This is a genomic window from Lactococcus sp. dk101 (genome assembly GCF_009601055.1).
Taxonomy (GTDB): domain Bacteria; phylum Bacillota; class Bacilli; order Lactobacillales; family Streptococcaceae; genus Lactococcus.
In genome coordinates this window covers 115,344-173,014 of sequence record NZ_WITI01000002.1, presented here as the reverse complement: position 1 = coordinate 173,014, position 57,671 = coordinate 115,344, and the positions used below count along the sequence as shown (strand labels likewise).

The following is a 57,671-nucleotide window of genomic DNA, read 5'->3' as shown; positions in this document are numbered from 1 at the left end:
CCAGGGGATACGATTAATTTTGATAATAATTCTTCAAATCAAATCTACTATAACGCAGTCTGGACACCTGCTGATATTAAGGTTAAATTTAGTACAAACTATGGAGAAAATCCAACCTATCAAGAAATGTCATTTAGTTTTGGAAAAAACATTGATTTAGAAGATATTACTAATCCTGTAAGAGAAGGTTACTCATTTGTAGAGTGGAACTCTAAATCAGATGGCTCAGGAAATACCATTGATAATACGACACAGATTGATTTTGCATCTTCTAAAACTTACTACGCAATTTGGAAAGCAAACAGTTATAACATCAATTTTGATAATAGCGGTGGTAAAGGAACAATGGATCCTATGGCCATGACTTACGATCAATCTAAAGCGTTGACTGCAAACACGATGACCAAAGAGGGGTACACTTTCCAAGGTTGGGCAACATCTGCGACTGGTGCCGTTGTTTACAAAGACAAGGCTGAAGTTACTAACCTAGCCAAGACTGGTGACGTAACACTTTACGCAGTTTGGGCTGCTAACAGTTACAATGTGAAGTTTGATAATAATGGTGGTAAAGGAACAATGGATCCTATGGCCATGACTTACGATCAATCTAAAGCGTTGACTGCCAACACGATGACTAAAGATGGATATACTTTCCAAGGTTGGGCAACATCTGCGACTGGTGCCGTTGTTTACAAAGACAAGGCTGAAGTTACTAACCTAGCCAAGACTGGTGACGTAACACTTTACGCAGTTTGGGCTGCTAATAGTTATGATGTGAAGTTTGATAATAATGGTGGTAAAGGAACAATGGATCCTATGGCCATGACTTACGATCAATCTAAAGCGTTGACTGCCAACACGATGACTAAAGATGGATATACTTTCCAAGGTTGGGCAACATCTGCGACTGGTGCCGTTGTTTACAAAGACAAGGCTGAAGTTACTAACTTAGCCAAGACTGGTGACGTAACACTTTACGCAGTTTGGGCTGCTAATAGTTATGATGTTCAATTTGATGCTAATGGCGGTAAAGGTTCGATGGACAATCTTACCTTGACTTACGATCAAGAAAAAGCATTAACGACTAATAGCTTCACCAAAGATGGTTACACATTCCAAGGTTGGGCAACGTCTGCGAATGGTTCTGTCGTTTACAAAGATAAAGCTGAAGTCAAAAATCTTTCTGCTGGTGAAAACGTCACACTCTATGCAGTTTGGAAAGTAAAAGATACAACAACTGATGATAAAGATAAAGACAACAATTCATCAACAACGAATGGTTCAAACTCTAACCATACGAACAATACTCAAAATGTAAATGTTTCTTCAGATAGCAATCTTCCTTCTACTGGGACGCAAGATTCTACTTCTCCATTCTTAATTGGTTCAGCTTTTGCAGCTTTAGGAGCACTCCTCGTAGCCTTCAAGAAAAAGAAAAAATTGAAGTAACATAAAAAGAAAGAAATCAAATTTGATTTCTTTTTTTTATATCAATAGAAAATACAAAAAAAGCCAAAGTAACTTTGGCTTTTTGTTAATTTGAAATTAGCTTTCTAACTCCATTAATTTTTGATTGTCATTCAATTTTGAAACATTTTCCAAATGTTTTTTCTTAAGAACGTTCATTCCAATCATGAGTAAGAGTTCAAAGAGAACAAATAGGATGAGTAGGATAAGGATACTGTTCTTAACAAGTTGTGGATCGATACCACCTGAAATCGCATTTCTGAATGAATAAACTGAGTAAGACATTGGCAGATATGGGTGAATGTTTTGATAGAAGTTTGCTTGTAATTGTACTGGGAAGGTACCACCGGCACCACCTAATTGAAGGACAAGTAAGATCATCGCAACGAAACGTCCAGGGTTGTCGAATGTCATTGCCAAGAACATGGTTATTCCCATATAACACCAAGCTGTAGCAAGAGCTGTCAACACGAACATAAACATATTATCTACTGGAAGACCGAACATCAACATGAACAAGACTTCAATGATTGCCATTGCAGATGCAACTACAATACCAAGAATGGCTTTAGATGCAAACCAGCTAATGCTAGACTGACCTTCAAGAGAAACTTTACGAATAGGATATACGAAGTTAAACAACATACAACCAACAAAGAGTGCCAATGACATGATATATGGAGCGAGCGCTTCACCATAGTTTGAAACATTACTATAGTTATCTTCAACAAGATTAGTTGGCGCAGAAACTTGATCAACTGTTTTCTTCGTCAAACTGAACATTTTAGTATCAGCTGCACCAGATTCAAGACCTTTAGCAAGTTCTTGAGCGCCATCTTCAAGTGCTTTCACACCTGAATTAAGCTCTGTATTCTTACTTACAAGTTCTTGCATTCCGCTATCAAGTTGTCCAGCACCACTGTTAAGTTGTGTAACACCAGAAGCGAGTGTAGGAATTTGACCTTGTAAACTATCCAGACCGTTTGAAAGTTGAGTGCTTCCTGTCGCCAAAGTATTTACAGAAGTGAAAACGGTTGGGAGTTGAGTGCTAAGTTCTGAAAGTTTTGAACTAACCCCATTCAATTTTTCAACTAATGATTTAGAATTTTGAAGACCTGGAGAATTTTCAATCAAACGTCTGATGTCACTAATTCCCGACTTAGTATCCGCAATAGCTAATTTAACTGAATTAGCAGAAGCTGCCAAACCGTTTGTTGTATCAGCTAGCTCTTTAGCATTTTTAGCAAATTCAGCTGTATTAGTACTTGCAATTTCAATTTTAGATTTAATATCATCTACTTTTGTATTGGACTGACCTTCAACAGATTTAATTTCAGATTTAAGCTCATCCTTAAGCTTCTGTTGCATAGTTTGGTCCGTAACAATTCTTTCAACTACCTCATCAATCTTAGCGTCAATTTGAGTTTGTCTATCTGCCAAATCCGTTTGAAGACCAGTTAGATCTTGACTTATCGTTGTTAAATCATTAGAAATACTGCTAGCATCGTCTGATAGTTTGTTCAACTTACTTGTATTTGTTAAAAGCTTAGTTGCTTCGGTTTCAAGAATTTGAATTTTAGTTTCTAAATCTTTAATCTCGGCAGGCGATAATTTTCCTTCAAATTCTTGAAGAGCAGTTGCAAGTTCACTACTTCCCTTAGAAAGATCTGTAGCGGCTTGTTGAATTTCAGCTGTTTTCCCACTTAAAGGTTGAACTTTACTGTTAACTTCATTAAGCGCTGCACTGATTTGATTTGAACCTTTATCAAGTTGACTAACACCTGATGAAAGCGCTGGAATACTTCCAGATAATGTTCCAAGGCCACTCTTAAGTTGATCTGCACCTGTAGCAGCTGTAGCAACACCTGCTGTATATTGGTTCAAACCACTTCCAAGTGTGAAAGTTCCACTACTTAACTGTGCAGAACCATCAGCCGCTGTAACAATTCCTGCTTCAAGTTGTTTTGCAACTTTACCTACAGCTGTTACATAAGATGCAATGACTTGCTCCCGAATTTGTGAATCAAGTGTTGTGGCACCAACCTTAGAAATTTCTTCAGCAATATAGTTAAGCGAGCCGTTAGTTGTATATGTAATCTTCATCTTTTTAGGATCTTTGTTTACAATACTGGCTGCACTTTCAGAAAAATCTTCAGGAATTGTAATAACCATATAATACTTATTACTTTTCACGCCTTTTGTAGCTTCAGATTCTGAAACAAAGTTCCAGTCTAAGTCATGATTTTTCTTCAGATTATCTACGACATCCGCACCAACACTAACATCTTCTCCCAAAAGTTTGACAGATTTATCTTGATTGACTACCGCAACTGGCAGATCTTTTGCTCGACCGTATGGGTCCCAAACAGATTTATCAAAGATTGTAGAATAAAGTGTTGGAATGAATGTTATCGCAATAACTGAGATAAGCAATATTTTATTTTTGAATAGATTTTTCCATTCTTGTTTCGTCATATTCATCGTTTCATTCCTCTACAATTTTATGCTTTTCTCCATAGAACTTATAAAAAGCAAGTGGGATAATTAATGTCACTATGAAGCTGACAATTAATAACATAATATATGTGTGCCCAGCAGACTTACTCAAGCTATCTGGAATAATAAAGGCTGTTACAATGGCAGCAACTGAGATTAATAAACCACAAGCAGCGACAATTGTTTTTCCTGCTAATCCTCCAGGAACATTGTACGAACGTTTCAATCCTTTCTTACGATAAATAATAACAAAGTAAGAAATAAAGAATAAGACATAAGCACTCAAGTAAATCAAGACTGTTAATGAGATTGCTGTTTCAAATGAAACGTTCCCGCCTGATTTTCTTGAACCAAAAGTCAAGACAGCCGCCCAAAAAGTAACGACAATTCCTTGCAAAATAAGCAAGTTGGTTGGAACACCAAATTTATTCTTTTTTGCGTATTTTTGTGGCAACAAGCCTTTTGTGGCAACATATTGCAAACCTTCAGTTGGGCTGACAATCCATGAAGCAACTTGTGCAATAACACCAAATGAAACCAAGAAACTCAAGAGAATAACAAGGAATGAATTATGTCCAGATGAAATCAAGACGCGTAAGGCATCTACGACACCTGTATCTGAATTGATTTTTCCTTGAAGAACAACTGAAACGATACTTCCACCAATCGTGCTTAAAGCCATTCCGACAACAACAAGCACAAGCATAATCAATGGATAATTCTTCTTCGAATTTTCCAAGTCGTTAATATGTGGAGCTGAGGCTTCAACACCCATATAAGCCAAGACAAATGATGTCAAAGCTGCAAGTGAATTTCCATTAGGAACGAACGATGGTTTTGTGAAGTTGGTTGAAACTGGTTGACCAGAGAGAAGATATTTGATAAAGAAACCAAACATAATCAATACTGGTGCAATAATCCCAAGTGAGAAACCATACTTAGCAAGTTGAGAGGTTAAACCTGTCCCTCTAAATTGGAGCAAGGTAATCACCCAGAAGATGACGACGACACAAGAAAATTTGAGTAGTGCATTATTATTAAGTTCTGGGACATTTAAAACAGTAGAGAGTGTACCAATGATAAAGTAAATCATCGTTACAAAACCAACCGTTACCTGGAACCATTGGAAAAAGATTGCGGTAAAACCGAATTTGTCGCCTAGATTGTCTCCTACCCAGCTGTAGATCCCACCTTTATCATAACCATCTATGGAAGCCATCTCAGCAGAACAGAGAGCTACTGGTAAGAACCATAGTAACCCACAAACAATCAGGAAGAAAATGAGCGATTTTCCCGAATCTGCAAATGTTGGATATTCATAAACAGTAATGAACAGTGAGGCAGTCATGGAGAAGAAACTAAATTTTGATAATTTTTTAGAATCCATAAATTCCTCTTTCATAAATTTATCATAGAAATAGTCACAACGTCTATCACTAACACGTGATATTTGTTGTGACTAGTCCATTTGTTATAGTAATTTTGACTCTTTTAAGAGTTCTTCAATGAATGTCCCTTCAATTTTTTTGAGTTCGTGTTGTGCAATAAATTTCTCTAAAAGCGGTACATGAACTTCTGTAATTTTCTTTTGATCATTCAAATAGTAGGATGCTTTCAACAAAGCTCTGATGTCATAGCTTGACGCGTAAACTTCAGGAACTCCTCTGTCAACGTTGACCAAATCATAGACTGCTTCCATCGCAGTACGGACTGAATATTCTGTCGTAAATACAGTATCTCTTTCCGTTTCTGCAAAATTTCCGATAAAAGCAATGTTGTCATAATTTTTTGGACGAACAAGCGGACGATCTCCTTTAGCACGAGGCATAAAGTAAGAAGTGATGAAAGGCATATAACATGGTACGATATTGCATGATTGTTTAACCAAGCGATCAATATCATTGATTGGAACACCTAAATGGTAGAGCCATTCGGCTGCGATTTCTTGACCAGAACATTCCGTCACGACTTTATTAATGTGATTTCCCTTAGTATCTGATAGTAAGGCATAAAACCAAACTACAAATTGATCTTTCGGTTGATCTTTAAAGTGAGGTTGACGGTTAATTGTATAACTCAACTTCCAATTTGAATCTTCTGCATGAACGATACCACCCGTAACAACTTTTCCTGCATAAGGACTACGTTTACTAATTTTCTCAATGTATTTAGCAATTTCATCATCTAATACAGTAATTGTTGCGGATACATACCAGCTTTCTTTTGGAAGCTCTTTATAAAATTTGCTTGGTTTACCAAATGCAGCATCTTTTTCTGCCAGTGTTTCCCAAAGTTTCCAGCTATTTCCTGGATCTTCGGAAACAGGTGCAGGTGTTTCATTTGTACCATAGGTTGAACTTTCTGTAATCGAGCCATTGGTTACGAAGAGTAAGTCATTTTCACTCAAATCAATCGATTCTTTATTACCATTTACAAGAACTTCTATACTAGAAGCAATTTTCGACCCCATCGTTGCGTTTGTGAATTCGACATCTTTTACAACGGTATCGTATTGGAACTGTACACCGTTATTTTTCAAAAATGTTGTAAGTGGTAAAACTAATGATTCGTATTGATTATATGCGGTAAAACGCAAACTAGAGAAATCAGTCAATGCGGAGATTTGGTGAATGAAACGCATCAGATATCTGCGCATTTCAAGTGCCGAATGCCATTTTTCAAAGGCAAACATGGTGCACCAATAGGTCCAAAAATTTGAAGCAAAGAAGTCATCTGTGAAGACATCTGTGATTTTTTTATCATCTAAATTGTCTTCTGATGTCAAACAAAGGTTTAAAATTTCTTTGACTGAATCTTTTGTAAGGAGGAGCTTTCCATCTGTTTCAGATTGTACTCCGCGGTTATTGATAATTCTGCAATTTGAATAATTGGGATCTTCTTTATTGATCCAATAGAATTCATCAAGGATTGAGGCGTCTTCGATTTCAAGCGATGGGATTGATCTAAATAAATCCCAAAGGCATTCGAAATGTTCTTCCATCTCACGTCCACCACGAATGACATAACCATATTTCTTCTTATAAATACCGTCCAACGATCCCCCCGGAATTGGAAGTTCTTCTAAGATATGGATCTTGTCACCTGAAATTCGGCCATCACGGATTAAAAATGTGGCCGCTGCCAATGAGGCAAGCCCTGAACCAATCAAGTAAGCTCCTGTAATCTCGGTTGATCGATTTGATTTTTTAGGTCTTGCGAATGCTTCATAATTACCATTTGAGTGATACATATATTCCTCCTCGTGTCGTTAGTTAAAATCGGTTAGTGAGTGAAACCTGTTGCATGTGCCTCTTCATCTTTGTGGAAAGTTACATTTGCTTTGTTCAATTCAGCAATTGCTTCTTTGAAGTCTTCAATAAGTGAAACAACCATGTTTTGGCCAAGGTCTGCACGACAAACAAAACGTTGAACGATTGTATCTTCAATGCTTTCAGGCATTGGATACGCTGGAATTTGCCAACCTTTCATTTGAAGGCGGTCAGCCAAGTCGTACAAGTTCCAATTCACGTCTGCATCGTCTTTTAATTTGTAACATACGATTGGAATGTTTTTACCATCGTTGTAAATTTCAAAGAGTCCTTCTTCTTCAACTGCTTTCGCAATTGACATCGCAGCTTTTTGAGTTCTCAAATGAATTTCTTTGTAGCCATCAAATCCGTAACGGTAGAAGTTATAATATTGACCAATGATTTGGCTTGCACTTCTTGAGAAGTTGATAGCCATTGTTGGCATTGAACCTCCAAGGTAGCTTACGTTGAAGACCAATTCTTCTGGGAGATAAGCTTTATCTCTCCAGAGAATCCATCCAACACCTGGATATACAAGACCATATTTGTGTCCTGAAGTGTTGATTGATACAACGTTTTTAAGACGGAAATCCCATTCTAACTCAGGGAATACGAATGGTGCAAACATTGCTCCACTGGCACCGTCAACGTGGATACCCAATTGACGATTGTTTTCCTTGTTGTATTTTTCAACTTTTTTATCCAACGCTTTGATGTCGTCGTATTTACCAGTATATGTGATACCCAAGATACCAACGATACCGATTGTGTAATCATCAACGTAGTCCATAACTGAGTCAATGTTAAGGCTCATATGTTTTTCGTCGATTGGAACAGTTCTCATTTCAACGTCCCAGTAAACACAGAATTTTTCCCAGCAAACTTGGAAACCTGAAGAAATTACCAAGTTAGGACGTTTTGTATAAACATCCAAACCACGTTCTTGTGCTTCTTTGCGCCATTTGAATTTCATTGCCATTCCGCCAAGCATACATGCTTCACTAGAACCAACTGTTGAAGTTCCGATATAATCTTTTCCAGGAGCATTCCACAAGTCTGACAAGATGTTGATACAGCTTGTTTCAATTTTTGCTGTATTTGGATATTCTGATTTGTCAATGGCATTTTTTTCAAATGTTTCTGACATCAATTTAACAGCTTCGTCTTCCATGAATGTTTGACAGAATGTTGCAAGGTTTTGTCTTGCATTTCCTTCATCAATGAATTCATCTTTGATCAATTGATAAGCTGTGTTTGCGCTGATTGGAGCTTTTCTCAATTTTTTGAGTAAGATATCTTCTCCAGCTTCTTTTGTAGCAAAGATTGGTTTTTCAACTTCTGATTTACCAAATCCCAATTTGTCGTTAATCATGTAAACTCCTTTTAGTTCAATTCTGCAAAATCTTCTTCGTGTGAAACGTTGAATGTGATAACTTTATCTGAATTGATCAAGTCATCAGTCAATGTTACTTTAGAAATACGATGATTTTCATAATTTGTGAAGTAATATGAACGAGTCTCGTTACACATTACACCAACGTATTGTGAATAGTCTGAAGTGTTATCATCTTTCAATACAACACCTTTTGGAATACGAACTGAAGATAGGATGTGGAAACATGAGTTAACACCGTCTGTTTCGTCTTTAGCTGGTTCTGAAAATTCTTTCAAGATCGCAGCACGGATGAAACGTTCTGGTGGTGTGTAGCCTCCAGGAAGTCCAAGACTACCTGTTCCTTGTGAGAATGGAGTTGCTTTAAACTCTCCAATTTCCATTGGTGCAAATTGTTTAGGTTGCACGTTAAGGTAATTACGGAGGTTTGTTACATGCCATTCAAGAACTGGTGAATTAGTCATGACATCAACTGGGTTTTCTTTGATAAAGAGCGTATCAGATGTTGGTTCAATAACAACGCTTTCTCCAGTTTCATCAGTGATAATCCAGTGCAATGGTGTCACGAAATTAAGCAATGGTGCTTCTTTTTCAACGATTTCAATATTTGAAACAACAGTTCTAAGTTCAGCAACAGTTGAAATGTTACCAAGTACCCAAATAATAAATTCATGAGGAGCAAATGATGTTTTATCGGCGCTAGCAGATTGTTGATACTTAGCGTCTCCTGGCAAATATAGTTCTGCCATAGACAAACCTTTTTCGTTAACACCATCGGCAACGAAATAGCTTGTTCCGAGCTGACGACCAGCTCCTACAAAACTAAATTTGTTTTCATAGTTCTTGTCAGAAACAGTTTCTGACCAATTATATTTTCTTGGGAAGAATGTTGGATTTGGATCCAGTGGAAATGAGAAATCCATTGTTCTTGACAACAAGTGATGACTATCTAATGTTTTTAAGAAAATACTTGTACACATAATTAAAGCCTCCTATTTTTTATAAGCAACATTTGCAACACATAATTATAGAATATTTAGAACAATTATTTAATTAATCTATTTTTAATACAAAACATGTTTTGAATTAATATACCTAAAATTATGTTTTTATTGTAGCATTAAATTTTTTATTTTGCAATATTTTTTCATGAAAGTGCTTAACAATTTTATTTTTTTAATATTGAAATCTATATATTATATTTCTAAAAATAATTATTATTGTCAATACTTTTTCAAATTTCAAATTAAAAAATCCTTAACAAAAGGCTTTGAGACTTGATTTAACCTATCTAGACCTCTTCCCAATAATCCATTTGTAGAGAAGGATATTGATCTGATTTAACAAGATAGTAATAAAAACGATCAGCAACCAGTAATCTAGGAAAACAAAAAATATATAAGATACTTTGTATAATATTTCACTATGTGACATTTTCTCGACCATTTTTGCAAACGTATCAACAACAATGACCGCTATTAATAATACAAAATCTAAAAAGACGTTAACAGCAGAGATTTCCCATAGATAAGAAAAGCTCTCAAAGGCTTCTTTATGCCTAATCACGCCCATAAATAAGATGATATGAAGCGTAATTGCGATTGGAATGCTTTCGACCCAAATGATAAATTTTGGTGAATAGGCTAAATATCGTATGGTAGCTCCGACTGTGGAAAGAAATAGAAAAACGATACAATTAACGAGAGTAAACCTCCCTTCTTTCGTTGTCATAAGCTGCTGGATGGTTAATTTTGCTAGACGTCCTATTTCTTTGAAGCTCGAAATGATTTTCATAAACTGGGTATTCCTTTCAATACTGTCTGCATCTTGTTTTGTCGATTGACAGATTTAAAAAATAAGAGACCGTCAGGCAGTCCCTTACTTTTACTTTACTTCGCATACCTCTTAATACTCAGCAACTAAGCCGATCAGGAACAAAGAAACGCCTAAAACTACAAACCACGTTTTTACATCACCTTGCTTGAACTTAATTGCAAATGCAATCCCCATTAAGATCAATCCACCGATTAAACACAAAACTTTCCAAAACAATCTCATCGTTATTCTCCTTACTTTTGTAATGCATCAATGATTAAAGACAACCATCTATTTCTTAAGAGTTATATTAAATTATACAAATTTATTTTACACTTTAGATATATTATTGTCAATATAAAAATAAGTTTTAGAAATATAATTGTTATATAAAAAAGCTATTCTTCTACAAGAATAGCTTTTTAGTTATTTCCCAAGTAATTCTTGACTCAAGGCTTTATACTTCGTCATATCGATTGAAAGACCAAGTCCACCATATTTGTCGTAAGCATTGGTCCAATCGTTTAATTCTGGAATTGTTGTCGATTGAAGGCCACCGCTCATGCCAAAGAGAGTTCCTACACCGGTGGTTAAGAAGAATGAATTTGGAATATTGGTCATCGTTACTGCACGCGCAGTTCCTAAGGCACTTGATCCTGTAAATAGTGTCACTGGATTTTTCATCTTGGATAAGACGACACTCATGACTTGTTGTTGACGTTTAACACGCCCAGCATCTCCTTCATCATCATGTCTGAAACGGGCATAATTCAAGAGTGTACGGCCATTCATTTTTTGCTTGCCTTGTTTAATCATCATGAATGTTCCGCCGCCATCCGGATAACCTAAAGCCGCGGCTTCTTGGGCTGTCAATGTCTTATCAGAAGAAAGCATTCCTTCAGTAGCGGCTAAATCATCTGGCACTGGAACTTCTGTCATTTTAGCTCCGTTGATGGTTGAAAATTGTGCATCAATTTCAACACCGTTCGGGAAGAGAGAATCAATAATTGTGGCGAAACTTGAGAAATCAACAACAGCATAATATTTGATATTAACACCGAAGTTCTCTTTTAAAGTTTCACTCAAGAGATTTACCCCTTGTTTACTATACTGCTCACCAATGGTAAAAGCAGCGTTTATCTTGACATTGGGTTTTCCATAATTTGTCACACCTGGAACAGTCACCAGTGTATCACGCATAAAGCTTACCAATCTCACTGTTTTCTTATCTTTGGAAATATGCAACACCATGATTGAATCTGTATGAGCCACGTCTTCGCTTTGACCTGGGCGCTTATCAGCTCCTAAGACTAAAATGTTGGTTGAGCCATCAGAGTTGCTAAGACTGGTAAATTTTTCTGGTGTAATGCTTCCACCTTCGTGAGCCACACCGCGATTATATCCATAAACAAAAAAGCCAACCATCACAAGAATAACGAGCACCAAAATGGAAAGAATCCATCTGAACCAATGTTTCTTTTTCTTGCCTTTTTTATCTTTTTTATTCTTTTTATCTTTTTTATTTTGGTTTTGAGGCATTTCTGCTTGCACATTCGTTGGAGGCATCACAACAGCCGCATTTTTTGGAAGTCGGTTGCCGCGTCTCTTTGAGTGGCTTCTTGTAGAATTGGTTCTTGAATCTTCATGATACGTCTCTTGCTCTGGGTAGGCTTCTGAGTAATCTGATGCCGCTTCTTGATAGGTGTCAGAGATGCCATAAACTGCATTGTATTCATTGAGCAATTCGTAATACTCTTGTCTTTGTCTGATGGTTAAAAAGTCGAGATTATGACTTAAGTACTCCAGACGTTTCAAATTTTTTTCGTTCATTGTATTGTTATTATATCAAATTTTATTTTTTTGTGTTTAATCATTCACAAAAAATCAAAAAAACTTTCTGTCAGAACTGACAAAAGAGCTTTTAAAGCTCTTTTGCTTTCGTTTCAATAAATTGAACCACATCGTTAATTGACATTCCTGTGCTATCTAACAAAATGGCATCTTGCGCTTGTTTGAGTGGCGAAACTTCTCGGGTAGAGTCTTTTCGGTCACGTTCAGCAATTTCAAATTTCAATGTCTCTAAGTCTGTCGGAATTCCTTTGAGTTGGTTTTCTTTAAAACGACGCTCTGCACGTTCGTCAACAGATGCCACCAAGAAGATTTTTAAATCGGCTTCTGGTAGGACGACTGTCCCGATATCGCGCCCATCCATGATAATATTACCTTCTGCGGCAATACGTTGTTGTTCTGCAACTAAAAATTCACGGATTTCAGAAATCGCAGCCACCCAGGAAACATTATTAGTTACTTCGTTTGTACGAATGAGGCTTGTTACATCTTCGTCTCCTAAAAAGACCAGTTGCCCTTTTTTGGTATTTTTAAATGAAATCGGATTGTCAGCAATGACAGAAATAATATCATCGGCAAGGCCTGTTTTATTACGTAAAGCAACAGCCGCTGCAGCACGATACATGGCACCAGTATCTAAGTATATTAGCCCTAAATCTTGAGCAACAATTTTCGCTACTGTAGATTTACCACTTGACGCTGGTCCATCGACCGCAATTTGAATCTTTTTCATTTTGTTTCTAACTCATTTCTAATTCATTATTTAAGTTTGATCACTTGACCGGCATAAATCGCTGATCCGTCTGCATTATAGCCTGAAGCTGTAATGTTGTTGAGACTCGCAATAACAGACCATGAAACGCCCGTTTCAGCTGCAATTTTCGATGGTGTATCACCTGATTTAATTGTATAAGTTGTACCAGCTGCTGCGGAGCTCGAACTTGCCTGCGTCTGACTGCTGCTTGATGCAGAGCTTGCCACGCTAGAGCTACTGCTTGTTGCCGCTGATGAGGAAGCTGCAGTTGATTGCTGTGCTGTTGAACTAGAGCCGTTGTTGAAGGACGAAGTAATGCTTTTCGAGTTTTGTATTGCGCTGTTCCAGAGGACAAAAGCAAGCGCTAAAGTGATCAGAACAAACATGATGACCACTAAAATTGTAAGGAAGACTGTCGAAAAGGGCTTTTTCCCTTCATTTTTTGTTCTTGATTGACGATTGTAATCTTCAGGATCTTCTCTCATCGCTTTATATATTTCATTATTCCAAGGTTCTTTCGTTGCCACGACTTTTTCCTTTCTTTTTTCATCATTTTTTTATATCATTTTCTTATGAAGATAAAAATTGTTCCAGAAAGATGTATTTCGTGTGGCCTTTGCCACATCAAATCACCAAGTACTTTTGATTATCACGATAATGGGATCGTCAAATTTTATACAACCGAAGCACTTGAAGAGGAGTTTCCAGATACAGCTGAAAATTTGCAAGCCGTCAAATCTTGTCCAACCGCTGCCCTTCAACTTGTAAAAGAACAAAGATAATGTTTGAAAAACAGAATCCTTGTTTTTTTTATCTTACGTTCTATTTTACCATAAGTTTTGATTTTATTATAACCTTTGTATTGTCTAGCGCAAAAAAAGGCAATTAGACAATACTTTTTGTAATCTAATCTTTTTTTATCTATTTTTTCAGAAAAATTAAAATAAAAAAGCAATATTATTAAAGCATAATTGTTTACGTTTACAGTTGATTATACAGCTTTTCTGTAGTATAATAAAAAGGTAATGATTTTATTATTATAATCTTATATAGGAGGTTACTCAATTGAGTATCGGAATTGTTATTGCGAGCCACGGCGAATTCGCCCTCGGCATCAAACAATCTGTAACAATGATTTTCGGTGAGCAAGAAAAAGTACAAACAGTTACTTTCATGCCCTCTGAAGGTCCTGCAGATTTACATGCTAAGCTCGAAAATGCTATCGCAACTTTTGATGCCGAAGATGAAGTGCTTATCCTTGCTGACTTATGGAGCGGTTCTCCATTTAATCAGTCAAGTGCGATTCTTGGTGAAAACCCAGACCGCAAAATTGCAATCATCACAGGTCTCAACCTGCCAATGCTGATTCAAGCCTACACAGAACGTATGATGGATGCGTCTGCAGGTGTTGAAAAAGTAGTTGCTAACATCATGAAGGAAGCTAAAGAAGGCATTCGTGTTCTTCCAGAAGCTCTTCAGCCAGAAGAAATTGCCCCTGTTTCTGCAGCACCAGCTGCAAACCAAGGTGCAATTCCAGAAGGAACAGTTATCGGTGACGGTAAGATTAAAATTAATCTTGTCCGCATTGACACTCGTCTTCTTCACGGACAAGTCGCTACGGCTTGGACACCAGATTCAAAAGCAGATCGTATCATCGTTGTTTCTGACAATGTTGCCAAAGACGAAATGCGTAAAACTTTGATCGAACAAGCTGCACCATCAGGTGTTCACGCTAACGTTGTTCCAATCAAGAAAATGATTGAAGTTGCTAAAGATCCACGTTTTGGTGGAACTCATGCCTTCTTGCTCTTTGAAAATCCAGAAGATGCGCTTGCAGTTGTTGAAGCAGTCCCTGGACTTATCCCATCAATCAACGTTGGTTCTATGGCTCACTCAACTGGTAAGACTATGTTGAACAACGTTCTTTCTGTAGATAAGACAGACGTCGCTACTTTTGAAAAATTGCGTGACTTAGGCGTTACATTTGATGTACGTAAAGTCCCAAGTGATTCAAAAGCAGATCTCTTTGCTTTAATTACTAAAGCAAACGTTAAATAATAAAGGAGAAATTTAAAATGAGTGCTATTTCAGTCATTTTCGTTCTTATCTTCGCGTTCCTTGCTGGACTTGAAGGTATCTTGGACCAATGGCAATTCCACCAACCAATTCTTGCTTGTTCATTGATCGGTCTTGCGACTGGTCACTTGTCAGCTGGGATTATCCTCGGTGGTTCATTGCAAATGATCGCCCTTGGTTGGGCAAACGTAGGTGCTGCTGTCGCTCCCGATGCTGCACTTGCATCTGTTGCATCAGCTATCTTGATGGTTCAATCAGGAAACTATAGCTTGTCAAACATCACTGGTGTTATCGTACCTGCTGCTATCTTGCTTGCAACTGCAGGTCTTGTACTTACAACACTTGTTCGTTTCATCAACGTTGGTACAGTTCACTTGGCCGACGCTGCTGCAGAACGCGGTTCATACTCAGGTGTACAAATGTGGCACCTTGTCGCACTCCTTCTTCAAGGTTTGCGTATCGCTATCCCTGCTGGTATCATCTTGGCAGTTCCTGCTAAAACAGTTACAGACGCTTTGAATGCTATCCCAGGATGGGTATCAGGTGGTCTTGCTGTCGGTGGTGGTATGGTCGTTGTCGTAGGTTACGCAATGGTTATCAACATCATGGCAACTGCTGAATTGTGGCCATTCTTCTTCCTTGGTTTCGTTCTTGCTCCCCTTTCAGAAATCACTTTGATTGGTATGGGTGTTATCGGTGTCGTTCTTGCACTTATCTACTTGAACCTTTCAGATAAAAAAGGGTCTGGTGGTGCAGCCGCAGGTTCTGGTGACCCTATCGGCGACATTCTGAACGATTATTAATAGGAAAGGAGAAATAATTAAAATGGAAAATACAACTAAAAAGTTTCACCTTTCTAAGAAAGAACGTTTCTCAGTAATGATACGTTCAATGTTCTTGCAAGGTTCATGGAACTATGAACGTATGCAAAACCTTGGTTTCCTCTTTGCAGTAATTCCTGCATTGAAGAAATTCTATCCTTCTGGTTCAGACGAAGCTAAAGCAGCTTTGAAACGCCACATGGAATTCTTCAACACTCACCCATATGTTGCTGCTCCTATCATCGGTGTAACTCTTGCCCTTGAAGAAGAAAAAGCAAATGGTGTAGAAGTTGATGATGCTGCTATCCAAGGTGTTAAAGTTGGTATGATGGGGCCTTTGGCCGGTGTTGGTGACCCAGTCTTCTGGTTCACAGTTCGTCCAATCGTTGGTGCCGTAGCTGCTTCACTTGCTACAAGCGGTTCAATCGTTGCTCCTTTGTTCTTCTTCTTCGTATGGAATATCATCCGTATCGCTTTCTTGTGGTACACACAAGAATTTGGTTACAAACAAGGTACTGCAATTACATCTGACCTTGGTGGCGGAATGTTGCAAAAATTGACTAAGGGTGCTTCTATCCTTGGTATGTTCATTCTTGGTGCTTTGATCCAACGTTGGGTTAACATCAGCTTCACTGGTGCTAACGCAATGCTTCCTTCAAAACCTTTGCAAGAAGGTGCATACATTGAATTCCCTAAAGGTTCAGTATCTGGAACAGATTTGCAAACAATCCTCGGTCAATATAAATCAGGTCTTGGACTTTCAAGCACAGCTCAACAAAGCTTGCAAGATGTCTTCAACTCATTGATTCCTGGCTTCATTGCTTTGCTTCTTACATTCCTTGTTATCTGGATTCTCCGTAAATGGAAAAATCCAAATGCACCTTTGGTTATTATCATCGGTCTCTTCATCTTGGGTATTCTCTTGCACGTTGCAAAACTTGCTTAATGATGTTAAAGTCGTCCTCGGACGGCTTTTTTATTATCTTCTTTTGCAACTTAAACATTTGTCCATGCTCGCTAAGTTGCTAAAGCAACAAGTCGCAGTGGCACGTTGCAAAACTTGCTTAATGATGTTAAAGTCGTCCTTGGACGGCTTTTTTATTATCTTCTTTTGCAACTTAAAACATTTATCCATGATTGCTACAATATTTTTAGGTCATTGAGCTACAAAAAGTCTTTGGAAAAGCGCTCTTTCTTTTTGTTTTATTATTATAGAAAAATAAAATTATTTTGAGCTTAAATATGCTATAATGATTAAGGATAGATACTGGTTTAATCCAGACAACATCACAATTAATGATTGAATGGAGTATTAATAATTTGGCTCAATCTTTGAATACAAAAGTTGATTTAACAACTGAAGCTGTCTCTTATCTGGGCTTTTCTCAGTATGGTAAAATCATGGTAGGTGACAAGGCAATCGAATTCTTCGATGATCGAAATGTCGATAATAATATGCAATTCCCTTGGAAATCAATTTTGAGAGTTGAAGGCGAAGTGAGTAAATCGTTTGGCGGAAAAATGAAAATTGGACGTCAATTTGCGATTGTCTTACTCAATGGTAAAAAAGTGCGCTTTTCTTCAAAAGATTCGGGGAAAATCCTTAAACTCCTTCGGGAACAGATTGGAAATGACAAGGTGGTTAAAGCCCCTAAATTCTCTGACGCATTCAAAAATTTACTGCATAAATTTAGCAAAAAAAAGAAAGCCTGAGCCTTCTTTTTTATTTATTTTCCGAAGAAATTTAATCTCAACTGCTTCAGAATTCGATTGCGATAGTCGGCTCTTCCGACAAAACGGGTCACTTTACTAAAGATAAGACATGACAAGAGGGTCACTGCAAAGTTTGGTAGGGCAAGGTATGTCACCAATGACAACAACATGACGACTAAATCAATTCCAAACAGAATGCGGTCGATTTTGAAATTCCATTGATCTTCCATCATACGACTGAGTAAAAGTGATCCACCAAATGTTCCTTCTGAGATGACAACTAAGCCCGCACCAATCCCTGACAAAAGACCATCAAAGAGTCCTGCCCAAATCATTTGATTGAAGACAATTCCTTTAATTCCGATACTTTCAAAAATTAACATCCAAATGCTCATGGCGGCGGCTCCTGGAATGCTCAATAAAAGCTCGCGTTTGGTCAGTAATTTCCAACCAAATAAAAAGAGGGGAATATTAACTAAAAAGAAAGTCAAGGCTGGGTTGACATGAAAGACAAAATTGATAAAGACTGAAAAGCCTGCAATTCCGTTACTTGCCAAATAATTTGGAATAACAAAGAGTTGGACGGACAAAATATAGAGTCCAACGCCGAAAATCAAAACGGCAAGGTCGCGCATGAATTTTTTGTCAATTTTTACATCTAGTAGGGTCATTTTTTACTCCTTTAGGGTGAAATCTGGCTACTCTAGTCTTGTCATTTTATGATATAATGAAGTCAATACTGATTCACGGAGGAACATCTTGACTGATTCAATCACAAATACTATCGAGTATGAAACGGCTGCAAGTTTATTTATTGGTGCGCAAATGGAAGGCTTTATTAAAATTGGCAATCTAGGTTTGGAATTTCAATATCGCAACAAACATTTAGGGAAAAATTTATTTTTTGCTTGGAAGGATATTCGAGAGGTTCAAATCAATATCTCTATGCGTGGCAAATTGGGCAAGGAATTTTCTATTGAAACAGGAACTCAAACTGCTGTGCGTTTCTCGTCAAAAGAGACAGGCAAAATTGTTAAATTGATAAGCGCGCACATTGATAAAAAACGAATAGTCAGAGCTCCAAATTTACTGTCTCCTTTCAGTATGAAAAAATGAGTTAATTTTTAAAGAATAATAAATTACTAGCAACTTGCTGTCGATATTCTTTTCGTCCAATCAGGCGGGTAATTTTACTAAAGATAAAACATGATAAGAGCGTCACTGCGAAATTTGGTAGGGCAAGGTATGTCACCAATGACAGCAACATGACCACAATATCAATCACAAACAATGCCTTGTCAATAGGCATTTTTGTATGGCTTTCCATAATGCGACTAAACATAAGAGAACCGCCAATGGTGCCACGCGATAGAACGGCTAAACCGACACCAATTCCAGAAAGAATGCCATCTGAAATACCTGCTAGGATTAAATGATTGTATTGGATACCAGGAATATTGATGGCCTCAAAAATCATTAACCATAGTGTCATCGCTGACGCACCGAAAAGACTGAGCAAAAGTTCTCTTTTTTCAAGAAATTTCCCCCCAAAAATAAACAAAGGTAAATTAATCAGCAATACAGTCAAAAAAGGACTGATGCCAAATACGAAATTCATAAAGACGGATAGACCAGCGATCCCATTGCTTGCAAGTTCATTGGGCATGACAAAGAGTTTGACCGAGAGCGCATATAAACCGACGCCAACCAGTAAAATGGTCAGGTCAATAAAGAAGCGTTTATCGAGTTTAACGGATAAAAGGCTTGATTTTTTTTTAGAATTCGGGGAATGGTTGTGTACTACTTTTTTCAAAACGTGGAAGTCTCCTTAACTATGGGGCTTTATTTCAATTTGAAATATTTTTGTAAAATTTTTGCTATATAATAATCATAACATTTTTTTCTCTAATCTTAAAACGATTTTCCAAATTCTTTAAAAAAATCTTTGACAAGTCCTGATAAAACTGGTAAAATATGCTTGAAGACTAGATTTGTAAAGTATTTCAGAGAGCTTGTGGTCGGTGTGAACAAGTAAAAACTTTTAAACTCTTTCTCCTTCCTTGATTTCTCTTGAAAAAGAGAACGGCCGCTCACGTTACGAGATTCGAGATTTCTGTCACTCTTGCGTCTGACCATTCTTCTGGTCAAACTTTTACGCAGTTTCATCTGCTGATGACAGGAAAATTTAGGTGGAACCGTACTTACTTGTGCCCTAATGCTTCTTTTTAAAGGAGGATTAGGGCATTTTTATTTTATAGAAAGGATTGATTTTCAAAGAAAATCAATGTGAACAAAGATGTTAGACATTAAAAAAATTCGTTCAGAATTCGATACTGTTGCTGAAAAATTGGCAACCCGTGGAGTGGCCAAAGAAAAATTGGAAGCTCTTCATGCTTTCGACCTTAAACGTCGTGAATTGATTGTTAAATCTGAAGAACTCAAAGCACAACGCAATACCGTTTCAGATGAAATTTCACAAATCAAACGTAGCAAAGGTGATGCTTCTGCTCAAATCACTGCCATGCAAAAAGTTTCAGCAGACATTAAAGAAATTGATGCTGAACTCGCTGAAATTGAAGAAAAAGTAACTGAAATCATCGTTATGTTACCAAATATCCCAAATCCATTGGATCCAATCGGCCCTGATGAAGACAGCAACGAAGAACAACGCCGTTGGGGACAAGTGCCTAGCTTTGATTTCGAACCAAAACCACACTGGGACTTAGGTGAAGATTTGGGGATTTTGGACTGGGATCGTGGCGCTAAAGTAACTGGCGCTCGCTTCCTCTTTTACAAGGGTGCTGGTGCCCGTTTGGAACGTGCTGTTTACAACTTCATGCTTGACGAACACGCCAAAGAAGGCTACACAGAAATGGTGACACCTTACATGGTCAATGCTGACTCAATGTTCGGAACTGGTCAATATCCTAAATTCAAAGAAGATACTTATGAAGTAAAAGGCGAAGACTATGTTTTGATCCCAACAGCTGAAGTGCCTTTGACAAACTACTACCGCAACGAAATCTTGGACGGTAAAGACTTGCCAATCAGATTTACTGCTATGTCTCCTGCTTTCCGTTCAGAAGCTGGTTCTGCTGGACGCGACACACGTGGTTTGATCCGTTTGCATCAATTCCACAAAGTTGAAATGGTTAAATTTGCTAAACCTGAACAATCTTACGATGAATTGGAATCAATGACAGCAAATGCTGAAAGCATCTTGCAAAAACTTGGTCTTGCTTATCGTGTCATTCGTCTTTCAACAGGCGACATGGGCTTCTCTGCAGCCATGACTTATGACCTCGAAGTTTGGATTCCTGCTCAAAATACTTACCGTGAAATTTCTTCATGTTCAAACTGTGAAGATTTCCAAGCACGTCGCGCGCAAATCCGTTACCGTGATGAAGACGGCAAGGTTCAACTCTTGCACACATTGAATGGTTCAGGACTTGCAGTTGGACGTACGGTCGCAGCCATTCTTGAAAACTACCAAAATGCTGATGGAACAGTTACAGTCCCTGAAGTACTCCGTCCTTACATGGGTGGCTTGGAAGTTATCGGAAAATAAAATAGAAAAAGCCTTCTGTCATTACTGACAAGAGGCTTTTATTTTATTTTTATCACAATTGACGCAGTATGCTATAATAATAAAAACAATTGGAGGTGCTTATGGAACGTATTTTCCCTGAAAAATTAAAAGCTGGCGATGAAATTCGCGTGATTTCATCAAGTTCTTCTTTATTACGGACAGGAACTTTTCAAGATAAATTGTTAGCCAAGGAGCGTATCGAGGCCTTAGGCTTCAAAGTTAGCTTTTCAGAACACATTTTGGAAAACGACTTGCTAGAATCCTCTTCTATCCAATCTCGTATGGCCGACTTTCACGCCGCTTTTTCTGATAAAAACGTAAAAGCCATTCTCTGTACGATTGGTGGCTTTAATTCGAATGAGCTTTTACCCTTTATTGACTGGAATATTGTCAAGGATAATCCAAAAATTTTCTGTGGTTTCTCTGATATTACTGTCCTTCATCAAGCCATTTTTGCTCACACGGGACTTGTGACTTATTATGGGCCTGGCTATATCGCATTTCTGATGAATGACCTTCAGGAGTTTCAAACGAAGCAATGTCTAAAGGCTGTCAGCGCTGATAATTCATCGTGTCGCCTTAACGAAGTATCGGAAATCGCCAATCAAGGCGAGGACAAAGCTGAGGATCGTTATTTTCTTCAAGCGAGCGACTTCTTTACGAGTGATGAGTGGTATCTTCCCGAAAAGCCGCGTCATTTCTTAAAAAATGAATGGAAAATCTATTCTGCGGGGACTGCCCATGGCATCAGTTTTGGAGGCAATCTGAACACCATGATGTTGGTGACTGGAACAAGTTCTCAGGTTCGACTGAGCAAGCCCGTTGCATTTTTAGAGAATGCTGAGCAAGAAGATTTCTATGACTGGGATCGAGAATTGGCACATTTTCTCCAGCTCTATCCTGATCTTTCTGCACTCGTCATTGGGCGTTTTCCAAAAGAAGCTCAAATGACTGATGAAATTCTTCGTTTTATTCTTGATAAACACCCTGTATTGCAAGACATTCCTGTCATTTATGATGTTGACTTTGGGCATACGCAACCCATTTTCACATTTCCTTTAGGTGCAGATGTTGAAATCTCGACAGCTCCTCTGTCAATCCAAATTTTGAAAGGCTAAAAAAAGCTGTCACTAAGGACAGCTTTTTTCTTATAATTCAACGATAGTTCCTGATTTGAGGTAAACAATCCATTCGCAAAGGTTGATGGCATAGCCAACGATGCGTTCCAAATAAACCAAGGTCAAGAGGTATTCTTTACCTGTTGTAATGGTCTCTGCATTTTCTTTCATGGCCTCGAGAATTTTATTTTCAATCTCATGGTTCATGTCTTTGATCACTGTTTGTTGAGCCGCAATCTCACGCGCACGAACATCATCGCCTTGAATATAAGCATTGAGTGACGCATCAACGATTGATTTTACTTTTTCACCAAGCAGTGAAATATCTTCTTCTGCTTCATGAATACGTTCTTCACCCTTCAAATGAATGGTCGCTTTGGCGATAGAAGCCACGTGGTCACCCATACGTTCAAGGTCAGAACTTGCCTTCAATACGGTAACAATCGTTCTCAAATCTCCTGAAACAGGCTGTTGGAGGGCAATCATTTCGAGTGATTGAACTTCAAGTTGACGTTCTTGTTCATTGATTTCGAAGTCGCTAGCGATGACTTCTTCTGCCAAATCTCTGTCATGACTGACAAAGGCGCGAACCGCTTTGTTAAGTTGGGCAGAAACTTGTGTTCCCATTGAGTAAAATTTGTTATGAAGTTTATTCAAATCGTCTTCAAATTGTGTACGAAGCATATTTTTTATCCTTTTTATTTTCTAATGTAAGTATAACATAATTCTCATGGAAAGGCTGTCAGTACTGACACTCATATCACTGACAAGATTTTCTTACGAAAGCGTACGCCCACATTTTTTGTGAATTAACCAAATCGTCCTGCAATGTAATCTTCTGTTTCTTTCTTTTCAGGATTTAAGAAGATTTTTTTCGTATCATCAATTTCAATCAAATCGCCATTGAGCATGAATGCTGTACGGTCAGAAATACGTGATGCTTGTTGCATACTGTGTGTTACGATAACAATGGTATAATTTTTCTTCAATTCAAGCATGGTTTCTTCAACACGTCCCGCAGAAATTGGGTCAAGTGCTGAAGTTGGTTCGTCCATCAAGATGATGTCTGGATTGACCGCAAGCACACGTGCAATACAAACACGTTGTTGCTGTCCACCTGATAAACCAAGGGCTGAACTGTGCAGAATATCTTTGACTTCATCCCAGATATTTGCTGCTTTAAGTGAATTTTCAACTACTTCATCAAGGATAGCTTTGTCTTTCACACCTTTTAAACGCAAGCCATAAACCACATTTTCATAAATTGAAAATGGAAATGGATTTGGTTGTTGAAAAACCATGCCGATTTCTTTACGAAGGTCAACGGTATCAACTTTAGGGCTGTAAATGTTACGGTCTTTATAGTTAATGCTTCCGGTGATGGTAACGGTTGGAATTAAATCATTCATGCGGTTGATTGAACGCAAGAGGGTTGATTTCCCACACCCTGAAGGGCCAATCAATGCTGTAATTTCATTGGGATAAAATTCCATATTGATATTATTGAGTGCTTTTTTCTTGCTGTAATACAAGCTCAAATCACTTACTTTTAAAATTGCTTCTTTTGTCATATTCTCTCCCAAAACTTGAGGTTATTTTTGCCAATTTGACTTGCTGTCAGTACTGACAACAATTCTTCACTTAAGTATTGCTGGCTTATCCGAAGTGACCTGAAACATAATCTTCAGTCGCTTTCAAATTCGGTTGCGTAAAGATTTTGCTTGTTTCATCGTATTCAATCAAGTCCCCAGAATAATAAAAGGCTGTATAATCACTCGCACGAGAGGCTTGAGCCATATTATGTGTCACGATAATAATGGTATAATCTTTTTTCAAGTCTGACATGGTTTCTTCGATTTGCATGGTTGAAATAGGGTCGAGGGCTGAAGCGGGTTCGTCCATCAAGATGATGTCAGGTTTGACAGACAAGGCACGCGCAATACATAAACGTTGTGCTTGTCCACCAGACATAGCAAGTGCTGACCCGTTCAAATTATCCTTGACTTGGTCCCAAAGGGCTGCTTGTTTCAAGGATGTCTCAACGATTTCGTCCAATTTTTTCTTATCTTTTACCCCTTCACGACGGTGAATAAAGGCAATGTTTTCATAAATTGATTTTGGAAATGGATTTGGACGTTGAAAGACCATTCCGATTTGTTTGCGGACTTCATATACATTAACCTTAGGGTCATTGATATTAACGCCTGCATAATTGATTTCGCCTGTTACTCTGGCACCGTCAATGGTATCGTTCATGCGGTTTAAAGCACGAAGGTAAGTTGATTTACCTGATCCTGAAGGGCCAATCAATGCCGTGATTTTATTTTTGGGAAATTGCATTGAAACACCGTGAATTGCTTCTTTTGTTCCATTATAAAAGACACGCAAATCCTCAGTCGATAAAGCAATATCGTCATCAAACGTCATAATGTGACGTTCGCTCCAATCATAAGTTGTTGCCATAAAATTTTCTTTTCCTTTTTCTGTAGCGAAACACCTAAACCTATTTAGGCTGTTCCTTCTCTAACTGATCAATGACCTGAAGTCAATTTCTTGTGAATTCTATTTCCAATAAAACGAGCGCCCAGATTGAAGAGTAAAACAAAGATAATCAATACTGCTGAGGCACCTGCCGAAATTTGTTGCGCTGTAGCAATGGTTCCTTCAGTATTCAAAGCCCAAATGTGAACTGCAAGTGTTTCAGCAGGACGGAAGAGCGACAATGGAGAAGTTAAACTCATTGGGTTCCAGTTGGCCCAGTCGATAGGAAGGTTGGTTTGACCAGCCGTATAAATCAAAGCGGCCGCTTCACCAAAGACACGTCCTGATGACAAGATAATCCCTGTAATAATTCCAGGAACGGCAGCAGGCAAGATGATTTGTGTTGCTGTTTCCCATTTTGACAAACCAAGAGCCAAACCACCTTCACGTTGCATGGTTGGAATAGCACGCAATGATTCTTCGACATTACGTGTCATCAATGGAAGATTGAAAACCGTAAGTGCTAATGCTCCAGAGAGAACAGAGAAGCCAAGGCCAAATTGTAAAACGAAAATCAACATCCCGAACAAACCAACAACGATTGATGGCAATGAAGAAAGCACTTCGATTGCTGAACGAACCCATGAAGTCAACCAGTGTTTTTGATTGGCATATTCAGAAAGGTAAATCCCAGCACCAAGTGAAAGGGGAACAGAGATAATCAAAGTTACCACTAAAAGATAAACTGAGTTGAAAAGTTGAACCGCAATTCCGCCACCCGTCAATGGGTTAGAGGCTGTGGTCAAAAATTCCCAAGAAACATGTGGCAATCCTTTAACCAAGATATAGATTAAGAGAAATGCGAGAATTGCAACGATAATTGCTGAAAGGACGTAAAGCACACCTGTTGCTATTTTATCCGTACGTTTAGCGTTCATTATTTAAGCTGTCCTTTCTTAGCGATTGCACGCATGGCAAGGTTGAAGATGAGTGACATAATCAAGAGTAAAAGTGCAAGTGACCAAAGGGCATTCGTTTGAATCCCTGGCGTTGCATTTGGAATTCCTGAAGTCAAGATTGAAGTCAATGTTGAGGCAGGTGAAACCAAGTCTTTTGGCATCATTACGGCATTACCTACGACCATTTGAATGGCGAGGGCTTCACCGAAGGCACGCGCCATCCCAAAGATAACGGCAGTTAAAATTCCTGGTGCAGCAGCACGTAAAAGGACGCGCCAAATGGTTTGCCAACGTGTTGCACCAAGACCAAGTGAAGCTTCTTTATAGTGTGCAGGAACAGCTTTAAGTGCGTCAACGGTCATACTTGTTACGGTTGGTAAAATCATAACGAACAAGACAAAAACCCCTGACAAAAGTCCAAGTCCCGTTCCGCCGAAAGCATTACGAATGATTGGCACAACAACTGTCAAACCAATAAACCCGTAAACAACAGAAGGAATGCCGACTAAAAGTTCGATGACCGGTTGCAAAATCTTTTTCCCATATTTAGGTGAGATTTCTGTCATGTAAATACCAGCACCGATTGCAAAAGGTGTCGCTACAAGTGCTGACAGCACTGTTACAATCAATGAACCAGTAAACATTGGAAGTGCACCAACAGCAGGTTTGCCGTCAGGGCCCATGTTACCTGGTGACCAATTGGTTCCAAATAAGAAGTTAAATGGATTGACCTTGTCAACAAAGAAAGTTGACAATCCTTTTTGTGCGACAAAGACAAGAATTGAACCGACAACAAAGACAATCAATGCGATACAAAGGAATGTCAATGTTTTTCCAAATTTTTCAAGTCTTGAATTTTTATTACTCGAAAGTAATTTTTCTTTGATTTTTGCGTTTTCCATAAAGACCTAACTATTTTCTCCAGCTATCAATTTAGCTTTTTAATATTTCCATGCGCATCACGGTCGACTTTCATGTCTGAAACTGAGATATATCCCAATTTTTTCAATGTTTTCGAGTCGTTTGTAACATAGTTGATGAATTTTTCTTCGACCTTATTTTCTTTTGAGTTGTTGGTGTACATGTGCTCATAAGACCAAATTTTCCACTTGTTGATTTTTACGTTGTCGTCATTTGGTGTGACATTATTCACTTTCAATGGTTTAACATTTGGTTTGTTAATATATGAAAATGAAACGTATGAAATGGCACCTGGGGTTTGTCCAACCAATTGAACAACGGAACCAGACGCATCAAGGGTTGGACCATTGATTTCTGTTGCACCATTAAGACCATATTTGTCAAAGTTGACACGTGTTCCAGATCCTGCCGTCCGTCCAATCACTGTGATTTTTTCATCTTGACCGCCAACTTCCTTCCAGTTGGTGATTTTCCCTGTGAAAATATCTGTTAATTGTTGGTCAGTCAAATTTGAAACCTTCAAATTTTCATTGACAATGGGTGCAAATCCGACAACAGCCACTTTATGATCCGTGATTTTTGAGGCATCAATCCCTGTTTTTTCTTCGGCAAAAATATCTGAGCTTCCGATTTGGAAAGAACCTGCGGCAACCTGTGCTAGACCTACACCGGAACCGCCACCTTGAACCATAATAATGTCATCTGGATTTTGCTTCATAAAATCAATAGATGCTTGTTCCACAAGAGGCTGCAATGCTGTCGAACCTCCTGCTGTGACCTGCTTATCTCCTGCCCCACAAGCACTCAAAAGTATGAGTCCTGTCAACGCAGCAAACGTGATTAAAATTTTCTTCTTCATACTGATATTATATCATATTGAGGCAGCTCTAAATGTTAATTGAAAGCGCCCTTATGTAAATATTTTGTAAATGAAAATTACAAACAGCACAGCTTCAAAAGAAACTGTGCCATTCCATGAAAAGAAAATTTTGAAGTTCTAAGCAGGTCTAATGCTTAGGGGATTTAACACCAGTTTTTGATGAATGTCAAATCTGATTTCCACTGAAAGACGATTGTTAAGTTATAGGGAAATGCAATCTTGTGTGTGTGTGTTTAACCTTCAGTAGAAGTCAGATCTGACAGTCATTTTATTTCTGTCAGATGATACTTAATGCGTTTATTTTTTAGTTACTGTGCCTTGTGCGTCACGGTCAACTTTCATATCTGAAACTGAGATATAGCCCAATTTTTTCAAGTCTGCTGTGTCAGAAGTGACATAGCTGATGAATTCTTTTTCAGCAGAAGTTTCTTTCTTCGTGTTTGTGTACATGTGTTCGTAAGACCAAACTTTCCATGCATTTGTTGTTACATTTTCGTCAGTTGGTTTTACACCGTCGATGCTGAGTGCTTTAATATTTGAATTGGTTGTCAAATAAGAGAAGGCAACGTATGAAATGGCACCTGGTGTTTGTGCAACCATTGTTACAACTGAACCTGAAGCATCTTGTGTTGGTCCAGTTACTTCTGTTGCTTTGTCAAGGGCGTATTTGTCAAAGTTAACACGTGTTCCAGAACCTTCTGTACGACCGATAACTGTGATTTTTTCGTTTGATCCGCCAACTTCTTTCCAGTTAGTGATTTTTCCTGTAAAAATATCAATCAACTGTTGTTTTGTCAAATTGTCAACGCTTGTTTTGCTATTGATGATTGGTGCAAAGCCAACTACTGCAACTTTATGGTCTGTCAGTGCTGACGCATCAATTCCTGATTTTTCTTCCGCAAAGATATCTGAATTTCCAACTTGGAATGAACCTTCAGAAGTTTGAGTCAATCCAACACCAGATCCGCCACCTTGAACAGTGATTTGAACGTTTGGATTTTTTGTCATAAATTCTGTCGAAGCTTGTTGTGCCAATGGTTGAAGGGCAGTCGATCCACCAGCAATAATTTTGCCAGAAAGTCCTTAAGTCCCTGTAGATGTTGAAGTGCTTGATGAGCCGCAAGCAGCTAATGTCAACAATGCCGCACCGGCAATAACAGTTGCAAGAATTTGTTTTTTCATAATATCTTTCTCCGATAATTTCTAAGTGATAAGTTTCGCGTAAGCTCTTTTGCTTACAAAATAATTTTACCATTCATTTGACCTGTCAAATGTAAACAGTCAGCAAATAAAGTGTAAATGCTTTGTAAATCTTAATAAAATCAAGTAAAAATCGTTTAAAAAAGGGCCTTTATTGTAAATTTTGAGAAAAATGCATGGTTTGATATGCTTATCTCGTCTGTAAAGTAAAAAAAATGACCCAAAATGGTCATTTTTAATACTGTCAGCACTGACAGGCTTAACGATTGTAAATTTTAAGCTGGCGGGCGATGTCTTTATTTTGTTCTCTGCGCTTAATGGTCTCACGTTTATCGTATTCTTTTTTCCCACGCGCAAGTCCCATCAACACCTTCGCAAAGCCATTTTTCAAATAGACTTTCAAGGGAACAAAGGTAATTCCTGTCCCTGTCAATTCTTTTTCTATTTTGGCAATTTCACTTTTTTTCAACAATAGTTTTCGTGTTCGCGTTTCGTCAACGTTGAACATATTCCCTTGCTCAAAAGGTGCAATATGCACATTTGCCAGCCAGACTTCACCGTCTTTAACACGCGCAAATCCGTCGCGTAACTGTATTTTTGACTGACGAATGGATTTGATTTCCGTTCCTGTCAATACAATTCCAGCTTCAAAGGTCTCGAAAATTTCATAATCATGTCTGGCCTTTTTATTTTGTGCTAAAGGCTTATCTTGTGTATTTTTTACCATTCTTTTTCCTTCTCTGATTACTTTTCAAGCTGTTTTTGCAAATCAATTTATCTTTATTATAGCATAAAACTCCGTCCGACAGACAGAGTTTTAAAGCGTGTTTTAGTCAAGGTTTTCAGCGACATGTTTAAGGAGTTCAGTGATTCCTTCCGCATTTGTTCCGCCAGCCATCGCCATGTCTGGTTTTCCGCCGCCACGTCCATCAATATATGGTGCGAGAGCTTTGACAAGATTTCCTGCTTTGACAGCAGTGTTTTTACTTGCTACAAGCAAGTTTACTTTTTCACCGATTTTGGCAACTAAGACCAATTCGTCAGACAAATCTTTTTGTTTCCAAATATCAGCAAGATTACGGAGGCTATTGACATCAGAAACCTTAACTTCTGTGGCAATATAGCTCAAATCTCCTGCTTTTTGAACGTTTTTAAAGATTTCATCTGATTGTGCGCTGGCAAGTTTTCCAGCCAAGGCATCATTTTCTTTTTGAGCAGCTTTCAATTCGTCTTGAAGTGTTGCTACTTTTGTGACAACTTGTGATGCTTGTGGTGCTTTGACAAGATTTGCCACTTCGTTCAATGTGTTTTCGCTTGTAACAAAGGCTTCATAGGCTTTTTGACCTGTCACGGCTGTGATACGGCGTACACCTGAGCCAATGCCTTCTTCTTTGATAATCTTGAACAAGCCAATTTCACTTGTAGTTTTCGTATGCGTACCACCACAAAGTTCAACTGAGTAATCTCCGATAACAACAGCACGAACGACTTTACCATATTTGTCCCCAAATAAGGCTGCTGCGCCCATTGCTTTTGCTGTTTCTACGTCAGTTTCAATCGTTTTAACCGCAATATTTTGCCAAATAATTTCATTAACTTGGCGTTCAAGGGCTGCTAATTCTTCTTTTGTGACTTGAGCAAAGTGTGTAAAGTCAAAACGCAAGAAATCAACTTCGTTGAGTGAACCTGCTTGTAAAGCGTGTTCTCCAACAATATTATGAAGGGCTGCGTGAAGCAAATGCGTTGCCGTATGATTTTTCACTACGCCTGCTCTTCTGACTTCATCAATTTCAAGACTGTAGGTTTGACCAACTGTCAGCTCTGACAGAACAGTAACCGTATGAAGATTTTGACCGTGTGGTGCGTGTTGAACATCGACTACTTCAGCTACAACATCGCCATCTGCATTTTTGATGACACCATGGTCAGCCACTTGTCCACCCATTTCAGCATAGAATGGTGTTTGTTCAAAGACGAGTTGAGCAGTTCCTGAACCGATGCTTTCAACTTTTTCGTCAGCACTGACAATTACTGAAAGTTTGCTATCAGCTTGATGCGTCTCATATAAAAATTCTGAAGCTTCTTCAATTGAGCTCAATGTTTCATTTTGAGCACCCATTGAACCACCTTTGACAACGGCTGCTCGCGCGCGGTCTTGTTGTTCTTTCATGGCACTGTCAAAGCCTGCGTGGTCAATTTTGAATCCTTCGTCTTCTGCCAATTCTTCGGTCAATTCAACTGGGAAACCGTAAGTATCGTACAAGCGGAAAATATCTTGACCATCAAGTGTATCTTTGCCATCTGCTTTCAGTTGTGCCAACAAATCATCAATCAATTTTTGACCGGCATCAATTGTCCGGTTAAATGTTTCTTCTTCGCGGTCAACAATGCGTTGGATGAATTCTGCTTTTTCAAGCACTTCAGGATAATAGCCTTCCATGACTTGACCAACGATTGGTACCAACCCAGCAAGGAATTTGCCTTGAATGCCCAAACGTTTGCCGTGCATCACGGCACGACGAAGCAAACGACGAAGCACATAGCCACGACCTTCATTACCAGGCAAAGCACCGTCACCAATGGCAAATGACAATGAACGAATATGGTCAGCAATGACCTTGAAGCTCATGTTGTTGCCATCTGGATCATAAGTTTTGCCAGATAATTTTTCAATTTCATGGATAATTGGCAAGAACAAATCAGTATCAAAGTTAGTACGTCCACCTTGAATGATACATGCCATACGTTCAAGTCCCATACCCGTATCAATATTTTTCTGTGGCAATTCTTTATATTCAGAACGTGGAATGCCAGGTTCTGCGTTAAATTGTGACAAAACGACATTGTAAATTTCGATATAACGATCGTTTTCAATGTCTTCTGCTAAGAGGCGCAGACCAATATTTTCTGGGTCATATTTTTCACCACGGTCAAAGAAAATTTCTGTGTCAGGACCTGAAGGGCCAGCACCGATTTCCCAGAAGTTGTCCTCAATCGGAACCAAGTGACTTTCAGGCAAGCCAACTTCAATCCAACGATTGTAAGTATCTTTATCGTCTGGATAATAAGTAACATAAAGTTTTTCAACTGGGAAACCATAGTATTTTTCATCCGTCAACATTTCAAAAGCATAAGCAATCGCTTCTGTTCTGAAATAATCACCGATTGAGAAATTTCCCATCATTTCAAACATGGTATGATGACGTGCTGTTTTACCAACATTTTCAATGTCATTTGTCCGAATTGATTTTTGTGAGCTGGTCATGCGTGGATTTTCAGGCACAACTGACCCATCAAAATATTTTTTCATCGTTGCAACACCTGAGTTGATCCAAAGCAAAGTTGGATCATTTACAGGAACGAGCGATTGTGAAGGCATAATTGTTGATCCTTTTGACTCAAAGAAATTGAGGAAGGTGTCGCGAATTTCGCCAGAAGTCATGTATTTCATTGTTTTCTCCATATTCTGTCAGTAGTGACAGGCTTTTAGTGAATAAATTCACAAATTAAAAATAAAAATCCATCGTAAACAAAGGGGCGAGCTGTCGCGGTACCACCCTTATTCACGATAGATTTGAATATCGTCTCTAGTGTTTGATAGTGCGGTTTTCTCCGCTTATAAGCACATTTAACTTACTCTTTCCCACCACTAAGAGCTCTCTGTAAAGTTAAAATTTTAGTCCTGAATTAGTTAGAACTTGATGATGAAGTTGAAGTGAATTGTGAGAAGATTGAAGAGAATGCTGATTCTTTAACCGTTACATTATTTTTCTTCAAGTAAGCCGCAATTACACTGCTGACATAAGTCGTATCAGCCATTTTTTCAGTTTTGATTACATCTTGGAGTTCAGATTTGTATTTATTCATATCTGTTCCCTTGTCAGATGTTTTAACCATTTTAACAACATAATAGCTAGTTGAACCAGTTGATGTACTTGTTGAAGTAATCACGTCTGAAATTTCACCATTTTTCAATTTGTAGGCAGCTGTTTGAACATCAGTTGGAACAGTTGTGCTTGTTGAATTGAAAGTTGTTTTGCTTGCAGCGTTATCGGTATCAAATTTGGAAGCATCTGATTTGTTTGACGCAATAGCTTTTGTTGCTGCATCTTTCGTTGTTTCTGTCAAAACAATGGCAGTAACGTCTGGATGGTAAGATTCCCAAGCTGTTTTAAGGTTAGCAGTTGTGTATTGCGTTTTAGCAATGTCTTGTTCAATTGCTGCTTGTTCCAAAAGTTGTGTTTTCAGATAAGTCTTAAAGTTGCTTGTTGTGAAGCCTTGTTGTTGCAATGCTGATTCAAATTGAGTACCATATTGGTCTTTATATTTGTTGTATTGTGCATCAACTTTTTTAGACGTCGCTTCTTTGGCAATTGAGCTTTCTTTTTCAAAGATTTTATCAAATGTCAAATTTTGAAGCAATGTGCTAGTAGGCATTGATGGAAATTCTTTGGCAGCGCTATAAAGGTCAGAAACCTGAACAGTATCACCTTTCATTGTAATAATGTCTGCATCCATTGAACTGTTGCTTGAACATCCTGAAAGTGCGAATAAAGCAGCACCAGCAACTACAGTAGAAAGAACTAAACTAAGTTTTTTGACTTTCAAAATTTTCTCCTTAAGATGAGTCAGATTTAGCACCTGACTTGATAGTAACTGCTAGCTATTATAACACAAAAGTTTTAATAAAACTTAAATTATGCAAAGAATCCAATGCTTTTTTTACTTGCTTTCTCGATTTGGCTTAATCATTAATAGACCGTCACCGAGTGGTAAAATACTGGTCAAGTATTTTGGATTGTTCAACACTTCATCAAACAAGCGACGTAAACCACGTTCTAAAGCCCTTTGCGAGCGTTTAATTTCCATGATTGGTGTCAAAATTTCTCCAGCCTGAAAGATATCATCCATCAAAATCACGCCATTTTCTGTCAGCAATGACAAGGCCATTGGAAGAAATTCAACGTATTTTGATTTGGCCGAATCCATGAAAATCAAGTCGAATCGATGACTGTCACCATGATTATCCGCTGCTTGTTGTGCTGTCAGCTCTGACAAAACATCTGCCGCGTCACCTTCCAACAATTGAATTTGTTTCAGGTGGTCATAGGTTGCCAAATTTTCTTTAGCCAAGGCAATCATTTCAGGATTGCGGTCAATGGTAACAATCTCAGCTTCTTTAGCTGCTTGCGCCATCATTAATGCTGAAAAACCAATGGCCGTTCCGATTTCAAGAATGCGCTTGGGTTTCAAAAGTTGGATTAACATTTGAAAATAAACGACCGTTTCATGTGGGATAACAGGAATATTATTTTCTTGGGCTTGTTTTAATACGCTTGCCAAATCGCCTTGAACAGGCGTTTGATTTTGGCGCATCCAGTCAACTAGTTCTGCTTTGACGACCGGACGGTGCATCATTGGGTTACTTGTTCGTTTGTATGTTGTTTGTGTCGTTTCAGTCAATGTGTACTCCCTTAGCAACTAATTCTTCTAAGGCTTTCAATCTTTTTTCAAATAAAGCAAATGCAGCTTCTAAATATTCGCTTGATTCCATATCCACACCAGCTTTTTTGATGACATTGAGTGGATAATCAGACGAACCTGCTTTCAAATAGTTCAAGTAAGCTTCCTTATCTTCGGCGGTTCCATGCACAATTTTTTCAGCTAAGAAACTTGCTGCAGCAAAGCCTGTTGAATATTGGAAGACATAAAAATTATAGTAAAAATGCGGAATTCTCGCCCATTCATATTGAATTTCCGGGTTTTCTTCAGCTTTCAAGCCATAATATTTTTCATTTAATTGGCCAGACAAGCCATTCAAAAAGTCACTCGTCAAAACTTGACCAGCCGCATCAGCTTGGTGGATTTCTTGTTCAAATTCTGCAAATTGGGCTTGACGGAAAACCGTCCCCTTGAAGCCGTCTAACCAATGATTTAAAATGGCAAATTGTTCTTTTTCATCTTTGGCTTCATCAAGCAAACTTTCAGTCAAAATATTTTCATTGGTTGTGGATGCAATTTCAGCAAGAAAAATCGGATAATCCCCATAAACATAAGGTTGACTAGCTCTTGTGAACGCAGAGTGCATGCTGTGTCCCATCTCATGAACCAGCGTAAAGACATCATCAAGTGTTTCTTGCCAATTTAAGAGCATGAAAGCATTAGTGTCGTAAGCACCACCAGAATAAGCCCCCGAACGTTTTCCGACATTTTCTTCAACGTCAATCCATTGCTCATCAAAGGCAGCCTTGACTTTTTTACTATAATCATCACCGAAAACGCCCAAAACATCCTGAGCCTTATCGACAGCTTGAGCATAATTAAACTTGTAATCAAGATTCGATAGTGGACGATACATGTCGTACATTTTCAAATCAGGTAAACCGAGGATTTGTTGGCGCAGTTGGACATAACGATGTAAAAGTGGCAAATATTTGTTGACATTTTCAATCAAAACATCATAAACCTTTTCAGGTACAAAGTTGGCAGATAAAGCTGCTTCACGCGCAGAAGCATAATGATGTACTTCTGCATTCAAATTATGAACTTTAACATTTGTCTGCAAGGTTTTAGCATAAGTATGTTGATACTGGGCATAAATACCGTAAAGTGCTTGATAAGCTTCTTTTCTGACCTCACGGTTCTTACTTTCCATAAAGGAAATGAAATTACCATGCGTCAACTGTACTTTATCTCCATTTTCGTCAGTAATGACAGGAAAATCAATGTCTGCATTGTCCAAAATTTCGAAAATCTCTGCGGCTGATCCCAAAATTTCGCTTGATTTTGCCAATAATTTTTCTTCTTTTTCAGAAAGCACATGTGCTTTTTTAGAAAATAAACGCTCGAAGAAATGGCTGTATTTCAAAAGCTGAGGTTCTTCAGACACAAAAGCTGCATAAGTTTCCGTCGAAATACTCAATAATTCTGGTTCAAAAAATGCGAAGCCTTCTTCAAATTTGGCATACAAGCTGGTTACTTTGGCTTGATATTCTTGATATTGAGTGACCCGCGTATCTTGGTCATTTTTCATGGAAGCATAGACATAAACTTTTTCAATCTGACGAGACAAATCGAGCATTGCTTCAACCGTTTTTAAAAGGTCTTGCGCAGACGCCGTTGTGTGTCCCTTGTACTGACTTTCGATTGTGCCTACTTGAGCAAAAAGTGCGGATAATTTTCTTTCAAATTCGTCATCTGTCTTAAAAACACTGGTCAAATCCCAAAGCAATTCAGCCTTGATTTCATTGCGTTCTTTTGCCATAAAAACTCCTCTTCATCTGTTTTGTTTATCTTTCATTATATCATAGAAATGAGGCGGATAGAGCTTTCTATGCCTGTTTGCACGAAAGGAGCCATAAAAATTTTGATAGTAATTCGTCAAGTCAAGGTCAATCTGTGCAAATTTTTTACCGTGTGCTTTGTTGACTCCCCATGAAAACAAATCACAGCCGACAGGAGCTACGTGAGCCTTGGAAAAATCAGAAGCCATGATTGTTTGTTGGCTTTCGTAATAATGAAACTGCAAGGCAAGCCACTTTTTCGACCGACGCCTCAGTTGTTGCTGCACAAAATGCGATTGCCAGTTTTTCCAGTTTATTGAATTTGGTAGTGTGACAGTTTGCATCTTTTGCGCCTGCATTGGCAGCCTTAAAAGAGCCAGTAAATCTCCCGAAAAGAAATCATATTCTTCCATTTTGAAATAGAGTTGTCCTTTGATATCCTGATGAATTAGCGATTTGAGCCTTATCTTCTTTCTTCCTTCGTCAAGTTCCCAATAATAAAAGCCTCGATTTTCTGAGAAATACATGAGATTTTCTTGTAAGGTCGTCGCTGTTTTTTCAACCACAGATTTTTTCCCATCAGCCAAATCACGTAAAAGCCATGCTTTCTGTAATTTTCAGTGCGTTCAATCAGTCTCTCAAGCGACAAAGTTGAGCATTGAATTTCAATGGCAATTTTATCATTGACCAGCAAATCTGGTGTCTGTTTTAAGTCCGGCAGATAATGCTCAAGCGCTACTTTTTCCGTCAAGCCAAACCATTTATAGAGCTGAATTTTGAGTGACAGGTGCTGACTGGACTCATTTTCAGACCAACTGTGGCACTCATTGAGCGAACGGTGGGCAAAATGTGGACATTTTATTTTTCCTTTTTTAAAAATCAACTCACTTTGACAGGCTGGGCAGATGTACTTCTGCTTGGTATCAATATCAAATAAATCTAGCGCATTTATCCGTTTTCCATTTTCATTGATTGCAATTAACATACTTCTCTATTCGTATTTTCGGGACAATTGTCACAAAAAAAAGAGCCTAAGCTCTAAAATAAAACGATGAGTCCTGCAATGAGTGCCAGAATAACAAGGCATGCTACAATCAATCCCACCCAAAAGATATGCTTTTTCTTCTGCGTGTTTAACACGGCGATAAACTCACGGATAAAGGCTGGCACCCGGTAATACATGGCTGTTTTTCCACCTCTTCCGCCGTTTGCTTGCAAGTTGAGACTTCTCGCAAACAAAGCAGCTCTAAACACATGATAATCCGATGTGAAAAAGATAAAGTTATTAGAAAGTCCCTTTTCTTTGATCAATTCAGATGAATAAACTAAATTTTCGTAAGTCGTCCGTGATTGACTTTCAATCAAGGTACGGTCTGCTGGAAAGTTTAACTCTTCTACCGCGTATTTTTGCATGGCGGCTGCTTCAGAAATTTTTTCATCCGCCCCTTGACCGCCTGAAAAGATAATGATTACTTTTTCATTTGATTTGGCAGCACTGACAGCCGCCTTAATCCGATTGCCTAGCAAAACGCCGACGCGTTCTCCTTGAACCAAACCTGCCCCTAAAACAACAAAGGTATCCGCTTGAGTTTTTCTCATTCTTCTACCATAAATCCAACTTGACAAGAAGAAAACGAAAAATTGCCAAGCCAAGTAAACAGATAAAATTGGATAAGCAAATGAAAGAATTTTCAACCAGGTCCATTGATCTGACAACTCTCCGACATAAATATAGACCCAGTCAATCAATAAGAAAAGGAGCATCAAGATTGGCAAAATCAAGTTGGCAATACTTTTGGACTCCCGTCGCCACATTTTTACAGTCAAAACAACAATGGCTAAAGGCAAGACAAAACCAAGCAGCATCGAAACTCCCGCAAATATCAGGGCTTCAACAAACAAGGTCATGACCCCAATCTGAGTAAAGACTGTCCCATGAATGCCAACTTGATAAATCACAGCAATGGCTATCAATGAATTAAGCAAGAAAAGAAGGCTGGCCAAATGCCCAATTCCCATTCTTCCTAATTTTAATGTTCTCAAATCTTCCATGGTTTTAATTTTATAATGGAAAAAAATAGAACTCGCAAGAAACAAGAGGCTAAAAAAAACGAAAAGGTAAATAATCATTAGATCTGTCATACTTATATTTTATCATATTATTAGCTAAAGCTACGCCTTTTTGTAGAAATGATACGCTTTGTCAGCACTGACAAAAAAAGCCGTCCCTAAGGACGACACTCAATGCTTTTATAAAATTGCCAAAACAGCAAAGTTGATGATAAAGAGGATGGCTACTGCCCAGATAATCGGTTTGATTTCTTTTGGTTTACCAATCACAAGTTTTGTGATGATGTATGTAATGAAACCTGCAGCAATCCCGTAAGAGATTGAGTAAGCAAATCCCATAAAGATTGATGTAAAGAATGCAGGAATTGCTTCATTAAGGTCATCCCATTTGATTTCTTTGAATGAACCAAGCATCATCATCCCAACGATAATCAATACTGGTGCAGTTGCTTGTGTTGGCACAATGCTCAACAATGGCAAGAAGAAACTAGAGATAGCAAACATAATGGCAACAACGACTGAAGTCAATCCAGTACGTCCACCAGCACCGATTCCGGCAGCTGATTCAACGAATACAGTCGTGTTTGATGTTCCGAAAATGGCACCGATTGGTGTAGCAATCATATCAGCAAACAAGGCTTTGTCCATTTTTGAAGAAAAACCACGTGAATTTTCCATTTCTTCCAAATCTTTATCACTAAAGATACCAGTCGCACGACCTGTTCCGATAAAGGTTCCGATTGGGTCAAAGATTGAACTCAATGAAAGCGCAAGAATGGTCATCAAAACTTCAATGTATTTATTTGGATCTGCAAACAGTGTTGCAAAACCTTTTGGTCCAAAGGCTGCACCAAATGTTTGTCCCATTTGATGAATGGCTGTTCCGATATTGTTTTCAGCAAACAAAGTTGACATATTGACTGAAACAAGTCCTGAAAGAATAGCGATAATTGTTGTCAATAAGATTGAAATCAAAATTCCAGCTTTAAAAATTGGTTTATTTGAAATACGTCCACGAAGCACAAAGTACATGGTAATCACAAGACCTGCAAGTGCAACTAAGGCTCCTGGATCATTGAATGTGACAAGTTCTGGAACGATTGCACTGTTTGAAGTGATTGTTCCATGATTGTTGGTGTAAGTTCCTGGGTCTGAAATGAAACGCAAAAGTCCTGCATTTTTAATCCCGATATAGGCGATAAAAATCCCAATCCCACCACCAATGGCGTGTTGAAGACTTTCAGGAATACCAAGAATAATTGCTTTACGAACACTGGTAAATGTAATGATAATGTTGATAATCCCACAAATAAAGACCATTGCCAATGCTTCTTGCCAAGAATAGCCAAGGCTCAAAACGATGGTGTAACTAAAGAAGGCGTTAAGCCCCATACCTGGTGCCAATGCGTAAGGCACGTTGGCAATCAAACCGATAGCTAAACAGCCAACGATAGAAGCCAAGATTGTTGCCAAAAAGACTGCTTGAACAGGCATTCCTGCTTGTCCCAAAATCTCAGGATTGACAAAGAGGATATAAGACATTGCAAAGAATGTCGTTACACCAGCCATAATTTCACGACCAACAGTCGTGTTGTTTTCTTCAAGTTTAAAGAACTTGTTCACGATTCTCTCCTTTTTTGAGCTGCCCTTGTTATTTGATGGGCAGTTCAATTTTTTAAGTTCAACAGAACTTAGTAAATAAAAACGGTACATACATATTTTATCTTAGTTTCACTTAAGATAACAAGCTATTGAACAAAAAATAAGATAAAAAACAGTTAATTGTTCGGAAATAGCGGAATATTTTTAAGAAAGCGAATTCAACGTTCGCACAAATATGTCAAAGAGAGACTTTCTTCTTTTATGTTATAATAGGATAAATGTTTGCCTTTTTATTGATGGATCAGACATTTACTAAAAAGCAAACTATTTTTAGCTCGTACAATATAGATTAGATAGGAATTTATGACAAATACAGAAACAAAATTGATTGCCATTGATTTGGACGGAACAACCTTGCACTCTGACGGAAAAACGGTCAGTCCTTATACCAAATATATTTTCAAGCAAATCGAAGCTCAAGGGCATATCATTTGTATCACAACAGGTCGTCCATACCGCATGGCAATGCCTATCTATAAGGCACTCGAACTTAAAAGCCCCATGATCAATTTCAATGGTGCCCTCATCTCAAATCCAACGGACAAGGCTTGGCAACATCAAAAGGCACATTATATTGACCGTTCGTTTGTTTTCGAGTTGTTACGTCATCAACAAAATTTTGACCTTGAATATTTTGCGGTTGAATATCGTCGCAAATTCTTTTTGAATACCTTTAAAGACGTCCCTACTGATATTTTCGGCGTTGACGCATTCCAACCTTATAATCGTTTGCGTGCCGATCGGATCACGGACAATCCATATGCTGTCCTTTTGTCAACACGGGTTAAAGACAAATTCAAACTGGCTAAACAAATGCAAGAACATTATAATGGAAAAATCGCTGTCAGTGGTTGGGGTGGCCCAAACAATATCTTGGAAGTCGTCCCTAAAGGCGTTACAAAGGCTTCTGGTCTCGAATATCTCCTCAAAATTTTGGACATTCCACTTGAAAATCTTTACGCTTTTGGAGACGAGCATAACGATATTGAGATGTTCAAATTGGCACCAAATGCCTTTGCAATGAAAAATGCTTCTGCTTTATTACGCCCACATGCGAGTGAAATTCTCCCTTGGACCAATGACGAAGACGGAGTTGCCCGTCAACTCGAAGCGCTCTTCCTCAAATAATCCTGTCAGAACTGACAGCTTATCCGCTCTTACATTTGGACAAGATTTGGCACACAACGGATTATTCTGACCAGGCTTTGCTTTATTTTCAACAGGTTCAAGACGACTTTATGGCAGCACACGATGACTGGATCATTGAAGGCAATTATTCTGGAACACTGTCTCATCGGATTCAACAAGCCGATGTCATCATCTGGCTGAAAATTTCACGTCCCAGAGCGATTTTCAGAGTGGTTTCGCGTTCTTTGAAAACTCGTCTCGCGGGTCATAACCGCTCCGACATGGCCAGCAATTTTAATGAAAAATTTGACCAGGAATACTGGGATTTCATGAAATTCATCTGGCGTTTTCCGAAAAACAATGAACCTCGAATTGCAAAGTTGATTGAAGCAGAAGGTAAATCAGACTGCGTCACAATCGTCAAGACACAAAAAGACAAAGCAAAAATCATGAGCCTTTACTCATGATTTTTTTATAAGGTTAGATTTAGTCTCTGTTGCCTGCAAATCCGAAAATACGGAGCAAGAACAAGAACAAGTTGAGGAAGTCAAGATAAAGTGAGAGCGCCATTGAAATAGCCCAACCATTTGTATCTCCCATTTGATAATAAACTTGTTCAATTTTTTGGTTATCGTAAGCAATCAAACCTGAGAAAATAACAACCCCAACGAATGAAGCAAAGAGCATCAAGCCACTACTTTGGATAAAGAAGTTCAAGATACCAATCACGATCAAACCGATAACTCCTGCGAACAAAGCTTTGTGCCAAGCACTCAAGTCACGTTTTGTTGTTCGTCCATAGACAGCAAGTCCAAAGAACATGGCAACCGCAGTCACAAAGGCAAGCGTAATATCTGTTGCAGTGTACATCAACAGTGTGAAGCTAATCAAGAAGCCCATAAAGGCTGAATAGACGATAAACAATGGCAGTGCAGCAGATGAATTCTTCATAGCTGATCTTTGCATTGGGACAACCATGAACAATGGAATTAACCAAAGCAACAAGAAAACGAAACTTCCGCTTCCCTCAATCATGTTGACCAAGTTATTTGTATAAAAACGAAGCATGATGAAGCTGACAAGTCCTGAAATCAAGACCCCAACTCCCATCAAACCATAGACCTTACTAAAAAATGCATTCAACCCGTCTTTTCGCTCATCGAAAATAAGATTATCATTATTATTCATTGATTTCTCCTTATAATTTACTTATTTATATTTTACCAAATTTTCATCAAAATGTCATACGACTTAAGTCTGATTTTCGAAAATTTTTTTAATTCTTCTCACTTTTCTGTCGAATTGAAAAAATCAAGTTATAGTTGACCATAGCCTTCCTTAGTGCTTCTTATTTTAATTCTTTGTGACATGAATAACATCATTTTTTAATCAAAATAAAGCATATTGTTACTTCCATTTAAGTTTACTATGCTATAATCGACTCATGAATTTAGAAAAAGAACCTTGGTTCCATGATGCTGAATACATGAGTTACGTAGGTCACTTCTTGGAAATGCCAGAACTCAAAAAGTTGGACACGATTGTCCACCATTATACCTCAACACGTTTGCAACACTGTCTGCGTGTGAGTTACATGAGCTATCGAATTGCAAAAAAACATGGCTTGAATGCCAAAGCAACTGCACGCGCAGGTTTGTTCCACGACCTCTTCTTTTATGATTGGCGTGATACAAAATTCAACAAAAGCCATGCTTATGTTCACCCGCGGATTGCTTACCGCAATGCCTGCAAATTAACGACCATTACACCACTTGAAAAAGACATCATTATCAAACACATGTGGGGAGCAACCATTGCACCTCCACGCTACAAAGAAAGCTTTATTGTAAGCTTTGTTGACGACTATGTCGCCATGCAAGAAGGAAAAACGACTGCAAAATACAAATGGAACAGAAGAAAGTATTTCAAACGCTTGCCTTCATTTTCAATGTAATCAAATACAAAAAGCTGTCAGCTCTGACAGCTTTTTTCTACGCCAAAAGACCTCATCTTTCTGTCTTTTCTATCAATGACACATAAAAAAGAAGCAAAATAACTTTGCTTCTTTCACTTCCTATTTTTAATTCTATTTTAATTTTTAGCGGACATCGCCCATCAATTTCAAAATTGGTTTCTTGATCAAGAGTAAGATAATCCCGACAATTACACCAATACCACCGACAATACCAAAGAAGGATACTTCTGTTGATTTAGAGAACAATGGTGTGATTTGTGCATTGATTGCTTGCGCACCAGCATCTGAAAGATACCACATGGCAATCATTTGTGATTGGAAGGCTGCAGGAGCGAGTTTTGTCGAAACTGAAAGTCCTACTGGTGAAACTAAAAGTTCACCCGCCATTTGAATGGCAAACATAACAATCAACCAGATACTACTTACACGACCTTCAACACCATTTAACAAACCAGGTGACATCATCAAAACATAAGACAAACCAGCCAAGATCATCCCCAAACCAAATTTAACAATGGTAGAAGGTTGACGATCACCAAGTTTATTCCAAATTGCAACGATAGCAGGTGTTAAAATAACAATGAAGAGTGGGTTTAATAATTGATACCAAGAAGGGTCAATTGTAAACTTAATGCCAAACCAGACAGGGTGAAGATTTGTACGTTCCAATCCCCAAGTTGCGATGACTGTTGAACTTTGTTCTTCAATAACCCAGAAAAGGACAGCAGAGATAAACATTGGAATGTAAGCACCCAACTTGCTTCTTTCTGAACTCGTTACTTCTTTTGAAGTAAACATACGTACCAAGTAAGCAATAGGGATTAAAATACCGACGATAGATAAAACATTGATCAAATTATTGATAAAGTTTTTCTTATCTACTGCATAAAGACCAAATCCTACGGCAACAATAATAATAATTGCAATAACTAACATCCAAAGGAAACGATTTTTTTCTTTTGTATCCATCGGATTAGATGGTTCTTTACCGATTTCAGGGAATAATTTTGTACGCCCACGCCAGTATGCAAAGAGGGCAACTAACATCCCAATCGCTGCAAGCGAGAAACCGAGGTGGTAATTATAAGATTGACCAACAGTCCCAACAATAATTGGGGCAAGGAGTGATCCTACATTGACACCGAAGTAGAAAATATTGAAACCTGTATCACGACGGGGATCATCTTTTGAGTAAAGATGTCCAACCATGTTTGAAATATTTGGTTTCAACATTCCTGTTCCCAAAATGATCAAAGCCAAAGAAATAAACAATGACGTCAATCCAAATGGGATTGCCAAGGCAACGTGCCCAAGCATAATCAAAATACCACCAATGAAAATTGTTTTTGATGCACCCATAAGACGGTCAGCAATCCAACCACCAACAATAGCAGATAAATAAACTAGTGCACCATAAATTGAAACAATTGCCATTGCTTGTGATTGAGGAAGCCCCAATCCAGCATTGGTATTAGTGGTAGCTGTATATAAATAATACAGCAAAATAGCGCGCATTCCATAATAAGAAAAACGCTCCCAAAGTTCAGTTTGGAAGAGCGTTAAAAGCGCTCGAGGTTGTCCGAAGAATAACTTTTCGGATTTTTTTATATCGTTCATAAATTATATTATAAAGTTTTCTATACAACTTGTCAAGTTGTCGAACTATTATTTCTATACTGATTTTTGGAAAGACTGGCAATATGCGGGATAAAGAGGGAATAATCGCCAATTATGAGGAAGCCGTATTTATTGGAATAAAAAAACAGCAAACGCTGTCTTTATTTTTCTACTTTGAAACTGACATTTGATTTGGCTTCAATCGTAATTTCTTGAAGCATCGCTTTGACTTCTTCTGAAAGGACTTCTTTTTGTGAAAAATGCAAATCCTCAAAATGAAAGTTGACTTGGTCATGTGATGGATTGAACATGCTGACAAAGGCCCCATTAGCATCATATCGCAAAATCCCCAAACAATTATCGGCATAGAAACTTGTAAAACTGCCCGTTCTCAATAAGCTTTCTTGATTGCGAAGTTTTGTCCATTTTTGATAAAGCTGATAATTATCTTCTGGAATATTGTCCCAAGGGAAATATTTTCTGTTGGAAGGATCCTTACCTCCTGTAAGTCCTGCTTCATCGCCATAATAAATACATGGCACACCCGGTAAACTGAACATGAGACCGACAGCATTGGCATTATTTTCTTGTCCAATCATGGTCAAAATACGTTCTGTATCGTGCGTTCCAAGATTATTTAAGTTATTGTAAAAAATATCTGTAGGATAATTCTCAGACAAAATCATCAACTGATGAGCAATATCATATGCAGACATACCACCTGTCAGATAACGAATAATCATATCTCGGAAAGGATAATTCATACAGCCATGTAAACTATCTCCCAAAATATAATCTCGACGTTTTCCATAAGAAATCTTGTTGGAAGCATCTTCCCAAACTTCTCCAATCAAGACCGTATCTTGATATTGGTTCAAATTTTCACGAATGCCTCGAATGAAACTGTCTGGCAATTCATCTGCGACATCTAAACGCCAACCGTCAAGGCCAAAATCATTCCATTTTTGCAAAACAGAATTGGTCTTTCCATAAATAAATTGACGGAAAGACTCATTGTCTTTATCCACTTCTGGTAAATCTTTGATGCCCCACCATGATTTATAATCTTGAGGATAGTCTGTAAACTTGAACCAATCAAAATAAGGGCTTTGGATTGACTGCGTTGCGCCTTCATTTCCCCCATATTGTTTTGAAATATTAAAATAACGTGAATTTTTTCCCACATGAGAAAAGACACCGTCCAGTACCAAATGCATCTGATTGGCATGAAGTTCATCGAGCAGTTCTTTAAAATCTGCTTCGTCACCAAGCATTTCATCGATTTCAAGATAATCATTCGTATCGTAGCGATGATTACTTGTCGCAGAAAAAATAGGGTTCAGATAAATGGCACTGACGCCTAAAGTTTTCAAATAAGGGATTTTTGCCGTAATGCCTTTGAGATTTCCGCCAAAGAAATCCCACCGTGCAATCGCACCATTTTCTTCTTTGACATAAAATGGATCGTCTTTCAAGCTTCCATAAAGAAATGAATTGGCTTTCGGTGCATTGATTTTGCCATCTGGATTGCCATTGTTGAAACGGTCTGGGAAAATCTGATAGAAAACAGCATCTCGATACCAATCAGGTGCTTTATCATCAAAATCGTAAACAGTGACTTGATATGGTTTAACATCTTGTTCAGAAATGTAAAGCACACCCTCGCCATTGTTTTCACTTCTACCATAATAATATTTGACATCTCCCCAGTCTGTTGGCTCAGTAATTTCAAAATAATAGAAATATAAACCATGCCCCACATCAAATTGGACGGATGAGCTGTAAATTCCTGTCTCAATTTCTTGCATTTCAAATTCATGCCGTTGACCAAAATCACGTCGAATGATGAATTTAACCGCAATATTTTCTTTGGTTGATGAAAAATTGATTTTCATGACTTGGCCCGCTTTGATTGCTCCGAAAGGCTGTTTGTATTCAGAATTCCAAGAATTAAAATAGTACATCTCACTCACTCCGTCTCATTATTTTATGGAAATTGATTTGTCATCAATGACAGAATGAACGGCATTGATGACAAAACTGCTTCTATAAAACGTGTTTATTTTTTTTCGTGAATATGCCAAATGTCATCTGCATATTCTCTGATTGTACGGTCTGAACTGAATTTACCAACATTGGCAATATTCATCAAGCTAGCTTTCGTCCAAGCTGTACGGTTTTTATACAATTTTTCCAAATCTTTTTGGGCACGAACGTAATCGTTGAAATCACGAAGCACGAAATATTCATCATTATAAGTTGTTAATGAGTCAAAGATTTCAGGCCCTTCAGCAGTGATATTTGGAATTGTGCCATCGATGAAGGCATCCAAAATGCGATGCACCACTGGATTTTGTTCATAAATATCACGCGCATTGTAGTTGCCGTTCTTGTAATAATCATAAACTTCATCTTTATTCAAACCGAATTTGAAATAGTTACCTTTACCAGCAGCTTCGAAGATTTCGATGTTGGCACCGTCAAGTGTCCCAATCGTAAGCGCACCATTAAGCATGAATTTCATGTTTGATGTTCCTGATGCTTCTTTAGAAGCAAGAGAAATTTGTTCCCCAACGTTTGCCGCAGGAATGATGATTTCAGCTTTGCTGACATTGTAGTTTTCCATAAAGACAACTTTAAGTTTATCGCCGATTTCCTTATCACTATTTATCAAATTGGCAATTTCGTTGATTGCTTTAATGATTGATTTAGCATAATGATAACCAGGTGCTGCTTTAGCACCGAAAATAAAGACGCGTGGCACGACATCAAGTTCTGGTTGGTCTTTGAGGTCAAAATAGAGTTTCAAAATATGCAAAACATTCAACAACTGACGTTTGTAAGCGTGAAGACGTTTTACTTGAACATCGAAAATGGCATCTGGATTAACCGTAATTCCATTATGTTCTTTGATATATGCTGCCAAACGGAGTTTATTATCAAATTTTGCGGCTTGCAGGCGTTCAAGTGTGTTTTCATCATTCTTGTATGCTTCAAGCAATTTCAATTCGTTCAAATTGTGACGCCATGTCTTGCCAATCGTTTCGTCAAGAACAGTTGAAAGGCGTTCGTTTGAGATTTGACTCCAACGGCGGTCAGCAATGCCGTTTGTCTTGTTGTTGAAACGTTCTGGGTAAATCAAGTAGAAATCATGCAATTCAACATCTTTCAACAAATCTGAGTGAAGTTTTGCAACACCATTTGTTGAATGTGAACCGATGATTGACAAGTTTGCCATGTGAATTTGTCCGTCTTTAACGATACGCGTGCTGTGAACAAGTTTTGCACCCACTTTTGGCAAGAGTTCAGCAGTACGACGACGGTCGATTTCGAGAATGATTTGGTAAATACGTGGCAAGAGCGTTTTAACCATGTCTTCTGGCCATTTTTCAAGTGCTTCTGACAAAATCGTGTGGTTAGTATAAGACATGACTTTGACCGTGATGTTCCAAGCACGTTCCCATCCAATGCCGTATTCATCAACCAAAATACGCATGAATTCAGGCACGCAAAGGGCAGGGTGAGTGTCATTGATGTGGACTGAAATAAAGTCAGCAATATGTGTGATTGGCACCTTGTTGACATTTTCAAAGTGCTTAATCAAACGTTGCAGCCCAGCTGAAACGAAGAAATATTCTTGTTTCAAACGGAGCAAACGTCCGTCATAATTTGAGTCATCTGGATAAAGCTCTGCAGAAAGCATAGCTGTTTGGCGCATGTAATCCAGATTTTGGAAACGCAAGTCCAAATCTTTAGGAACTTCTGAACGCCAGAGGCACATATTATTTACGGTTGTATTTTCAAAACCAACCATTGGGGTGTCATAAGGGACAGCGAGTACACGTTCTTGATTTCTGTAACGTGGTGTTAGATTGCCTTTGCCATCTTCTTCAAGCCAAACTTCGCCACCAAAACGCACTTCAAATGCTTTATCAGAACGACGCACTTCCCAAGGATTACCATTATCAAGCCATGAGTCTGGCAATTCTACTTGGTAACCATCAACGATTTTTTGTTTGAAAAGGCCATAGCTGTAACGAATTCCGTTTCCGTTCAATGGAATTCCTGTTGAAGCTGCAGAGTCAAGGAAGCATGACCCCAAGCGTCCAAGTCCACCATTCCCAATCGCCATATCTGGTTCCATTTCAGCGATGGTATCCAAATCAATGCCTAAATCAGACAAGCCTTCACGGACTGTATCCATAATTCCCAAGTTCAATAAATTGCTCTTGAGCATTTTGCCTGGTAAAAATTCAATGGAGAAATAGTAGGCTTGTTTTTTCTTTGATTCGTCTTTATATTCGTTGTCGTCTTGCCAAATGGTTGAGTAATATGCTTTTACTACTGATGCTACAGCGGCGAATGTTTCAATAGGGCCAGCTTTTTCAACGTCAGTCGCAAATTTTGTAGTCAGTCTTTTTTCAAAATCTTGTTTAAATTGCTTTTTAGTAAGTTTCAAATTACACCTCTTTTTTCTAGTTCCTGATTGGATTTTCTGTTGTTGGCCAGTTCGAATAGAGATGCATTTTTAAACTGGAATTAAGCAGAGTTCAAGCTCTAGTGAAGTAGTTTTACTACATCACACATATTCTATCAAAATATTCTGATTTACGCAACCGCTTGCGTATTTTTTAGCGTATTTTTTTAATTTTTCGATTATTTTAAGGCAGCTTGGTAGAGTTCAATATAAAGTTGCGCCTTACTTTCCCAAGAAAAATCTTCTGTCATTGCTGACAAGACCACTTGGTCAAAGTCTGCTTTGTTTTCTTGATACAGTTGAACCGCTTTTTGAACCGTTTTGGTCAAGGTATAGCCGTCAAATTGGACAAAGCCAAAGCCTGTTCCCGTTTTCGTTGACGGATTGTAAGGAATGACAGTATCTTTCAGGCCTCCGATTTCATGCACAATTGGCAAGGTTCCATAACGCATGGAAATCATTTGAGACAGGCCACAAGGTTCAAATGCTGAAGGCATGAGGAACAAATCGCTCGCCGCATAAATTTCTTGGGCAAATTGAAGATTGAAAGCAATATTTGTTGAAATTTTATCAGGATAGTGAGCAGCAAAATACTTGAAGCCATCTTCGATATATGGGAAGCCCGTTCCTAAGAGAACGATTTGGACATCTTCTTTCAAGATGTGATCGAGTTCTGACAGCACCAAATCAAATCCTTTTTGGTCAGTCAATCGGCTGACCATTCCAATCAATGGCTTGTCAGCTTTGACAGGAAGGCCTAATTTTTCTTGTAAGTCAGCTTTCATCTTGGCTTTGCCGGAAAGATCTTTCTTGCTAAAATGATGAGCAATCAATGGATCCGTTTCAGGATTAAAGACATCATAATCAATCCCATTGAGAATACCTGAGAGTTTGCCTGAAATAAAGTTCAAAATGGGTTCAAGACCACAGCCAAACTCGGCCGTTTTGATTTCTTCAGCATAGCTTGGCGAAACGGTATTAACCTTGTCAGCATAGAGCAAGCCAGCTTTTAGCATGTTAAGCATATTGTCATGTCTGACAACACCTTCATTGAAACGCTCCATGCCCATACCAAACAAATCAATCAAAGCATTGCCTTGTAACCAGCCCTGAAATTGCATGTTGTGAATGGTCAAGACCGTTTTAATGTCTTTATAAGCGTTAATCCAGTTGAATTTTTCTTTCAAAAGGAATGGAACCATCGCCGTCTGCCAGTCATTGACATGAATAATATCAGGAATGTCATCCAATTTTTCGAGGAGCTGACAAATGGCCAAATCAAAGAATGCGAAACGTTCCCCATCGTTGTTGTAGCCATAAAGTCCTTTTCCAGCGAAATAATGTTCATTATCTAGGAAATAATATTTTACGCCGTCACGAACAAGACTTTTGACCCCAACGTATTCACGACGCCAGCCCACATTGACGAAGTCCCAGAATTCATCTTTCAACTCTTTTTTGTAAACTTCTTTCATTTCGTCCTTGAAATAAGGCAAAATGACTGCGATTTGGTCTGTTTCTTTTTTCTTTGCTAATTCTTTTGGAAGCGCGCCTGCGACATCACCGAGCCCACCCGTTTTAAAGAATGGTGCACATTCACTGGCGGCAAATAGAATTTTCATGAGGTTCTCCTTATTCTTTTCTTTAAAGACTTGTCAACGCTGACAGAATTCTATCAGCGCTGACCTTTGATTTATTTTGAAGTGTGTCTAATTAAAGTTCAATCACATCTTCAGTAACGACTGAACCTTTTGGAATGACAACTGGTTTTTCCTTTGTTCCAATGACAGAAACGCCATTTTCAATGACAACATTTTTGTCAATGATGGCATATTTAACCACTGCATTTTCTTTGACTTTAGAATTGGTAAACAAGAGTGAAGCTTCAACAGTAGCCCCTGCTTCAACCGCTGATGCACGAGAAATAAGTGACTCTTTTACATTTCCTTCAACGATACAGCCCGAACCAAGTTGAGAGTTTTCTACGCTACTTTCTGGTGAGAAATAAGTTGGTACTTCATTTTTGATTTTCGTATAAACAGGTTGGCTTGAATAAAGCAATGACGTAAAGTTTGCAGGATTGAGCATCATCATATTGGCATCATAAAATGATTTCACATCTTTGATATTACTCATGTAGCCTGTATATTCGTAGCCATTGACATCCAAATCATCGAGATGAACGCGAACCAAATGTGAAATAGATGCAATTTCTTCTGCTTCTTGCATTTTCATGATGAAGTCAATCAACCATTCAGTATTGACGATGAAAAGATTCAAACAGAGGTTTTCTTTTTCTTGTAAATCCTCTACTTGGTTAGTATAGCAATGTTTCAAGCCATCTTCTTCAAATCGGAAAATGGTATCAAACGGTGCTGCAACTTCAGATTCGACTTTTTTATAAACGGCTGTCACATTTTTTCCTGATTGTTTATGCAAACGTAAAACGGCTTGCAAATCAACATCACAAACAAATTTGCTACCAATCAAAACAGTATAAGGTGCTTTTGATTTGCGTAGGAAATTGATGTGTTGGGCAAAATATTGTTTGCCTTCTGCTTTAAGTCGGTCAAAATCTTGTTGGATATAGATAAAGAAACGACTGTTTAGGCCATCAAGTCCCCATTCTGTTCCTGACCCTAAGTGGTCAAAAACGGACTGTGTTTCGCCTTGGTTAAATGTCATGAAAATGCTATCCACGTGCGCATTTGACAATGAAGAAAGTGGGAAGTCAATCAAACGATATTTGCATTCAAAGGGAAGCGTTGACAGTGGGCGTTCATCAACGAGTGGTTTAAGCTCTGGATTATGTGTGACATTTGAAAGCATGCCGACCATTTTGTTACTATTGTTCATCTTTATTATCCCCCTTGATTTCGCCATGTCCGACAACTAAAATGTCGTCTGGTGTTCCTATGATTTCAACATTATCACCGATTTTCGCATTTTCGCCAACGATGGCATACTTAATGGTGACATTCTCGCCAATGGTCGTGCCAGACATGATAAAGCTGTCCTCGATGACCGTATTGCCTTGAACTTGAACGTTTTGCGACAGGATAGAGTGATGAATGCGTCCGCTGACGTAGCAACCATCGCCCACAAGAGAATCTTTCACATCTGCATCAGCTGTGACATATTGAGGGGCTGAAATGTCATTACGGCTATAAATCCGCCAAGATTTATCGGTAATGTCCAATTCCATTTGTAAATCAAGGAATTCCATGCTGGCTTGGTGCAATGAACCAATTGTGCCGACGTCCTTCCAGTAACCTTTGAAGCGATAAGCAAAGACATTCTCGCCAGATTCGATATAAGCAGGAATAACATCGCCACCGAAGTCTTCCATTGGATTTCCTTTAGAATAGCCATTGACAAGGACTTCACGAAGTCGTTTCCAGTTAAAAATGTAAATTCCCATTGAAGCCAAATTTGATTTTGGTTCTTTTGGTTTTTCTTCAAATTCGATGATCCGATCAGCTTCGTCGGTGTTCATAATCCCAAAACGGCTGGCTTCATCAAGTGGCACTTCCATTACAGAAACGGTCAATGAAGCACCGCGTTCTTTATGACTTTCAAGCATTGCTTCATAGTCCATTTTGTAAATATGGTCACCCGACAAAATCAAAACGTATTCTGGATTGAGTTGGTCAATGTATGCAATATTTTGATAGACCGCATGAGAAGTCCCTTCAAACCATTTCGAGCCTTCTTGAGATGAATAAGGTTGTAGAATTGTGACACCCGAATTGACGCCGTTTAAGCCCCAAGGTGCCCCATTTCCGATGTGTGAATTCAAAACTAAAGGTTGATATTGTGTGATAACACCAACGTTTTTCACGTTTGAATTTGTACAATTTGATAAAGCAAAGTCAATAATACGATAACGGCCGCCAAAAGGAACGGCTGGTTTAGCCACATCTTTTGTCAATTTACCAAGACGTGTCCCTTGACCGCCTGCAAGAATAAGACCCAACATTTCAATACCCATATTGAAACCTCCATTTATTTAACTATATTATAATTTTATAATCATAATCACATAATTCAAAATGATATCTGAGCTTCTATAAAAAAATTGTGCAAATTGTTCGGAATTAACAAACTATTCAGTTATTTTGTTCGCAATTTAAGCTCATCTATCTTGACAACTAATCAACACGTTTCGAATGGCTGATGAGTTCTGTCAGTAAAGCTGTAAATTTATCATTGCTGACCAAGTCTTCCAAATCAAGATGGAGACGGTAGCGCCAGTAATGGAAAGGATTAGCAGGAACATTGATTTGTTCTGCTTTAGGATTGGGATAACGTAATTCTTCACTGAGGCCCAGCCAATCTTGTATTGGAAGTGCAACAATCATCGCATTGCTATTAAGATTGCGTTTGATGATTTGCTCAATGATTTCAACAGAAGCGTCGCGTGGTGCTGGTCCCTGCCAGCCCATGACTTCATTGTAATAACGCTGTGTGTTTTCTTGATTTTCAGTCCACCAAGCCCGAAGATTACTGGTATCATGACTTGATGTTGTCACTACTGACAAGTATGGTGCATATTCTAAACGGCTGACAAATTGATCATCGCTCGGCATCCGCTCAACAATCAAACGTAAAATTTCTAAGCGGTACATGACATCTGGAACATTATCAGGCACCATTCCCAAATCTTCGCCACATGCCAACATAGGCGTGGCATTTTTAATGATTGGCAATTTTTCATAGGCCCGTTCTTTCCAGAAGTCATAATTTCGACCGTAAAAATAATCATTGTAAAGTCGATTGAGACGTTCTTGATATTCTGCACCGATTTCTCTAAAGGACGATGTATTTTGAAGATTAATCCGTGGATGATAGCGATAATGATCTTGGTGATCATGCACAAACAAGACATTTTCATGAAGTTGATAAAGTCCTAAGCGAACCCATTCTTCAAGATGTGCTGCTTCAACCTTACGCTGACTATCAAATTTTTTCTTGAAGCGGTAATTTCCATAGCCTGCATAATCCAGAAATTCTTGAATGACAAAATCTCGATAATCACGGCCGAAAATCTCATCAATCACCCAATCTTTAATAAACGGTTGAGTGAAGCGCTCAATTCCCCAAGCCCGAAAAGGAATGCCGTAATTATCTTCGATTTCTTGATCCGTCATGGCAATAGCTGGAGAAAAATGCCCCAACAAGCCACGCACACTATCTTTTGGCATTTCCCAAATTCGGAAAAAGCCCAAAATATGATCCAAACGATAAGCATCAAAATACTCACTCATGGCAAGCATCCGTTGCTTCCACCAGCCATAGCCATCTTTTGCCATTTCTTCCCAATGATATGTCGGGAAGCCCCAGTTTTGACCATTGACCGCAAAGACATCTGGCGGAGCACCTGCCTGCATGTCCAAATGAAAGAGTTCTGGACTCGTCCAAGCATCAACTGAATCATGTGCAATTCCGATTGCAATATCGCCTTTGATGGCAATGCCCAACTGATGACAGTAAGCTACCGCTTCTTGTAATTGCTGGTGCAACAGAAACTGAACAAAGACTGACAAATCTAATGCTTCCGCTTTTTCCTTGTCTTCCCTCAGATTTTCATAAACCTGTTCACTATAAGTTGTAGCGTCCGTCCATTGTGAAAAATCAGCGGTCCCATAAGTATCACGCAAAACAGTAAAGCTCGCATAGGCATTCAACCAAAAATTATTTTTCTTCACAAATTTTTGATATTCCATGCTCTTTCTGACTTGATTGCCCCGTTTTTTATGAACCCGTTTCAAATAGTCCCATTTTAGGGCTAAAACACGTTCATAATCGATTTGTTCCAGTGCATTCAGTTCCTTTTCTGCAGCCTTTAATCTGGCTTTCTCAGGTTCTGTAAAGTCCTCCATGAAGGCATGCAAATCAACAAAAATAGGATGTAGTGCAAATACCGAAATTGCTCGATATGGATAAGAATCCCGCCAGTCCATAAAGGTTGTTGTATCATTGATTGGCAGCAACTGAATCAAATCAATTTTTGATCGATGTGCGAAATCAGCCAAATATTTCAAATCTGAAAATTGTCCGATTCCTGTTGATTGTTTACTCCGTAGTGCGAAAACCGGCACAGCAACTCCCGTATAATGTGCTTTCTTTTCATATGGTTTAATCGAAAATGTCTCCATTAAATTACCCCTTTGTTTCACTTTTATTAAAAATCATATCTCTTAAAGAAACCGCTCTCATAGGTATATAATACCGCAAAATATTCAAAATTTCCACTATTTGTCAATGAAAAAGCAAAAAAAAATGAACCCCGAAAAGTTCATTTTTAATACATTTTTATTTCTTTATTAAGTTAGTCAAAACGCCGTTGACAAAACGACTTGACTTGACATCACTAAAGTCTTTTGAAAGTTCAATCGCTTCATTGACTGCAACAACATCTGGTGTTTCAGTGTAGGCAATCTCAAAAGCACCAACACTCAAAATCACACGTTCAATCAAAGTCAACCGTTCAAAGCTCCAGTTTTTTGCCAAGTGTTCTGAAATTTGGTTTTCAAGTGTTTCTTGATGTTCAAGAACGCCGTCAATCAAACTTGTAAAATAGGCTGGTGCTTCAATATCAAGCGGATCTTCATTATCATAGTTCAAAACATATTGCTCTGTTTTTTCAAGCAATGCTTTTTCTTGAGCTTGATGTTTTACTTCCGCTTTTTCAAGTTCTGGTTTTAATTCAGTCATCAAAGTTACAGGTTTGAAAAATTCGACAGTATATTTTTCACGAACGTTTTCATGAACCAGTGCAAATACGTTATTGAATGTTTCAAAGGCTTGTTCTGGGCTTGCTTCTTTAGGAAGCGCGCGCAAATATTCAAGCACTTTATTAGAAACAGGTGTTTCTTCAAAATCAATACTAAAGAATTTAACGATATTCAAATTGGCAAAGACACCGTTGAACAATTCTAAGGCTTCATTGTCACGCATTTTTTTAGTGTATCCACCAAAGTCACGAACAAATGCAACCGCATTGTACAAGGCACTATGATCAAGATCAATGCCAAGAATATCATAAATTTCAACGAGCTTACTCAAACTTGAAGTGAAACGTTTTTGAAAACCACGAATGACAATTCTATCATCTTGGTATTCCACTTCAAAACGAGGCGTACGTTCCAAAACAGTTTCGATTTTACCGACGTAGTATCGGAAGTTTTTAATCACATCCTCTGACATTTCACGTTGAACTTGGAAACTGTAAAGCGTTTGTACAGCTCGTTGGCGGATATCATGTTGAGTTAGCTTTTTAGGCATTGAAGAATCCCTCATCAAACAGGTCCGCAAAACTTGGTTTTGGTAATTTTTCAGTTACCACACCGACCACATGAATGTTAACATCATCAACGATAATTTCAGTAGTTTGAGCGACTGCTTCTTTCACTTCTTTTTGAATTTTTGTAGCAACAGTTGGAACACTTACGCCATAAGTAAGATAAACATAAATTTCAACAGTCACTTTGTCGTCTTTTGTATCAATATAAACGCCACGACCTTCAGCCTTTTTACCAAGACTATCAGCAAGACGTTTGTTACGAAGTGCATAAACACCATCAATCTTTGCAGTAGTGATGCCGATAATGACTTCCAGAACTTCAGGAGCAATAACAATGTCGCCTAATTCTTCTGTATGAACAGTTTTTTCTGCCATCTTTTATTCCTCATTTTCATTGAATCACGCTTTCGTTTCGAAAAACAAAGCGCTGCTTAGTCACAAAAACCTGTCAGTACTGACAAGATTTGGAATTCATTGAATTGGTTAATTCAAATGGAATTAAGCACGTTTCAAGTATGTTCCGTTTTGTGTATTGATTTCAAGTTTTGTTCCGATTTCAACGAAGTCTGGAACGTTAACAACGAGTCCAGTTTCCATTGTTGCTGGTTTACCAGAACCTGTAACTGTCGCACCTTTGATTGAAGGTTGAGTGTCAGTAACAGTCAAGACAACAGTTGTAGGAAGTGAAAGACCGATCACTTCTGTACCGAAGAATTGGATTTTAACTTCTTCGTTTTCAAGAATGTAGAGCAATTCGTCTTTAACTTGTTCAACAGGAATTTCGTATTGATCATAAGTTTCAGTATTCATGAAGAAGGCTGTACCATCCATCTTGTAAAGGTATTGTGCACCTACAGTATCGATAACAGCTTGTTCATATTTATCATCAGGACGGTATGTATCATCGAAAGTAGAACCTGTACGTACATCTTTCAATTTCATACGCATGATTGTGTTCCCTTTACCTGGTTTGTGGTGGCTTGCTTCTACTACGCGGAGGAGTTTGTCTCCATTGAGGAATGTCATACCAGATTTTAGTTCGTGTGCTGCAACCATTATTATTTATTCTCCTTAGAAATTACATTTATTTTCGCTTTTATTATCTGAATAAGAAGCGGATTACATCATCTCATTGTACCATAAGATTTGATATTTTTCAAATAACGATGAGCGTTTTTGGTGCATTTGTTAGAACTTCACAGCCATTTTTGGTGATGAGCAAATCATCCTCAATTCGAACCCCTGAAAATTCTGGAATATAAATTCCTGGTTCATCCGTAACAATCATATTTTCTTCTAAAAATTGATCCGTCA

Annotated in this window: 51 protein-coding genes and 1 pseudogene (2 of these 52 cut by a window edge); 12 read left to right on the top strand and 40 right to left on the bottom strand. The window is 38.4% G+C overall.

Annotated elements, in window-relative coordinates:
* Positions 1-1,449, top strand: the final stretch of a protein-coding gene (locus GHI45_RS02710) for an InlB B-repeat-containing protein (protein WP_153497389.1). The gene continues 3,201 nt to the left of window position 1, outside the view; 1,449 of the gene's 4,650 nt are visible here — the last part of the coding sequence; the start codon falls outside the window, past its left edge; the stop codon is at positions 1,447-1,449.
* A gap of 96 nt (positions 1,450-1,545) precedes the next feature.
* On the opposite strand, the gene GHI45_RS02705 is transcribed toward GHI45_RS02710, so the two are convergent.
* The 10 genes from GHI45_RS02705 to GHI45_RS02660 form a co-directional block, all read right to left on the bottom strand.
* Positions 1,546-3,948, bottom strand: a complete 2,403-nt coding sequence (locus tag GHI45_RS02705; protein WP_147778957.1) for a YhgE/Pip domain-containing protein — start codon at positions 3,946-3,948, stop codon at positions 1,546-1,548.
* Between the two features lie 4 nt (positions 3,949-3,952).
* A complete protein-coding gene (locus GHI45_RS02700; protein ID WP_147778956.1) occupies positions 3,953-5,350 on the bottom strand; it encodes an amino acid permease in 1,398 nt (465 codons plus the stop codon).
* Between the two features lie 84 nt (positions 5,351-5,434).
* The gene (locus GHI45_RS02695) at positions 5,435-7,213 is read right to left on the bottom strand and encodes an oleate hydratase (protein ID WP_147778955.1); all 1,779 of its coding nucleotides are present in this window, start codon (positions 7,211-7,213) and stop codon (positions 5,435-5,437) included.
* 32 nt (positions 7,214-7,245) lie between these two features.
* Positions 7,246-8,643 carry a glutamate decarboxylase gene (locus tag GHI45_RS02690; RefSeq protein WP_147778954.1) on the bottom strand — a complete coding sequence of 466 codons (1,398 nt, stop codon included), beginning with the start codon at positions 8,641-8,643 and terminating at the stop codon, positions 7,246-7,248.
* Between the two features lie 11 nt (positions 8,644-8,654).
* Entirely contained in the window at positions 8,655-9,644 is a 990-nt protein-coding gene (locus tag GHI45_RS02685; protein WP_147778953.1) for a choloylglycine hydrolase family protein, read from the bottom strand.
* A 307-nt stretch (positions 9,645-9,951) separates the two neighbouring features.
* Positions 9,952-10,458 carry a hypothetical protein gene (locus GHI45_RS02680; RefSeq protein WP_147778952.1) on the bottom strand — a complete coding sequence of 169 codons (507 nt, stop codon included), beginning with the start codon at positions 10,456-10,458 and terminating at the stop codon, positions 9,952-9,954.
* A gap of 111 nt (positions 10,459-10,569) precedes the next feature.
* Complete coding sequence (locus GHI45_RS02675) at positions 10,570-10,722, bottom strand: hypothetical protein (RefSeq protein WP_153497388.1); 153 nt, start codon at positions 10,720-10,722, stop codon at positions 10,570-10,572.
* 183 nt (positions 10,723-10,905) lie between these two features.
* Positions 10,906-12,309: an LCP family protein gene (locus GHI45_RS02670; protein ID WP_147778951.1), complete on the bottom strand. Its 1,404-nt coding sequence runs from the start codon at positions 12,307-12,309 to the stop codon at positions 10,906-10,908.
* 91 nt (positions 12,310-12,400) lie between these two features.
* On the bottom strand, positions 12,401-13,060 hold the full coding sequence (gene cmk / locus GHI45_RS02665) for a (d)CMP kinase (RefSeq protein WP_147778950.1): 660 nt from the start codon (positions 13,058-13,060) through the stop codon (positions 12,401-12,403).
* 26 nt (positions 13,061-13,086) lie between these two features.
* Positions 13,087-13,608 (bottom strand): SAG1386/EF1546 family surface-associated protein, encoded by a 522-nt coding sequence (locus GHI45_RS02660; protein WP_147778949.1) that lies wholly within the window; start codon positions 13,606-13,608, stop codon positions 13,087-13,089.
* A gap of 45 nt (positions 13,609-13,653) precedes the next feature.
* Here GHI45_RS02660 and GHI45_RS02655 point away from each other — a divergent pair, with 45 nt between their 5' ends.
* The 5 genes from GHI45_RS02655 to GHI45_RS02635 all read left to right on the top strand — a co-directional run bounded on the left by GHI45_RS02655 (position 13,654) and on the right by GHI45_RS02635 (position 17,691).
* Positions 13,654-13,863, top strand: coding sequence for a ferredoxin (locus GHI45_RS02655; RefSeq protein WP_147778948.1), 210 nt, complete (start codon positions 13,654-13,656; stop codon positions 13,861-13,863).
* A gap of 283 nt (positions 13,864-14,146) precedes the next feature.
* Complete coding sequence (locus tag GHI45_RS02650; RefSeq protein ID WP_147778947.1) at positions 14,147-15,139, top strand: mannose/fructose/sorbose PTS transporter subunit IIA; 993 nt, start codon at positions 14,147-14,149, stop codon at positions 15,137-15,139.
* A 17-nt stretch (positions 15,140-15,156) separates the two neighbouring features.
* Positions 15,157-15,960: a mannose/fructose/sorbose family PTS transporter subunit IIC gene (locus tag GHI45_RS02645; RefSeq protein WP_147778946.1), complete on the top strand. Its 804-nt coding sequence runs from the start codon at positions 15,157-15,159 to the stop codon at positions 15,958-15,960.
* 22 nt (positions 15,961-15,982) lie between these two features.
* Entirely contained in the window at positions 15,983-16,924 is a 942-nt protein-coding gene (locus tag GHI45_RS02640) for a PTS system mannose/fructose/sorbose family transporter subunit IID (protein WP_147778945.1), read from the top strand.
* Positions 16,925-17,298: 374 nt separating this feature from the next.
* Positions 17,299-17,691, top strand: coding sequence for a DUF956 family protein (locus tag GHI45_RS02635; RefSeq protein ID WP_147779131.1), 393 nt, complete (start codon positions 17,299-17,301; stop codon positions 17,689-17,691).
* 14 nt (positions 17,692-17,705) lie between these two features.
* Here the strand turns inward: GHI45_RS02635 and GHI45_RS02630 are convergent, their stop codons facing one another.
* Positions 17,706-18,362: a YitT family protein gene (locus GHI45_RS02630; protein WP_147778944.1), complete on the bottom strand. Its 657-nt coding sequence runs from the start codon at positions 18,360-18,362 to the stop codon at positions 17,706-17,708.
* Between the two features lie 88 nt (positions 18,363-18,450).
* Between GHI45_RS02630 and GHI45_RS02625 the strand changes: the two genes are divergently transcribed.
* Positions 18,451-18,807 (top strand): DUF956 family protein, encoded by a 357-nt coding sequence (locus GHI45_RS02625; protein WP_153497387.1) that lies wholly within the window; start codon positions 18,451-18,453, stop codon positions 18,805-18,807.
* Position 18,808: 1 nt separating this feature from the next.
* On the opposite strand, the gene GHI45_RS02620 is transcribed toward GHI45_RS02625, so the two are convergent.
* The gene (locus GHI45_RS02620) at positions 18,809-19,504 is read right to left on the bottom strand and encodes a YitT family protein (RefSeq protein ID WP_147778942.1); all 696 of its coding nucleotides are present in this window, start codon (positions 19,502-19,504) and stop codon (positions 18,809-18,811) included.
* A gap of 483 nt (positions 19,505-19,987) precedes the next feature.
* Here GHI45_RS02620 and serS point away from each other — a divergent pair, with 483 nt between their 5' ends.
* Positions 19,988-21,259, top strand: a complete 1,272-nt coding sequence (gene serS, locus GHI45_RS02615; RefSeq protein WP_147778941.1) for a serine--tRNA ligase — start codon at positions 19,988-19,990, stop codon at positions 21,257-21,259.
* Between the two features lie 101 nt (positions 21,260-21,360).
* Positions 21,361-22,398 (top strand): S66 peptidase family protein, encoded by a 1,038-nt coding sequence (locus GHI45_RS02610; protein WP_147778940.1) that lies wholly within the window; start codon positions 21,361-21,363, stop codon positions 22,396-22,398.
* 30 nt (positions 22,399-22,428) lie between these two features.
* On the opposite strand, the gene phoU is transcribed toward GHI45_RS02610, so the two are convergent.
* The 16 genes and pseudogenes from phoU to GHI45_RS02535 form a co-directional block, all read right to left on the bottom strand.
* A complete protein-coding gene (gene phoU, locus GHI45_RS02605; protein WP_147778939.1) occupies positions 22,429-23,082 on the bottom strand; it encodes a phosphate signaling complex protein PhoU in 654 nt (217 codons plus the stop codon).
* Between the two features lie 125 nt (positions 23,083-23,207).
* Entirely contained in the window at positions 23,208-23,969 is a 762-nt protein-coding gene (pstB, locus tag GHI45_RS02600; protein ID WP_147778938.1) for a phosphate ABC transporter ATP-binding protein PstB, read from the bottom strand.
* Positions 23,970-24,054: 85 nt separating this feature from the next.
* Positions 24,055-24,861 (bottom strand): phosphate ABC transporter ATP-binding protein PstB, encoded by an 807-nt coding sequence (pstB, locus tag GHI45_RS02595; protein ID WP_147778937.1) that lies wholly within the window; start codon positions 24,859-24,861, stop codon positions 24,055-24,057.
* 68 nt (positions 24,862-24,929) lie between these two features.
* Positions 24,930-25,817: a phosphate ABC transporter permease PstA gene (gene pstA, locus GHI45_RS02590; protein WP_147778936.1), complete on the bottom strand. Its 888-nt coding sequence runs from the start codon at positions 25,815-25,817 to the stop codon at positions 24,930-24,932.
* The gene (pstC, locus tag GHI45_RS02585; RefSeq protein WP_147778935.1) at positions 25,817-26,740 is read right to left on the bottom strand and encodes a phosphate ABC transporter permease subunit PstC; all 924 of its coding nucleotides are present in this window, start codon (positions 26,738-26,740) and stop codon (positions 25,817-25,819) included. The genes pstA and pstC overlap by 1 nt, the downstream gene beginning before the upstream one ends.
* Before the next feature lie 26 nt (positions 26,741-26,766).
* Complete coding sequence (locus GHI45_RS02580) at positions 26,767-27,618, bottom strand: phosphate ABC transporter substrate-binding protein PstS family protein (protein ID WP_147778934.1); 852 nt, start codon at positions 27,616-27,618, stop codon at positions 26,767-26,769.
* 318 nt (positions 27,619-27,936) lie between these two features.
* Positions 27,937-28,821, bottom strand: a pseudogene (locus GHI45_RS02575) (phosphate ABC transporter substrate-binding protein).
* 277 nt (positions 28,822-29,098) lie between these two features.
* Positions 29,099-29,566: an SsrA-binding protein SmpB gene (gene smpB, locus GHI45_RS02570; protein WP_147778932.1), complete on the bottom strand. Its 468-nt coding sequence runs from the start codon at positions 29,564-29,566 to the stop codon at positions 29,099-29,101.
* Positions 29,567-29,668: 102 nt separating this feature from the next.
* Positions 29,669-32,290, bottom strand: coding sequence for an alanine--tRNA ligase (alaS, locus tag GHI45_RS02565; protein ID WP_147778931.1), 2,622 nt, complete (start codon positions 32,288-32,290; stop codon positions 29,669-29,671).
* A gap of 236 nt (positions 32,291-32,526) precedes the next feature.
* On the bottom strand, positions 32,527-33,447 hold the full coding sequence (locus GHI45_RS02560; RefSeq protein WP_147778930.1) for a peptidyl-prolyl cis-trans isomerase: 921 nt from the start codon (positions 33,445-33,447) through the stop codon (positions 32,527-32,529).
* A 114-nt stretch (positions 33,448-33,561) separates the two neighbouring features.
* Positions 33,562-34,257 carry an O-methyltransferase gene (locus GHI45_RS02555; protein WP_147779130.1) on the bottom strand — a complete coding sequence of 232 codons (696 nt, stop codon included), beginning with the start codon at positions 34,255-34,257 and terminating at the stop codon, positions 33,562-33,564.
* A gap of 37 nt (positions 34,258-34,294) precedes the next feature.
* The gene (gene pepF / locus GHI45_RS02550; RefSeq protein ID WP_147778929.1) at positions 34,295-36,103 is read right to left on the bottom strand and encodes an oligoendopeptidase F; all 1,809 of its coding nucleotides are present in this window, start codon (positions 36,101-36,103) and stop codon (positions 34,295-34,297) included.
* A gap of 12 nt (positions 36,104-36,115) precedes the next feature.
* The gene (locus tag GHI45_RS11365; RefSeq protein WP_228385997.1) at positions 36,116-36,535 is read right to left on the bottom strand and encodes a hypothetical protein; all 420 of its coding nucleotides are present in this window, start codon (positions 36,533-36,535) and stop codon (positions 36,116-36,118) included.
* 50 nt (positions 36,536-36,585) lie between these two features.
* A complete protein-coding gene (locus GHI45_RS11360) occupies positions 36,586-37,107 on the bottom strand; it encodes a competence protein CoiA (protein ID WP_228385996.1) in 522 nt (173 codons plus the stop codon).
* A 53-nt stretch (positions 37,108-37,160) separates the two neighbouring features.
* Positions 37,161-38,264, bottom strand: coding sequence for a YdcF family protein (locus GHI45_RS02540; RefSeq protein WP_147778928.1), 1,104 nt, complete (start codon positions 38,262-38,264; stop codon positions 37,161-37,163).
* Between the two features lie 108 nt (positions 38,265-38,372).
* A complete protein-coding gene (locus tag GHI45_RS02535) occupies positions 38,373-39,815 on the bottom strand; it encodes an NCS2 family permease (protein WP_147778927.1) in 1,443 nt (480 codons plus the stop codon).
* Between the two features lie 342 nt (positions 39,816-40,157).
* On the opposite strand from GHI45_RS02535, the gene GHI45_RS02530 reads away from it, so the two are divergent.
* Both GHI45_RS02530 and GHI45_RS02525 read left to right on the top strand, forming a co-directional pair.
* Positions 40,158-40,982 carry an HAD family hydrolase gene (locus GHI45_RS02530; RefSeq protein ID WP_147778926.1) on the top strand — a complete coding sequence of 275 codons (825 nt, stop codon included), beginning with the start codon at positions 40,158-40,160 and terminating at the stop codon, positions 40,980-40,982.
* A gap of 110 nt (positions 40,983-41,092) precedes the next feature.
* Positions 41,093-41,449, top strand: a complete 357-nt coding sequence (locus GHI45_RS02525; RefSeq protein WP_147806220.1) for a topology modulation family protein — start codon at positions 41,093-41,095, stop codon at positions 41,447-41,449.
* A 19-nt stretch (positions 41,450-41,468) separates the two neighbouring features.
* On the opposite strand, the gene GHI45_RS02520 is transcribed toward GHI45_RS02525, so the two are convergent.
* The gene (locus GHI45_RS02520) at positions 41,469-42,170 is read right to left on the bottom strand and encodes a Bax inhibitor-1/YccA family protein (protein WP_147778924.1); all 702 of its coding nucleotides are present in this window, start codon (positions 42,168-42,170) and stop codon (positions 41,469-41,471) included.
* 256 nt (positions 42,171-42,426) lie between these two features.
* On the opposite strand from GHI45_RS02520, the gene GHI45_RS02515 reads away from it, so the two are divergent.
* Positions 42,427-42,936 carry an HD domain-containing protein gene (locus GHI45_RS02515; protein ID WP_147778923.1) on the top strand — a complete coding sequence of 170 codons (510 nt, stop codon included), beginning with the start codon at positions 42,427-42,429 and terminating at the stop codon, positions 42,934-42,936.
* A gap of 144 nt (positions 42,937-43,080) precedes the next feature.
* Here the strand turns inward: GHI45_RS02515 and GHI45_RS02510 are convergent, their stop codons facing one another.
* The 11 genes from GHI45_RS02510 to GHI45_RS02460 all read right to left on the bottom strand — a co-directional run.
* The gene (locus tag GHI45_RS02510) at positions 43,081-44,574 is read right to left on the bottom strand and encodes a peptide MFS transporter (protein ID WP_147778922.1); all 1,494 of its coding nucleotides are present in this window, start codon (positions 44,572-44,574) and stop codon (positions 43,081-43,083) included.
* A gap of 161 nt (positions 44,575-44,735) precedes the next feature.
* Positions 44,736-46,538, bottom strand: a complete 1,803-nt coding sequence (locus tag GHI45_RS02505) for a glycoside hydrolase family 13 protein (RefSeq protein WP_147778921.1) — start codon at positions 46,536-46,538, stop codon at positions 44,736-44,738.
* A gap of 95 nt (positions 46,539-46,633) precedes the next feature.
* Positions 46,634-49,033, bottom strand: coding sequence for a glycogen/starch/alpha-glucan phosphorylase (locus tag GHI45_RS02500; RefSeq protein WP_147778920.1), 2,400 nt, complete (start codon positions 49,031-49,033; stop codon positions 46,634-46,636).
* Positions 49,034-49,230: 197 nt separating this feature from the next.
* Positions 49,231-50,673: a glycogen synthase GlgA gene (glgA, locus tag GHI45_RS02495; RefSeq protein ID WP_147778919.1), complete on the bottom strand. Its 1,443-nt coding sequence runs from the start codon at positions 50,671-50,673 to the stop codon at positions 49,231-49,233.
* 91 nt (positions 50,674-50,764) lie between these two features.
* Positions 50,765-51,907: a glucose-1-phosphate adenylyltransferase subunit GlgD gene (gene glgD, locus GHI45_RS02490; protein WP_147778918.1), complete on the bottom strand. Its 1,143-nt coding sequence runs from the start codon at positions 51,905-51,907 to the stop codon at positions 50,765-50,767.
* Entirely contained in the window at positions 51,897-53,042 is a 1,146-nt protein-coding gene (locus GHI45_RS02485) for a glucose-1-phosphate adenylyltransferase (protein WP_147778917.1), read from the bottom strand. The genes glgD and GHI45_RS02485 overlap by 11 nt, the downstream gene beginning before the upstream one ends.
* Before the next feature lie 160 nt (positions 53,043-53,202).
* Complete coding sequence (locus GHI45_RS02480; RefSeq protein WP_147778916.1) at positions 53,203-55,209, bottom strand: 4-alpha-glucanotransferase; 2,007 nt, start codon at positions 55,207-55,209, stop codon at positions 53,203-53,205.
* A gap of 157 nt (positions 55,210-55,366) precedes the next feature.
* On the bottom strand, positions 55,367-56,338 hold the full coding sequence (gene nusB, locus GHI45_RS02475) for a transcription antitermination factor NusB (protein WP_147778915.1): 972 nt from the start codon (positions 56,336-56,338) through the stop codon (positions 55,367-55,369).
* Positions 56,331-56,732, bottom strand: a complete 402-nt coding sequence (locus tag GHI45_RS02470; RefSeq protein ID WP_147778914.1) for an Asp23/Gls24 family envelope stress response protein — start codon at positions 56,730-56,732, stop codon at positions 56,331-56,333. The genes nusB and GHI45_RS02470 overlap by 8 nt, the downstream gene beginning before the upstream one ends.
* Positions 56,733-56,855: 123 nt before the next feature.
* Positions 56,856-57,413 (bottom strand): elongation factor P, encoded by a 558-nt coding sequence (gene efp / locus GHI45_RS02465; RefSeq protein ID WP_147778913.1) that lies wholly within the window; start codon positions 57,411-57,413, stop codon positions 56,856-56,858.
* Positions 57,414-57,513: 100 nt separating this feature from the next.
* A protein-coding gene (locus tag GHI45_RS02460; protein WP_147778912.1) for an aminopeptidase P family protein crosses the window boundary here: on the bottom strand, positions 57,514-57,671 show its end. 901 nt of this gene lie beyond the right edge of the window; only the last 158 of its 1,059 coding nucleotides appear in the window; the start codon falls outside the window, past its right edge; its stop codon occupies positions 57,514-57,516.

What these genes read in the sequence shown, in the direction of transcription:
- GHI45_RS02705 (WP_147778957.1), bottom strand. Translation starts at nt 3,948, where the DNA reads ATGAATATGACGAAACAAGAATGGAAAAATCTATTCAAAAATAAAATA.
- GHI45_RS02700 (WP_147778956.1), bottom strand. Translation starts at nt 5,350, where the DNA reads ATGGATTCTAAAAAATTATCAAAATTTAGTTTCTTCTCCATGACTGCC.
- GHI45_RS02695 (WP_147778955.1), bottom strand. Translation starts at nt 7,213, where the DNA reads ATGTATCACTCAAATGGTAATTATGAAGCATTCGCAAGACCTAAAAAA.
- GHI45_RS02690 (WP_147778954.1), bottom strand. Translation starts at nt 8,643, where the DNA reads ATGATTAACGACAAATTGGGATTTGGTAAATCAGAAGTTGAAAAACCA.
- GHI45_RS02685 (WP_147778953.1), bottom strand. Translation starts at nt 9,644, where the DNA reads ATGTGTACAAGTATTTTCTTAAAAACATTAGATAGTCATCACTTGTTG.
- GHI45_RS02680 (WP_147778952.1), bottom strand. Translation starts at nt 10,458, where the DNA reads ATGAAAATCATTTCGAGCTTCAAAGAAATAGGACGTCTAGCAAAATTA.
- GHI45_RS02675 (WP_153497388.1), bottom strand. Translation starts at nt 10,722, where the DNA reads ATGAGATTGTTTTGGAAAGTTTTGTGTTTAATCGGTGGATTGATCTTA.
- GHI45_RS02670 (WP_147778951.1), bottom strand. Translation starts at nt 12,309, where the DNA reads ATGAACGAAAAAAATTTGAAACGTCTGGAGTACTTAAGTCATAATCTC.
- cmk (WP_147778950.1), bottom strand. Translation starts at nt 13,060, where the DNA reads ATGAAAAAGATTCAAATTGCGGTCGATGGACCAGCGTCAAGTGGTAAA.
- GHI45_RS02655 (WP_147778948.1), top strand. Translation starts at nt 13,654, where the DNA reads ATGAAGATAAAAATTGTTCCAGAAAGATGTATTTCGTGTGGCCTTTGC.
- GHI45_RS02645 (WP_147778946.1), top strand. Translation starts at nt 15,157, where the DNA reads ATGAGTGCTATTTCAGTCATTTTCGTTCTTATCTTCGCGTTCCTTGCT.
- GHI45_RS02640 (WP_147778945.1), top strand. Translation starts at nt 15,983, where the DNA reads ATGGAAAATACAACTAAAAAGTTTCACCTTTCTAAGAAAGAACGTTTC.
- GHI45_RS02630 (WP_147778944.1), bottom strand. Translation starts at nt 18,362, where the DNA reads ATGACCCTACTAGATGTAAAAATTGACAAAAAATTCATGCGCGACCTT.
- serS (WP_147778941.1), top strand. Translation starts at nt 19,988, where the DNA reads ATGTTAGACATTAAAAAAATTCGTTCAGAATTCGATACTGTTGCTGAA.
- GHI45_RS02610 (WP_147778940.1), top strand. Translation starts at nt 21,361, where the DNA reads ATGGAACGTATTTTCCCTGAAAAATTAAAAGCTGGCGATGAAATTCGC.
- phoU (WP_147778939.1), bottom strand. Translation starts at nt 23,082, where the DNA reads ATGCTTCGTACACAATTTGAAGACGATTTGAATAAACTTCATAACAAA.
- pstB (WP_147778938.1), bottom strand. Translation starts at nt 23,969, where the DNA reads ATGACAAAAGAAGCAATTTTAAAAGTAAGTGATTTGAGCTTGTATTAC.
- pstB (WP_147778937.1), bottom strand. Translation starts at nt 24,861, where the DNA reads ATGGCAACAACTTATGATTGGAGCGAACGTCACATTATGACGTTTGAT.
- pstA (WP_147778936.1), bottom strand. Translation starts at nt 25,817, where the DNA reads ATGAACGCTAAACGTACGGATAAAATAGCAACAGGTGTGCTTTACGTC.
- pstC (WP_147778935.1), bottom strand. Translation starts at nt 26,740, where the DNA reads ATGGAAAACGCAAAAATCAAAGAAAAATTACTTTCGAGTAATAAAAAT.
- GHI45_RS02580 (WP_147778934.1), bottom strand. Translation starts at nt 27,618, where the DNA reads ATGAAGAAGAAAATTTTAATCACGTTTGCTGCGTTGACAGGACTCATA.
- smpB (WP_147778932.1), bottom strand. Translation starts at nt 29,566, where the DNA reads ATGGTAAAAAATACACAAGATAAGCCTTTAGCACAAAATAAAAAGGCC.
- alaS (WP_147778931.1), bottom strand. Translation starts at nt 32,290, where the DNA reads ATGAAATACATGACTTCTGGCGAAATTCGCGACACCTTCCTCAATTTC.
- GHI45_RS02555 (WP_147779130.1), bottom strand. Translation starts at nt 34,257, where the DNA reads ATGATGCACCGTCCGGTCGTCAAAGCAGAACTAGTTGACTGGATGCGC.
- pepF (WP_147778929.1), bottom strand. Translation starts at nt 36,103, where the DNA reads ATGGCAAAAGAACGCAATGAAATCAAGGCTGAATTGCTTTGGGATTTG.
- GHI45_RS11365 (WP_228385997.1), bottom strand. Translation starts at nt 36,535, where the DNA reads ATGGAAGAATATGATTTCTTTTCGGGAGATTTACTGGCTCTTTTAAGG.
- GHI45_RS11360 (WP_228385996.1), bottom strand. Translation starts at nt 37,107, where the DNA reads ATGTTAATTGCAATCAATGAAAATGGAAAACGGATAAATGCGCTAGAT.
- GHI45_RS02540 (WP_147778928.1), bottom strand. Translation starts at nt 38,264, where the DNA reads ATGACAGATCTAATGATTATTTACCTTTTCGTTTTTTTTAGCCTCTTG.
- GHI45_RS02530 (WP_147778926.1), top strand. Translation starts at nt 40,158, where the DNA reads ATGACAAATACAGAAACAAAATTGATTGCCATTGATTTGGACGGAACA.
- GHI45_RS02525 (WP_147806220.1), top strand. Translation starts at nt 41,093, where the DNA reads ATGGCAGCACACGATGACTGGATCATTGAAGGCAATTATTCTGGAACA.
- GHI45_RS02520 (WP_147778924.1), bottom strand. Translation starts at nt 42,170, where the DNA reads ATGAATAATAATGATAATCTTATTTTCGATGAGCGAAAAGACGGGTTG.
- GHI45_RS02515 (WP_147778923.1), top strand. Translation starts at nt 42,427, where the DNA reads ATGAATTTAGAAAAAGAACCTTGGTTCCATGATGCTGAATACATGAGT.
- GHI45_RS02510 (WP_147778922.1), bottom strand. Translation starts at nt 44,574, where the DNA reads ATGAACGATATAAAAAAATCCGAAAAGTTATTCTTCGGACAACCTCGA.
- GHI45_RS02505 (WP_147778921.1), bottom strand. Translation starts at nt 46,538, where the DNA reads ATGTACTATTTTAATTCTTGGAATTCTGAATACAAACAGCCTTTCGGA.
- glgA (WP_147778919.1), bottom strand. Translation starts at nt 50,673, where the DNA reads ATGAAAATTCTATTTGCCGCCAGTGAATGTGCACCATTCTTTAAAACG.
- glgD (WP_147778918.1), bottom strand. Translation starts at nt 51,907, where the DNA reads ATGAACAATAGTAACAAAATGGTCGGCATGCTTTCAAATGTCACACAT.
- GHI45_RS02485 (WP_147778917.1), bottom strand. Translation starts at nt 53,042, where the DNA reads ATGGGTATTGAAATGTTGGGTCTTATTCTTGCAGGCGGTCAAGGGACA.
- GHI45_RS02480 (WP_147778916.1), bottom strand. Translation starts at nt 55,209, where the DNA reads ATGGAGACATTTTCGATTAAACCATATGAAAAGAAAGCACATTATACG.
- nusB (WP_147778915.1), bottom strand. Translation starts at nt 56,338, where the DNA reads ATGCCTAAAAAGCTAACTCAACATGATATCCGCCAACGAGCTGTACAA.
- GHI45_RS02470 (WP_147778914.1), bottom strand. Translation starts at nt 56,732, where the DNA reads ATGGCAGAAAAAACTGTTCATACAGAAGAATTAGGCGACATTGTTATT.
- efp (WP_147778913.1), bottom strand. Translation starts at nt 57,413, where the DNA reads ATGGTTGCAGCACACGAACTAAAATCTGGTATGACATTCCTCAATGGA.